Below are 53,061 nucleotides of genomic sequence, written 5' to 3'. Positions count from 1 at the left end.
CAATCGATACAAAACGGACGACGGCGGCCCCGCACCTCAACCGAGGTGCGGGGCCGCCGTCGTACTGCTGCCGGTTAGTTTGGAACCGCTAGACCGAGGGGTAGTTGCGTTCCGGCTCGCCCACGTACAGCTGGCGCGGCCGGCCGATCTTGGTGGTCGGGTCGCTGATCATTTCGCGCCACTGGGCAATCCAGCCCGGCAGGCGGCCGATCGCGAACAGCACCGTGAACATCTTCTCCGGGAAGCCCATGGCCTTGTAGATCAGGCCGGTGTAGAAGTCGACGTTCGGGTAGAGCTTGCGCTGGATGAAGTAGTCATCGCTCAGGGCCTTCTCTTCGAGGCGCATCGCGATGTCCAGGAGCTCGTCGTTGCCGCCGATCTTGCTGAGGATCTCGTGGGCCGTGGCCTTGACGATCTTGGCGCGCGGATCGTAGTTCTTGTAGACGCGGTGCCCGAAGCCCATCAGGCGGACACCGTCTTCCTTGTTCTTGACCTTCTCCATGTAGTCCTCGGGCTTGGTGCCGTCGGCCTGGATCTGGCGGAGCATCTTGAGCACGGCCTCGTTGGCGCCGCCGTGGGCGGGCCCGAAGAGGGCGTTGATGCCAGCCGAGACGGACGCGAACAGGTTGGCGTTCGAGGAACCGACCAGCCGGACCGTGGAGGTGGAGCAGTTCTGCTCGTGGTCCGCGTGCAGGATCAGGAGCAGGTCCAGGGCCTTGGCGATCACCGGATCCATCTCGTACTGCTCCGCGGGCAGGCCGAAGCTCAGGCGCAGGAAATTCTCCACGAGGTTCATGGAGTTGTCCGGGTACAGCATCGGCTGGCCGATGGACTTCTTCAGGGCGTAGGCGGCGATGACCGGCATCTTCGCCATCAGGCGGATGGTGGACAGTTCCACCTGCTCCGCGTTGAACGGGTCCAGCGAGTCCTGGTAGAACGTGGACAGCGCGGACACGGCCGAGGACAGCACCGGCATCGGGTGGGCGTCCCGCGGGAAGCCGCCGAAGAAGCCCTTGAGCTCCTCGTGCAGCAGCGTGTGGTGGCGGATGTTCTGGTCGAACGCGTCCAGCTCGGTCGGGGTGGGCAGGTTGCCGTAGATCAGCAGGTAGGAAACTTCCAGGAAGCTGGAGTGCTGGGCGAGCTGCTCGATCGGGTACCCGCGGTAGCGCAGGATTCCTGCGTCGCCGTCGATGTAGGTGATGGCGGAAGTGGTGGCCGCGGTGTTCATAAAACCGGGGTCAAAGACAACGGCGCCGGTCTGCTTGAGCAGCTTGGAAACGTCGTAACCTTCGTTTCCTTCGACAACCTTGATGCGCGGGAGTTCGAGCTCGCCGCCGGCATAGCGCAAGGTTGCGCTGGTGTTCTCAGTCATGGAGTCTCCTCATGAGGCGTCGGGGCCTCTGTGTAGAAAGCTGGTCCAACCTCTGGTGAATCGGCCTGTGGAACCTGTTTCGGACAGGTATTCCAAAGGCTGCGCTGCCTTCTTGTGGAAAGCCACCATTGATAGTCAGTTAAAAAGTACCGGCACTTCGCGGGTGGCACTAATCCGCGGCCCCTGCCAAGGGCCTAAAACATGCCACTTGTGGCACCTGTCACAGTATTGTTACGGCCCCTCGGTGAGCCGTGCCACGGCAGTATCGATGCGTTCATCGGTTGCCGTCAGCGCGACCCGGATGAACCCGTTGCCGGCGTCCCCGTAAAAAACGCCGGGGCCGACGACGATCCCGCGGTCCGCGAGCCGGCCCACGGTGTCCCAGGTTGCTTCGCCTGCGGTAGCCCACAGGTAGAGGCCGGCCTTGGATTCGTGGATCGTCAGCCCGAAGCGTTCCAGCGCCGGCACCATCCGCTGGCGCCGGCCGCGGTAGAGGTCCTTCTGCGCCACGACGTGGGAATCGTCGCCGAGGGCCACGCGCATGGCCTCCTGGACCGGATAGGGCACGATCATTCCCGCGTGCTTGCGGCTGTTGACCAGGCTGGCCATGAGGGCGGGATCCCCGGCAACGAAGGCGGCCCGGTAGCCGGCCACGTTGGACTGTTTGCTCAGGGAGTAGACGGCCAGCAGCCCGTCGTGGGATCCGCCGGAGACCTGCGGATCCAGGATGCTCGGCACCGGGGTGCCGCCGCGCTGGACGTCCCATTGTCCCCACCCGAGCTCGGCGTAGCACTCGTCGGAGGCCACCACGGCGCCGATCTCCCGGGCCTGGCTGACGATGTGCCGCAGCGAGGGGATGTCCCGGACGCTGCCGGTGGGGTTGGCCGGGGAATTGACCCAGACCAGCCGCACCCGCGCCCGGGTGTCGGCGTCGAGCTCGTCGAGGTCGTCCGCGGCAACCTGCTCGGCGCCGGCGAACGTCGCACCGATGTCGTAGGTGGGGTATGCCACCGTGGGACGGACGACGACGTCGCCCGCCTTCAGGCCCAGCAGAAACGGCAGCCAGGCCACGAGCTCCTTCGAGCCGACGGTGGGCATCACGTGCTGCGGATCCAGGCCGGGCACACCGCGGCGGCGCTCAAACCACCCGGCGATGGCTTCCCGGAGCGCCGGGGTGCCGTGGACCGTGGGGTAGCCGGGGGCGTTGGCCGCGGCGCGCAGGGCGTCCTGCAGCAGGACCGGCGTGGGGTCCACCGGCGTGCCGATGGAGAGGTTGGCGACTCCCCCGGGGTGCGCGGCCGCGCGGGCCAGATACGGCGCCATCGCCTCCCACGGGTAGTCGGGCAGGCTGAGGCCGAAGCTGCGCAGCGCAGATGTCACCGAACCGCCCGCCTTAGTTGTCTTGGTTCTGCGGCGGCAGGGCGGAGATCATCGGGTGGTCGGTGTGTGTGTTGCCGATCTTCGCGGCGCCGCCCGGGGACCCGAGATCGTCAAAGAACTCGACGTTGGCCTTGTAGTAGTCGGCCCATTCCTCGGGGGTGTCATCCTCGTAGTAGATGGCCTCCACGGGGCAGACGGGCTCGCAGGCGCCGCAGTCCACGCATTCGTCCGGGTGGATATACAGGGAACGCTCACCCTCGTAGATGCAATCGACGGGGCACTCCTCAATACATGCCTTGTCTTTGACATCTACACACGGCTGCGCGATTACGTACGTCACGTCCCTTGCCTCTCCACGTTGGTTCCGGCGACCGGCCGGATGATGTCCCGGCCTGGCGCCGGGCTAACTACTGAGCCTATTATCCCCCAGCCGGTTCACGCGAACCTAGCCGGACGCGTCACATGGCGCCGCGGCTAGAATGAACGGGTGAGTTCGCCTTCGTCTGTGCCGCAGCAGTTCCTTGCGGACGCCCCGCTCGGCACCCGCGTGGTGGTCAGATACCGCATTGAGGGCGGCCTGACGGATGCGCTCGGCGAGCTGGTGGGCAAGTCCGACGGCGAGTGCACCGTCCGCACCCGGCGCTCCGACGTCGTCATTGCGCTGGCGCTCGTGGCCGCCGCCAAGGAAGTGCCGCCCGCCCCGCCCCGCCGCACCCCGCGGCCGCCCGCGGCCTGAGCCCGCACGCGCTGCCCGCCAGTGGACATGCCCTCCCCTGGTGCTCCCATGCCACGTCCACCACTGGACATGCCCTCCTCTGGGTCCTCCCAATGGACATTTCAGCCATATGTCCAGTCGCGGCCATCAGAGGGGGACATGTCCAGTGGTGGTACAGCCACTGTGTGGGACATGTCCACTGTTACGCCGCAGCGGAGAGACTGTTCAGCGCATCACGGACCATGGCAACGAATTCCTGGGGTCGGCTCTTGAGCAGCGGGTAGCTCACCACCAGGGTCGGGATTCCCAGCCGGGTGGTGACATTCCACCGCCGTCGGTCCTCTTCGAAGCTTGTCTTGTCCATATAGAAGCCGGCGCCGTCTGTCTCGATGCCGAGCTTGCCGTCGACCATGAGGTCCAGATGGCCCATTCCGGGGATATTGACCTGCGATTCGACATGGAAGCCGGCCCGCCGCAGGAGAAACCTGGCCATGCACTCGATGATTGACTGCGATTGCGGGACGATCCCGGCCACGATCCGGCGTTCCCTGACGTCGTTCCGGCCGTCCAGCCGGCCGCGCAGCCCGGACAGCGGGAGGCCTTTGAGCACGACGGCGGATTCGGCGATGACGAGCCCGTCAAGCTCCGGCAGACATCGCAGGCTTTGGACCACCGAGTCCATGAGGGTCGGGGGCGCGGCCGATCTGTGGCAGACGAATCCCGGGTAGTTCCGGCTGTGGGTCAGCGCAACGTGGGGCTGGAGCGGGGCGTCAAGAACCCAGAGCCCGCGGAAATGTGCAGCGCTGACGCAGGCCGGCTCGGCCGGAAGAGAGCGGATGGAAACAAGCTGCGCATCGGCACCGGGCAGCGCATAGACGCCCCGGGAAACCCGGGAAACGTCTCCGCGTGCCATCGCGGCCTTGAGTTGGAAGTCCGAGACTCCCGCCGCGGCGAGATGTTTGGCGCGCGCGACGCCGTCGTACCGTGAGAGCACTTGAATGATATTGACCATCCGGCCATGTTGCCGCCGCCGGACGCGGCATGAACAGGCGGACCAGTCGCTATGTGCACAAGTGCATGTCCAGGCGGCGATGCCTGGAAAGGGCATGTCCCGCGGACATGCCTGGACATGCCCGCTGCAAGGCGGCAGGGATGGACATGATGCCACTATGCCCACCCGCCGGCCGAAAAATGGGCATGTCCCAAGGAGACGGCTGGGCAGGAGGGGGCGGGGCGAGGCTGAGCGGGCGGGGGTGTGGAAGCTAGTCCCGCGGCGGCCGGTAGCGCCTGCACCAGGCGAGCATGCCCACTGTGACGACTGCCATGCCGAAGATCCAGAGATTCCCCGCCGTGTCGGCGATGATGAGCCGCTTGCCGGTCTCCAGGGTGCTCCACCAGCCCGTCAGTGCGTAACAGAGGATGCCGCAGGCCGCCGTCGGAAGGGCCGAGCGGAACGCCGCCCCCAGCCACAGCTGGACGGAACCGAGCAGCAGCAACGCGGCCATGGCACCCCAGGGAAGCCCGACGCCGGCCAGCAGGACGTCCTGCCGGTGCAGGGCGGTGCCGGCCGCGGCAACAAAAAGAGCTGCCGGCACGGCGGCGGCGATGCCGCCTGCCGTCCCGGCAGCTCCCTTATTCACAAATGACCCGTTGTTTCAGCGAGGATCGCCGGAACTAGGACTTGGCGCGGGCCCGGTTGGACTTGGCACGCTGGTTGACGTCCAGGATGAGCTTCCGGATGCGGATGCTTTCCGGGGTGACCTCGACGCACTCGTCTTCGCGGGCGAATTCGAGGGACTCTTCGAGGGTCAGGTCGCGCGGCGGCGTCAGGTTCTCGAAGGTGTCCGAGGAAGCGGCACGCATGTTGGTGAGCTTCTTTTCCTTGGTGATGTTGACGTCCATGTCGTCGGCGCGTGAGTTCTCGCCGACGATCTGGCCTTCGTAGACCTCGGAGGTGGGCCGGACGAAGAAGGAGCCACGTTCCTGCAGGTTGATCATGGCGAACGGCGTCACAACACCGGCGCGGTCGGCGATCATCGAACCGTTGGTGCGGTACTCGATCGGGCCGGCCCAGGGCTCGTAGCCCTCGGAGATGGAAGCCGCGATGCCGGCACCGCGGGTGTCCGTGAGGAACTTGGTGCGGAAACCGATCAGGCCACGGGCCGGAACGATGAACTCCATGCGGCACCAGCCGGTGCCGTGGTTGGCCATGTTGGTCATGCGGCCCTTGCGGGCGGCCATGAGCTGCGTGACGGCGCCGAGGTATTCTTCCGGCACGTCGATGGTCATGTGTTCCATCGGCTCGTGGATCTTGCCGTCGATGGTCCGGGTGACAACCTGCGGCTTGCCGACAGTCAGCTCGAAGCCTTCGCGGCGCATCTGCTCGACGAGGATGGCCAGCGCGAGCTCGCCACGGCCCTGGACTTCCCAGGCGTCAGGACGCTCGGTGGGGAGCACCTTGATGGAGACGTTACCGATCAGTTCCTTGTCCAGGCGGTCCTTGACCTGGCGGGCCGTGACCTTGGCGCCCTTGACCCGGCCGGCCAGCGGCGAGGTGTTGATACCGATGGTCATGGAGATGGCCGGATCGTCAACGGTGATCAGCGGCAGCGGCTGCGGGTTGTCGGCGTCGGTCAGGGTCTCACCGATGGTGATTTCCTCGATGCCGGCGACGGCGACGATCTCGCCGGGGCCGGCGGACTCGGTCGGAACACGGTCCAGGGCCTTCGTGGCGAGGAGTTCGGTGATCTTGACGTTCTTCAGTTCGCCGTTGGCACGTGCCCAGGCGACGGTCTGGCCCTTGCGCAGGGTGCCGTTGTAGATGCGCAGCAGTGCGAGGCGGCCCAGGAACGGGGAGGCGTCCAGGTTGGTGACGTGCGCCTGCAGGACACCGTCCGGGTTGTAGGTCGGCGCCGGGATGTGCTCGATGATGGTCTGGAACAGCGGCTCCAGGTCCTCGTTGTCCGGGGCGGAGCCGTCGGCGGGCTGCTCCAGGGACGCGCGGCCGACCTTGGCGGCGGCGTAGACCACGGGGACGTTGAGGATCTTGTCCAGGTCGAGGTCCGGAACTTCGTCGGCGAGGTCGGAGGCCAGGCCCAGGAGGAGGTCCATGGACTCGTGGACAACTTCTTCGATCCGCGCGTCGGGGCGGTCGGTCTTGTTGACCAGGAGGATGACCGGCAGGTGCGCGGCCAGGGCCTTGCGCAGGACGAAGCGGGTCTGGGGCAGCGGGCCCTCAGAGGCGTCGACGAGGAGGACGACGCCGTCGACCATGGACAGGCCGCGCTCCACCTCGCCACCGAAGTCGGCGTGGCCCGGGGTGTCGATCACGTTAATCGTGATGGTCTCGCCCTTGGAGGACGGTCCGTTGTAGGCCACGGTGGTGTTCTTGGCCAGGATGGTGATGCCCTTTTCGCGTTCCAGGTCACCGGAGTCCATGACGCGGTCTTCGAGGTGGTTGTGGGCGGCAAAGGAGTTGGTCTGCTTGAGCATGGCGTCGACCAGGGTGGTCTTGCCGTGGTCAACGTGGGCCACGATCGCGACGTTGCGCAGGTCACTGCGCGATGCAGTGTTTGCGGTTGTTTTGGTGGTGGTTTCAGACATGCGTTATTGCTCGATTCAGTGGTGACGTCAGCTGTTGTATCGCGACATTTCCAACCGGAACGCACGACGGATAAGCCCTTTTGGCACAGGGCACCTTCTAAGAGTCTAAACGATTGGGCATTTATTGGCCTAAAATCGCCAGCCCAACCCCAACCGCCAGTGCCGGGCGCAGGGGGCGGGGCGCGAAATCCGCTGGTTAACCGTGAGTAAAGTCACTGGTTTTTCGGGCGTTCATGCACCATCATTGCTCAGGTAGCAGCAAGCCAGTCCGGAGACATCAATGCGCAACGCCTCGGCCCTGTTCCGCTTGGCCGCACCGATGTTCGCCCTTGGCGTCCTTTTGGGCGGCTGCGGACAGGCTCCGCTTTCCCAGAACCCCGACGCCGTCCCTGACTCCCGCACCGGATCGGGTCACGGCATCCAGGGGAAGCCTCTCCTTGCGCCCGGCGGCGCTCCCGGCGAACCGGCAGCCGCCGGAGCGGCGGCCGGGACCGGGAGCAAGAGTCTCGCGAGGGCCGGCACGGATCCCGCCACGCTGCCGGCCGGCTCGGCCTACCGGAATCCCGCGAACGGCCGCGACGAGGTCATCGTTGAGGATATCCGGCACACGGCCGTGCTGATCGGCGACTCCCAGTCCGAGCCGCCCAACGCGTGGCCCCGGCAGGCCCTCGCCGCCCTGGGCTACAAGCCGTTCTTCTGCGGCCTGGGCGGCACCGGTTTCGTGGCCGCAAACGGCAAGACCGGCAACTACCTCACCGCCCTGCAGCGCGGCGATTGGAAACTGCCCTACGGTGATCCGTCCCTCGTAGTCATCCAGGGCGGCGGGAATGATGCGGTAAAAGGGGCAACCGATGCCCAGATCGTCGCCAATGCGGAGCAACTGATCAGCGTCCTCCAGCAGCGCTACCCCGCGAGCAAGTTCGCCATGATCGGCACGCTCGCCCGCGGCGCAAACTACGGCGGCGGCCGCCGCACCCAGGTCGACACCCTGCTGGGAACGATCGCGGAGAAGAACGGGATTCCTTTCGTCGGCGTCGGGGACTGGCTGACCCGGTACAACCTGAGCAAACTCCTGGCCGACGGCATCCACATGAATGCCGCCGGCAACGACATCCTTGGAGGGCTGCTGGGCACAAGGCTGAAGGCACTGGGGCTCGGGGCCAAGGAATCTTGACCTTAACGGCAGGAGCCGGTGCCCGCCGCGAGGGCGGACACCGGCTCCTGCCCGGTGGAAGTCCCGGTTGAAGGCCCCAAATGGAAGTCCCCAATGGAAGGGCCAGTGAATCAGCCCGGCTCAGGCAACTTCCGGCGGCAGCATGAGGCGTGCCCCCGGAATGGCGTTGAGCAGGGCCTTGGTGTAGTCCCGCTGCGGCGAATCGAAGACGTCGTCGGTGGAACCCGTCTCCACCAGCTTGCCCTTTTCCATCACGCACACGTGGTCGGCGATCTGCCGGACCACCGCGAGGTCGTGGGTGATGAACAGGTAGGTCAGGCCCAGCCGTGACTGCAGCTCGGCGAGCAGGTTCAGCACCTGGGCCTGCACCAGCACGTCCAGGGCGGACACGGCCTCGTCGCAGATGATCACCTCCGGATCCAGGGCCAGGGCACGCGCAATCGCGACGCGCTGGCGCTGGCCGCCGGAGAGCTCATTCGGGTACCGCTGCATGGCCGACTGCGGCAGGGCCACCTGGTCCAGGAGTTCGCGGACCTTCTTTTCCCGGCTGGCCTTGTCCCCGATCCTGTGGGTCCGCAGCGGTTCCTCGATGGTCCTGAAGATGTTGTACATCGGGTCCAGGGAACCGTACGGGTCCTGGAAGATCGGCTGCACGCGGCGCCTGAACGCAAAGATCTGCTTGGTGTTCAGCGTGGAGGTGTCCACGCCGTCGAAGATGATTTTCCCCGACGTCGGCGCCAGGAGGTTCAGGACCATCTGCGCCACGGTGGACTTGCCGGAACCCGACTCCCCCACGATCGCCGTCGTCGTGCCGCGCCTGACGCCGAAGGAAACGTCGTCCACGGCGGTGAAGTCCGTCGAACGGCCGAAGCCGGAGCGCAGTTTGAAGACCTTGCTCAGGTTCTCGATCTGCAGGACCTCTTCGGGCAGGGCCGGCTCCACCACGACGTCCTCGCCCGGTGCGAGCAGTTCGTCCGATTCGACGCCGAGTTCCTTGGCCACCTGGATACGCCGGGACGCCAGCGACGGCGCCGACGCCACCAGCCGCTGGGTGTAGGGGTGCCGCGGGTTCTGCAGCAGCTCCAGCGACGGCCCGGATTCGACAACCTGCCCGCGGTACATGACCACGACCTTGTCCGCGCGCTCGGCGGCCAGGCCGAGGTCGTGGGTGATCAGCAGTACCGCCGTTCCCAGTTCCGAGGTCATCTTGTCCAGATGGTCGAGGATCTGGCGCTGCACCGTCACGTCCAGGGCGGACGTCGGCTCGTCGGCGATCAGCAGGCGTGGCTGGCAGGAGAGCCCGATGGCGATCAGCGCGCGCTGCCGCATGCCGCCGGAAAACTCGTGCGGATACTGTTTGGCCCGGCGTGCGGCGTCCGGCAGCCCGGCCTCGGACAGCACCTTGGCCACGTCCCCGGGGCCGCTGGGCAGCCCGTTCGCCTTCAACGTCTCGCGGACCTGGAAGCCGATCTTCCACACCGGGTTGAGGTTGGACATGGGGTCCTGGGGGACCATGCCGATGCTGTTTCCGCGGAGTTCGATCATCCGTTTTTCGCCGGCGTTCGAGATGTCCTCGCCGTCGAAAAGGATCCGGCCGGCGGAGACGCGGCCGTTGCCCGGCAGCAGGCCGATGGCGGCCAGCGCCGTCGTCGATTTGCCGGACCCGGACTCGCCCACAATGGCCACGGTCTCGCCGGGCATGATGGTCAGGTGCGCGTTCCGCACGGCCTGGACCTCGCCGTTGCTGGTGGCGAAGCTGATCGCAAGGTCCTGGATTTCCAGCAGCGGGCGCTCGGCGTCGTACCCTGCTTCAAGGATTTCCACGGAGGTGTTCATGGCGTCCCCTTTCATCGCTTGCGCGCTTTGGGATCGAGGGCATCACGCAGGGCGTCGCCCAGCATGATGAAGCTCAGGACCGTGATGGACAGCGCGATGGCCGGGTAGAGCAGCGGCATCGGGTTGGACCGGAGCGATGACTGGGCGGCCTGGATGTCGTTGCCCCACGACATGACGCTCGGCGGCAGCCCGATGCCGAGGAAGGACAGGGTGGATTCGGCAACGATGAACGTGCCCAGTGAAATCGTGGCGACGACGACGATCGGCGCCAGCGCGTTCGGCAGGACGTGGCGCAGGAGCGCGCCGACCCTGGACACGCCCAGCGAGCGGGCCGCCATGACGAAGTCGGCGTTGCGGACCTCCAGCACGGCTCCGCGGGTGATGCGGGCGAGCTGCGGCCAGCCGAAAGTGGCCAGGATGACCACGAGGGTCCAGGCCGTCCGGTTCGCCCGGAACATCGGCAGCTGCATGACGACGATGGCGCCGAGGATCAGCGGCAGGGCGAAGAAGATGTCGTTGATGCGGGCCAGGATGGCGTCCACCCAGCCGCCGTAGTAGCCGGCGAGGGCACCGATGATGCCGCCGACCAGGAGGACAGCGAGGGTGGTGAACAGGCCCACCGTCACCGAGGAGCGGGTGCCGAAGATGACCCGTGCATACACGTCGCAGCCCTGCTGGGTGTACCCCAGGGGGTGGCCGGCAGCCGGGCCGCCGTCGGAATTGGCCAGCTGGCAGGCCTCGGAGGACGGGTCGACCGGGGAGAAGAGACCCGGAAACAGCGACACGGCCATGACGACGAGGATGAGGAAGGCCGCAATCAGGAACAGCGGCTGCCGGCGCAGGTTCCGCCAGGCCTCGCCCCAGAGACTCAGCGGGGCGTTGTCCTCCCTGACCTTGTCGGTTGCCTGCAGAGGCGTCTCCGCCACGTCGGCGACGAAGTGTTCCATCTGGCGGCGTGCACGGACGGCGGGGGCGCCGTGCCTTGGGGTGTTGTTCTCAGGCGTCATAGCGGATCCTAGGGTCAAGCCACGCGTACAGCAGGTCAACGAGGAGGTTGGAGAGGCAGTAGATGAGGACCAGCACTGTGACGATGGAGACCACCGTGGGGCCTTCTCCCGTCAGCACGGCCCGGTAGAGCCGGTTGCCGACGCCGGGCACGTTGAAGATGCCTTCCGTCACGATGGCGCCGCCCATCAGAGTTCCCAGGTCCGCACCGAGGAAGGTGATGACGGGGATCAGCGAGTTGCGGAGAATGTGCACGCGGACGACGCGGAACCGGGACAGGCCCTTGGCTGAAGCCGTGCGGACGTAGTCGGCGTTCATGTTCTCGAGGACGCTGGTGCGGGTCAGGCGCAGGACGTAGGCGAAGGAGGCCAGGCCGAGCACGATAGCCGGCAGGATCAGGTCCTGGACCGTCGCGGCCGAGCTCACGGTCGGCTTGGCCCAGCCGAGCTGGACGCCGATGGTGAACTGCAGCAGGAAGCCGAGGACGAAGATCGGGATGCTGATGACGACCAGGGATGCCACCAGGACCGTGGCGTCGAAGAACCTGCCCTTGCGGAGGCCGGCGATGAGGCCGAAGACGATGCCGAAGACGGCTTCAAAGATCAGCGCCATGACGGCCAGGCGGGCCGTGACCGGGAAGACTTCGGCCAGCACCGCGGCGATGGGGCGCCCGGAGAAGTCCTGGCCCAGGTCAAAGGTGAAGATGCTCTTCAGATAGAGCAGGTATTGCATGAAGAACGGCTGGTCCAGGTGGTACTGGACCCTCAGCTTCGCCGCGACGGCCTCGTTGACCGGCTTGTCCCCGAAGAGCGCCGCGATGGGATCGCCGGGGAGGCTGAAGACCAGGAAGTAGACCAGCAGCGTGGCGCCGAGGAAAACGGGGATCAGTTGGAGGAAACGCTTGAGAATGTAGGTCGCCATCAGCGAAGCACACTCCCGTGGGCAGGCATCCTGTCCGGGGATGCGGTGGAGTTGTTCATCGAAGAACCTTTTCACTATGGGTGCAGGCCGACGCCGGTTCACTCACGGCGTGCGGCTTGCGAAAGTACACCCGGGGCCCGGGCCATGAGGAAAATGCGGAAGCAGGACGACGGCGGAGGCCCCGGACCGGGCAGCCCCCGCCGTCGTCCGGTTGTTACTTGCCGGTAATGTCGTAGTACAGCGGAACGCCGTCCCAGCCGTAGTCAACGTTGGTCACCTTGTCGCTCCAGCCGCCCTGGGCGACCTGGTACCACAGGGGGATGGCCGGAAGATCCGTCAGGAGGATCTCCTGAGCCTTGTTCATGGCCTTGTTGCCGTCGCTGACGGACGAGGCGTTCAAACCGTCCGCGATGGCCTTGTCGAACACCGGGTTGGCGTAGCTGGCGTCGTTGGAGCCGGCACCGGTCTTGTAGATCGGTCCCAGGAAGTTGTACAGCGACGGGTAGTCCGCCTGCCAGCCGGCGCGGATGGCGCCGGTGAGGGTCTTGGCGGTTGCGTCGTCGCGGGATTCCTTGAAGGTCGCATACGGCTTGCCTTCGACCTTGATGCCGAGGGTGTTCTTGAGCTGGTTGACGACGGCTTCGACCCAGGCCTTGTGTCCGCCCTTGTCGGCGTTGTAGGCGATGGTGAACGTCTTGTCGGCGTCCCACTTCTGGATCGCGTCGGCCTTGGCCCAGGCGTCCTTGGCCTTGGCCGCATCGAACACCAGGTTCTCCGAGCCCGGGATCGAGCCGCTGTAGCCGTCAAGCACGGGAGCCGTGAAGTCCTTGGCGGGCTGGCGCGCGCTGCTGAAGATCACCTTGGTGATCTCGTCGCGGTTGATCGCCATCGAGATGGCCTGGCGGCGGAGCTTGCCTGCCTCGCCGCTCCACTCCGGCAGGTATTCCGGGATCGCGATGGTCTGGTTGCCGGCGTACGGCTTGTTGATGGTGCGGTCGCCGAGGTCAGACTTGAAGTTCTTCAGGGCGCTGGTGGGGATTACCTGCAGGACGTCCAGGTTGTTGGACAGCAGGTCCTGGTACGCGGCGTCGTCGTTCTGGAAGATCTTGAACGTCACGCCGGCATTCTTGGGCTTGCGGGGACCGTTGTAGTCCGGGTTCGGAACGAGCTGGATCTGCACGTTGTGCTGCCAGCCGCCGTCGGCCATCTTGTACGGGCCGTTGCCGACAGGCTTCTCGCCGAAGGCCTTCGGGTCCTTGAGTGCACCGGAAGGGACCGGCACGAAGGCGGTGTAGCCAAGGCGCAACGGCCAGTCGGATTCCGGCTGCTTCAGCGCGACGGTGAAGGTCTGGTCGTCAACAACCTTCAGCCCTGACATGGTCTCGACGGTCGAGCCTTCTGCGCTGGCCCCGTCGTAGCCCTTGATGCTCTCGAAGAAGCTGCCGCTGAGCTGCGCGTTCTTCGCGGCCGCACCGAAGTTCCAGGAGTCGACGAACGTCTTGGCGGTGATGGCCTCGCCGTTGGTGAACTTCTGGTCCTTCTTGACCTTGATGGTGAAGTTCTGCCCGTCCTTGCCTTCAATGGACTCGGCGACTTCATTGACGGGCTTGCCGCTGGGGTCGTAGCTGACGAGGCCCGCGAACATCATCTGCATGACTTTGCCGCCGCCGACCTCGTTGGTGTCGGCCGGCATCAGCGGACGCTGCGGCTCGGAACCGTCGACAAGGATTACCTTGCTGGTGTCGCCGCCGGTGCTGCCGCCGCCGGCAGCCGGCCCGCCGGCACCGCATCCGGTCAGGGCAAGAGCGGCGATGGCCGCCATGCCCAGTGCTTTGGAAGTGCGCGAAAAACGCATTCCGCCTCCTGTGAGTTGTGGGAGTTCGTCAGGGAAAAACTCGTGTTTCGGGCAGGCCCGGCACAGGGATTTCCTGTGACGTGGCCTACATGTTGAAGTAGCCTAGCCGCAAAATGTCCGAATGGTGGAACCCTGTTGCCAAACCGTGATGCGATAAGGGCGTGAGGGTGAAGGCTGGCGGAAATGTATTTCACATCACACGCTACTCGCTGGTAGTATTCGCCGCGAGGGCCGTCCCCGTTATGACTCGTTAACTGGAAATGGCCCTTGGCAGGGGCTGGCCGCAGGGTCTATGGGCGGGGTCCGACGCCGAGCTTGGGGCCCTTTCGGGCAACGTGTTCGTTGCGGCCCGCGGCTATTTCCGGGCCCACTCCCAGAAGTTCCACCAGACACCGGTCTGGTTCGGCATGTACTTCACGCCGGTGATGCGGCTGCTGTACGCGTCGACGCCGACGCTCGCGTACAGCGGCAGGCCGTACGCGGAATCCCAGACCTTTTTGTCGATCTGCGTCAGGATCCCGTCCTGTTTACTGCGGTCGGTGGTGACAACGAGTTCGTCCAGCAGCCGGTCGGTTTCCTGGTCGCTGAACCGGTTGTAGTTGGAGTCGCTGCCCGACCTGAAGACCTGCGGAACGCCCGAGGCGCCGACGCCCGCGTTGCTCCAGCCGAATATGGCGGCATCGTAGCCGCCCCTGCCCAGGGCCGCACCCCAGTCGGATTTGCCGAGGCCGCCGTCGACGATGGTGAAGCCTGCCTTGGTGGCCGACTCCCGGATCAGCGAGTAGGCGTCAACTTCGTTGGGGTTCTCCTTGTTGTACATGATGCGGATCGTGGGCGCGGCACCGTTCAGGAGCTTCCTGGCGCCCTCGATATCCGTGTCCTGGTAGGCCGAGGAACCGTTGTTCCGGGCGGAGTCCTGGTATGCAGCCTGGTCCGGCAGGAAGAGCTGGGAGTCAAGCGGCTTCGCGTTAGGGTCCAGCTTCCTGACGATCTTGTCAACGATGTCCTTGCGCGGGACGGCCTTCATGAAGGCCTCGCGGACATCCTTGTCGGCAAACGGACCGCTGTAGTTCAGGTCGACGTGTTCGTAGGCGAACTGGCTGCCGCGGTCCAGCGTGACGCCCTGGCTTTCCAGCGCCGTGAGCTGCTCGACCGTTTCGGCGGAGGCCTGCGGCGCGATGATGTCCGCCCCGCCGTTCCCGAGCGCCTGGACCTGGGCCGCGGCGGAGCCGATGTAGCGGACGGTGATTTCGTCCAGTTTGGCTTCCGGACCCCAGTTGTAGTCCTTGTTCTTCACCATGGTCAACGACTCGTCCGGGTTGATGTTTTTGACGATGAACGGGCCGTTGGACAGGTACAGGCTCGGGTCGGCCGGCAGCGTCTTGGCATCAAAACCGGTGTTCCACAGCCCGGACAGGGCCTGCAGCCGGGCGTCGGCCGGCCTCGGCGCCTTGGAATCGCCGCGCGGGATGCCCTTGAGGAGCTCGATGAATGCCTTGGTGTCCCTCAGGCCGGCCTTCGCAGCGAGGACGTGGGCCGGGATGTCGATCCCTGGTCCGCCGAGCGCTGTTTCCCAGTCGGTAAAGGGACGGGAGTACTGCACCGTCATGGACCGTCCGTCCGAGCCGAGTTCCGGGAAACCGGTCAGAGCCAGGCCGGTCGGTCCGCCGGCGTAGGAGAAGTACGACGTTCCGGTCTTCGCTACCGGATCGGCGTCGTCGTAGTAGCCGGAGAAGGCGGCCCACTGCAGCAGGAGGTCGGCCGCGGTCACGGGGGTGCCGTCGGACCATTTGACGCCCTCATTGACCGTGTACTTGACGGTGAGCGGGTTGTCCGAGGTCTTCTCCATCCTGCCGAACTTGTCGTTGCGGACGATGTTCAGCTTGTTGTCGAGGTAGAAGAAGCCGGAGTGCGTGGCGTAGCTGACCTTGGAGTTGACGTCGACATTGCCGGCGGCCGTGTTGGGGTTGAACGTGCTGAAGGCGTTCACCTCCGCGACGGTCGCCGATCCGCCTGCCTTGCCTGCCGGGGCGCTCGTCGGGGTCGAGCCGCTGCTGCCGCCCGCGCAGCCGCTGAGGGCGAGGACGGCCGCTACTGCCACGCCCACTGCTTTGGTGATAGGACCCGAACGCATTCCGCCTCCATGTTTCTGTCAGGGGGTGAGCGGCGGGCACGGTGGGCATCGGACAGACGTCCACACTCCCCCGCCGCAGCATGGCCGTCTCACATGGGATGAAGCGTAGCCGCAAAGAGCCGGTTCTCGAAGAAAGCCGGCCCAGGAAAGGCCCCGGTACAGAACACCGGGGCCCTCGGGTTGATCCTCACAGGGTCAATTATCTGCCTGAATCGCCAGGCAATCACACGTTGAAGCGGAACACCACCACGTTCCGTAGCGGAAAACCTTAGGAAACTCGCCACAGGCGGGGGAACGCGTTGCGCGACGACGGCGCGGCGACTGAGCCGATTTGCGAGATCCCCGGCTGAGTGCCGACAGGAGCAATGCTGACCGCCCTGCAGTGTATCCGTTGCTGGGATGCTCGGAGCGAATGCCCGGCCGGATGAACCGACCCACAATACGACGCACCGTGAACCCTGCCGGGACAGTTCCAGCCGTGTGATCAACGTCGACTCAGACTGCGGAGGCGGCAGGAGATCGCCATGCTCCACAATCGACGAGGGCAACCTTACGGCTCGTCGACGTAGCCAACACCGACGTCGCGGCATGCCGCGATCAATCGCTTGTCGCGCGTCCAAAGCCGAGCCCCGCCGACCAACGCGACCGCGCCCAGGAGATGCCCGTCCACTGCACTGAGACCGCGTCCCCAGAGTCGCCGACCGCTGACAAGCGTCATCACTTCCGCGTGACTCAGGACCGGGAACTGGCCCAGGCTTTCCAGGAGGTCCAGCACAACCGCGCGCTGCTTGATCGACCCGAGTGCCAACTCCTCGATCACGTATGGATGGCACCCAACCTCGTCGTCATCTAGGAGACTGATGAGTCCGGGCTCGGATGCGCGCAGGTGGTCGATCCAGATCGAAGTGTCGACCAGGATCACGCGCCACCCTCTCGGCGTCGCGGCGCCGAGGTCGCGGAGCCGTCGGAGCCGCCCAGGGCTGCGAGCCGCCTGGCGCTCTCGACACGGATCAAAGTCGTCAGTCCGTCGCGCAGGAGAGCTGATTTCTCGGTGATGCCCGTCAATTCACTTGCCCGGGCCAGGAGCTCGTCGTCGATGTTCACCGTCGTCCTCATCAGAACCTCCTTCTAGCATCAAGAGTATCATCATATGATGCCGAAACAGATGATCAACGAGTCTCTGCCGCCAACGGAAACCGCCCAGATTTGTCAGGCAGCCTGACGCCCGAACGGAGCGCAATTAGACGTTGAAGCGGAACTCCACGACGTCGCCGTCGGCCATGACGTATTCCTTGCCTTCGATCCGGACCTTGCCGCGGGCCTTCGCCTCCGCCATCGAGCCGGCATCGATCAGATCGTCGAAGGAGACGACTTCGGCCTTGATGAATCCGCGCTGGAAATCGGAGTGGATCACACCGGCCGCCTGCGGGGCGGTGTCCCCCTGGTGGATGGTCCACGCGCGGGTTTCCTTGGGTCCTGCCGTGAGGTAGGTCTGGAGTCCCAGGGTGTGGAATCCGACGCGGGCCAGCTGGTCCAGGCCTGATTCGTCCTGGCCGTTCATCTCCAGCATCTCGCGGGCTTCTTCCTCGTCCAGTTCGACGAGGTCGGATTCGAGCTTGGCGTCGAGGAAGATGGCGTCCGCCGGGGCAACCATGGCCCGCAGTTCCTCCTGCTTCTCCGGGCTGCCCAGGATTCCCTCGTCGGCGTTGAAGACATAGATGAAGGGCTTGGCCGTCAGGAGGCTGAGCTCCTTGAGGTGCTCCATCTCCAGCTTGTCGCTCTTGACCGAGGAGAAGATCGTGTCGCCGCGTTCCAGCACGGCCTGTGCGGCCTTGATGGCCGCCAGCTCGGCAGCCTCGCGCTTCTTGATCTTGACTTCTTTTTCGATCCGGGGAATGGCATTTTCGATGGTCTGAAGGTCGGCCAGGATCAGCTCGGTGTTGATCGTCTCCATGTCCGAGCGGGGGTCGACCTTGCCGTCGACGTGGATGACGTCGGGGTCATCGAACACGCGGACAACCTGGGCGATGGCCTCGGCCTCACGGATATTGGCCAGGAACTTGTTGCCCAGGCCTTCACCCTCCGACGCGCCTTTCACGATCCCGGCGATGTCCACGAAGGACACGGGGGCGGGCAGCAGACGGGCGGAGCCGAAGATGCCGGCGAGCTTTGCAAGCCGGGGGTCGGGCAGGTTCACGACGCCGATGTTGGGCTCGATCGTGGCGAACGGATAGTTCGCCGCGAGCACCTGGTTCCGGGTCAGTGCGTTGAAAAGAGTTGATTTGCCGACGTTGGGCAGTCCGACGATGCCAATAGTAAGAGCCACGGACATACATTCTACCCGCACGGGCCGGGAGCCCTGCCCTGCGGGCCGGGGCGCCTGTTGGGGCTCATGTTGGGTCGCCCGTCGGGCGGCAGGTGGGGCGGCAGCGCAAAACTGTCACAGGGGCATGCCAGAGTGAACCCATGGACGCTTTTGCACTTATTCTTGCCCTGCTCATGCTGCTCGTGGGCGCCGTTGCCGGCGCCGCCGTCGCCTATCTGCTGCTCCGGCGCCGCTATCTGGCCGTGGAACAGGACTTCGACGGCGTTTCGGCCCGGCTTTCCGAGGTCAGCGCCCAGTTTGCCGCGGCCGACGCCGAGCGGCGCCTTTTGGCGGCGCAGAACCGCGAGCTGGGCGAATCACGGAGCCAGGACGGCAGCGTGCTGCGTGCGCTGGCGCCGGTAGCGGAGAAGCTCACCGCCGTGCAGCAGCAGGTTTCGCTGCTGGAGCGGGACCGGCTGGAGCAGTACGGCCAGCTGGCCCAGCAGCTGCAGGAGGCGCGGCTGTCCGATGAGCAGCTCCTGCGCTCAACGCATGCCCTGGAATCGGCGCTCCGTTCCAACAGTGCGCGCGGCCAGTGGGGCGAGGTCCAGCTGCGGCGGGTGGTGGAAGCGGCCGGGATGCTGCGGCACGTCGATTTCCATGAGCAGGTGCATAGTGCCGCCACGGAGAACAGCGTCCGGCCCGACCTCGTGGTGCAGCTGCCCGGGGACAAGCTGCTGGTTGTCGATGCGAAGGTCCCGCTGGCGTCCTATCTTGCGGCGCAGGAGCTCGGCGCGTCTGTCGACAGCCAGCAGGGCGGCCTGCAGCTCGGGCAGGCAGCCAGCGGGCAGCAGGCGCACCTGGCTGCCCATGCGAAGGCACTGAAGGCCCATGTGGATGCCTTGAGCACCAAGAAGTACTGGGACATCCCCGGCAACTCCCCCGAACTCGTGGTCTGCTTCCTGCCGGCGGAATCCATCCTCGCCGCCGCGCTGGCGGCGGACCCGGCCCTGCTGGACTACTCGCTGTCCAAGAACGTGGTCCTGGCCTCGCCCGGAACCCTGCTCGCAGTGCTGAAATCGGTCGCCTTCACATGGCGCCAGGATGTGCTGACCGACAGCGCCCGGGAGCTCTTTGAACTCGCCCGGCAGCTCTACGAGCGGATGGGCACGCTCGGCGAGAATGTGACCAAGCTCGGGGCCTCCCTGAAGACCTCGGTGGACCGCTACAACTCCCTGGTCGGCACACTCGAGGCCCGGGTGCTGCCGACGGCCAGGAAGCTCAATGCCCTCGAGTCCGCCGGGCTCATCACGCCCGCCTCCATCGAGGTGACGCCGCGTTCGGTGGCGGCCCCGGAGCTGCAGCCAGGGCACGACGCCGCGGAGTCCGCCGCTTAAGGGTTCCCGGCCTGGCGGGTGCCGCGGCCACCGAGGGCCCGGGTGACGTCCCCGGCCTGCTTGAGGGTGGCCCGGAGCTCCTTGGGCAGGGAGAAGAGCAGGTCCTCCTCGGCCGTGACGACTTCCTCCACGGCGCCGTAGCCGTAGTCGGCAAGGAGCCGCAGCACGTCCTTGACCAGAACCTCGGGGACGGAGGCTCCGGACGTCACGCCGACGGTGGCGACGCCCTCGAACCAGGCCTCGTCCACCTCGTTGGCGAAGTCGACGCGATAGGACGCCTTTGCCCCGTACTCCAGCGCCACCTCGACGAGGCGGACGGAGTTGGAGGAGTTGGCCGAACCCACCACGATCACAAGGTCCGCCTGCGGCGAGATCTTCTTGATGGCGACCTGGCGGTTGGTGGTGGCGTAACAGATGTCGTCGCTGGGCGGGTCCTGCAGGGTGGGGAAGCGTTCCTTCAGGAGCCTGACGGTCTCCATGGTCTCGTCCACGCTGAGGGTGGTCTGGGAGAGCCAGATGACCTTCTCGGGGTCCCGGACCGTGACCTTGTCCACCTCGTGCGGGCCGTTGATGATCTGGATGTGCTCGGGCGCCTCGCCGGCCGTCCCCTCGACTTCCTCGTGGCCTTCGTGGCCGATCAGCAGGATGTCGAAGTCGTCCTTGGCGAAGCGGACCGCCTCCTTGTGCACCTTGGTCACGAGCGGGCAGGTGGCATCAATGGTCCGCAGGCCGCGGTCCTCCGCGGACTGGACCACCGCCGGCGAGACTCCATGGGCGGAGAAGATCACGAGGGCGCCCTCGGGGACCTCGTCCGTTTCGTCAACGAAGATCGCCCCTTTTTCTTCGAGGGAGCTGACCACATGGACGTTGTGCACGATCTGCTTGCGCACGTAGACGGGCGGACCGTAATGTTCCAGGGCTTTTTCCACCGCGATGACGGCACGGTCCACGCCGGCGCAGTAGCCGCGCGGTGCCGCGAGCAGCACCTTCTTCGGACCGGTGACGGGCGACGCGGCCAGCACATCCTCCGGCGAACGCCGCCGGCGCGGAACGGATGGCATCGGTATGGAGACTGCGGTGGAGGTCATCCTTCAATGCTACCGGTGTTCAAAGACGCCCGTTTTTGGGCTCCCGCCGGTGTTCAAAGCCGGAGTTCAGGCCCGGCGGCCACCGGCGGCGCGAACCAGCAGTCCGACGACCAGCAGGACCCCGCCTGCCAGCGCGACCGTCAGGATCCACTGCCCGAAACTGCCAGCGGACGCGGACGCAAACTCGCGTGTGAAGATGTCGGCCATCTCGTTGCCGCTGGAGGCCCCGGCCAGGGCGCCGCCGCCGGCATCTGCGGCCAGCTTCCACGCCCCGGCCAGCACCAGCGCGCCCGCCCCGGTCCCGGCCAGGACGGTCCACCGGCGCCGTGCGGCGACCAGGGCCAGCAGGAAGGCGATCCCGGCACCGGTGGCCACGGCATAGCCCATCGGCGCGTACGCCGCGACCCTCTCGACGGCCTGGCGCTGGTTGGACTTCCCGATGTGGATCAGCACCTGCTCCGGCGCCGCGAGCGGCAGGTTCGTGGCGTCCGACACCTGCTTCGCGACAAGTCCGACCAGCGGTGCGACGTCGAGCGTCAGCGCGGTGGCGCCGGCGGCCTCCGGCGGCAGGGTGCCGGGATCGGCGAAGGTGAGCCGGTGGCTCCTGCGCAACGTTTCCGCCCAGGCGCCGGGGTAGCCGGGCATCCCAGCTAGGGACTGGGCCGCGTTGTCCAGGATCGGCCGGGCCAGTTCGGCGACGACTTCCGGAATCCGGTGCTCGACGCCGAGGCTGCCGACGGCGGCGGTGGCGAGCCTGCGCTGGAAGACGGGGTCCTGGCCCAGCGGCGCGGCCAGGGCGACAAACCCGTCTTCCCGGACGATGTTCCGGTCAACCCAGATTGCGGGAACAGCGACAGCCGCCATCAGGAGCCCGATGAGCACAGCAGCGGCCGAGACAAAAGTACGCAAGACAGAGTCCTAGGAAGTCGTAGGGATACTGCCATCCTACGGGTGCTGGCCCGGCGGGCTATAACGTCGGGCCCTGGTGGTAAAGCTTTGGATAGAGTTGAAACAGACAAGTTCCAGCTGTTGGCCGGTGCCCCTCCCGAGGAAACCCTGGGAAACGCACCTGCTGGCGGCTCCGCCCCGGCAAAGGAAACCAACGCAAATGCACACCGCCCCCTCCGCCACCGTGTACGGGCATGTCTGAGGGCCTGGCGGCGGCCACCACGCTCCCCGCCACGGCGGCGGAAACCAGCCCGGACAATCCCTGGCCGCTGCAGCTGCTGTCCCAGAAACTCAAGATGCACATCGACCGCGCACCCTCGGCCTGGGTTGAGGGCCAGGTCATCGAGCTGAACCGGCGCGGCGGCAACGCCTACCTGACCCTGCGGGACATCGACGCGGAAATTTCGCTGCCCGCATCGGTCTGGACCAATGTGCTGGACCGCCAGCAGACCCCGCTGGAACGGGGCTCCCGCGTGGTGGCCCTGCTCAAGGCCGAGTTCTGGCTCAAGACCGGACGGCTGAGCATGTCGGTGAAGGACATCCGGCCGGTGGGCCTCGGAGATCTCCTTGCCAGGATCGAACGGCTGCGCCAGGCCCTCGCGGCGGAGGGCCTGTTCTCGGACGCCCGCAAGAAACGGCTCCCCCTGCTCCCCCACCGGATCGGCCTGATCACCGGCCGCGACTCGGACGCCAAGAAGGACGTGCTGCGCAACGCCGCCCTGCGCTGGCCCGCCGTCGAATTCGAGATCCGCGAGGTCGCGGTCCAGGGCAACACCGCCGTCGCGCAGATCATCGCCGCGCTGCAGGAACTTGACGCCCACCCCGTCGTCGACGTCATTGTGATCACCCGCGGCGGCGGAGCCCTGGAGGACTTGCTGCCGTTCAGCAACGAGGAACTCATCCGGGCCGTGTCAGACGCCGCAACGCCGGTGGTGAGCGCGATCGGCCATGAGGCGGACCGGCCGATCCTCGATGACGTGGCAGACCTCCGGGCTTCGACGCCCACCGACGCCGCCAAGAGGATCGTTCCGGACGTCGCGGAGGAGCTCACCCGGGTGCGGCAGGCGCGGGACCATCTCCGCCGCGGCGTCACCCGGCTCGTGGAGCGGGAAACCGACCGGCTGGCCGCGCTGCGCTCCCGTCCGGTGCTGGCCTCCCCCGAAGTCATGGTCGACACCCGGCTCGACGACGTCGAACGGCTCAAGGGCAGATCCCACGCTGCCATCAACACCGCGATGGCGCGGGCCGCGGACCAGCTGGTCCACCTCAAGGCCCAGGTCCGTGCGCTGTCGCCGCAGAAGACCCTGGACCGTGGTTACGCCGTCGTGCAGCTCAGCGACGGGGAGTCACCGGACCCCGGGACGCGCCGGGAGGTTGTCCGCCACCCCTCACAGGCGCCGGCCGGAACCCCGCTGACGGTCCGCGTGGCCGGCGGCAGGTTCACCGCACAGTCCACCGGCGGCCAGGATCCCGCCGACAACTGAACCGGCGGAACCCCTGCCGGAATATTCCACCCCTGGGCTTTCCATCAGAGTGACCGTCCCCGGGATGAAGCCAAAAAACAAGGAGCACCACATGGCAGCAGAAACGAAGCCGAACGCCGATATCGACGCACTGAGCTACGAGGACGCCCGCGAACAGCTGGTCGGCATCGTGGGCAGGCTGGAAGCCGGTGGCGCCAGCCTGGAGGAGTCCCTGGCGCTGTGGGAGCGCGGCGAGGCGCTGGCCAAGCGCTGTGAACAGTGGCTGGAAGGCGCCCGGAAGCGCCTGTCCGCCGCCCGGGACCAGGCCGCGCAGGACGGCTGAACCGCCGGACGGCCGCAGCCTGGCCGGCCGTCCACGACCTGTCCGGCGGTAGCCAGCCGGCCGGTCAGGAGCGTTCGACCAGATCCCGCTCCAGCTCGACGTCAAGGTCCGGGGCGGGCCACTGCAGCTTGAGGCCCTCCAGCGCTTCGAGCAGCAAGTGCTGCACGGCGATGCGGGCGTACCATTTCTTGTTGGCCGGAACCACGTGCCAGGGAGCCAGCTCGGAATTCGTCTTATCGAAGGCCTTCTGGTAGGCGTCCATGTAGTCGTCCCAGAATGCCCGTTCCTTGAGGTCGTTGCTGCTGTACTTCCAGTGCTTGGCGGGGTCATCCAGCCGGGCCAGCAGCCGCGCCTTCTGTTCCTCGCGGCTGATGTTGAGCATGACTTTGACGATCTTGGTGCCCGCCGCCGTCTGCCTGGCCTCGAATTCGTTGATGGCGGAGTACCGCCGCTCGAGTTCTTCCGGACTGGCCCAGCGGTGGACGCGGTGGACCAGGACATCCTCGTAGTGGGAACGGTCAAAGACCCCCACGGCGCCGGCCGGCGGCACTTCCTTTTCGATCCGCCAGAGGAAGTCGTAGGACTTTTCCTCCGGCGTGGGCGCCTTGAAAGACCTGAGTTTGACCCCCTGCGGGTTCATCGCGCCCACGACATGCTTGACGATTCCGCCCTTGCCTGCCGTGTCCATGGCCTGCAGGATGAGCAGGATGCGTTTGGTGCCGCCATACAGGGACTGGGCGAAGAGCCTTTCCTGCAGTCCCGCGAGTTTCTCGTCCAGGTCGCCGAGCAGGAGCTCGCCGTCGGACTTGCCCCCCGGATAGCCGGGAGTTGCGTCCGGATCCGCGGCCTTGAGGCTGAACCCTTTTCCCACTTTGAGGGTGTCCGAGGGACGGTCCTTGAATTTCACGTCGTCTGCCATTGACTTTCCTCTTTCCGGATCACGCAGCACCCCGCGGCGAGGACACGGGACAGCAGGACAACGGCGCGGGCCAATGCCCCGTGCCGCGCTGCTGCCCCCAGACTAGTTGCCCTTGTAGCGGCTCAGGAAGTCCGCCATGCGGCCGATTGCCTCCTCGATGTCCTTGACGAGCGGCAGGGTGACCATGCGGAAATGGTCCGGCCGGACCCAGTTGAAGGCTCGGCCGTGGGAGACCAGGATCTTCTGCTCCCGGAGCAGGTCGAGGACGAACTTCTCGTCATCGCGGATGTGGTAGACCTCGGGATCCAGCTTCGGGAACAGGTACATCGCCCCGCGGGCCTGCTGGGTGCTGACGCCGGGGATGGCGTTGAGCATGTCGTAGGCCTTGTTCCGCTGTTCCAGCAGGCGTCCGCCCGGGAGGATCAGGTCCTGGATGCTCTGGTAGCCGCCGAGGGCCGTCTGGATGGCGTGCTGGGCGGGCACGTTGGCGCACAGGCGCATGTTGGCCAGCAGGTTGATGCCTTCGAGGTAGTCCGCGGCATCCTTCTTCGGCCCCGAGATGGCCATCCAGCCCGCCCGGTAGCCGCACACCCGGTAGGCCTTGGACAGGCCGCTGAAGGTCAGGCAGAGCACGTCGTCGCCGGTGAGGCTGGCCATGTTCACGTGCACGGCGTCCTCGTACAGGATCTTCTCGTAGATCTCGTCGGCGAACAGCACTAGCCCGTGCTTCTCGGCCAGCGCCACGATCTTCTTCAGCGTGCTTTCCGGGTAGACCGCGCCGGTAGGATTGTTGGGGTTGATCACCACGATGCCCTTGGTGCGCGGGGTGATCTTGGCTTCCAGGTCATCGAGGTCGGGCTGCCAGCCGGATTCCTCGTCGCACAGGTAGTGCACGGGCCTGCCGCTGGCCAGGGCCACGGAGGCAGTCCACAGCGGGTAGTCCGGGGCAGGAATCAGGACTTCGTCGCCGTCGTCGAGCAAAGCCATCAGCGACATCGTGATGAGTTCGCTCACGCCGTTGCCCAGGTAGACGTCGTCAACATGGATGTTCTGGATCCCGCGCGTCTGGTAGTACTGCGAGACGGCCGTGCGGGCGGAGAATATGCCGCGGGAGTCGCTGTACCCCTGGGCATGTGGCAGGTGGCGGATCATGTCCACCAGGATCGCGTCCGGCGCTTCGAACCCGAAGGGGGCCGGGTTGCCGATGTTCAGTTTGAGGATGCGGTGACCCTCTGCCTCCATCTGCTGGGCGGCCTGAAGAATCGGTCCACGGATGTCGTAAAGGACATTATGAAGCTTGGTGGACTGCTTGAATTCTGCCATCCATCAAATATGCCATATCGGGGATGTACTTCCGTTGAGACATCACTCACAGACACGGCGACGGCGGCTGCCCGGCTTCCCCCGCCGCGCAGGGGGTGCGGCAGCCGCCGTCGAACGTCAGGAAGGCCTGTCCGGAAGCCTTACTTGGCCAGCCCCTTGTCCTTGAGCCACGCGGCCGCGGCATCCTTGGGGTTCTGCTTCTGGGTGCCGCTGACGGCCCGGTTGAGGTTGATCAGGTCATCGGTGGTGAGGATCCTGGACACGGCGTTGAGGGCGTCCTTCGCTTTGTCCGTCATCTTGGCCTTGTTGTACAGGGGCAGGACCTGCTGGGCGATGAAGTTGTTCTTCGGGTCCTCCAGCACCACGAGGTCGTTGTCCGCGATGGACGGTGTCGTGGTGAAGATATCCGCCACCTGGACCTGGTCCGAGAGCAGGGCCTTCAGCGTCAGGGGACCGCCGCCGTCGCTGAACGGCTCAAGCTTCTTGGGCACGCAGTTGTAGTTCTTCTTCAGTCCCGGCAGCCCGTAGGCGCGTTCGGCAAAGGTCGCCGGCGCACCCACCACAATCTCGCTGCAGACCTTGGCCAGGTCCTCGATGGATTTCAGCTGGTACTTCTCCGCGGTGGCCTTCGTGACGACCATGGCGTCCTTGTCCTCGGCCTTGGACGCATCCAGCACAGCCAGGCCGTCAGGGAGTTTGGCCGGCAGCGCCTTGGCGATGTCCTCGGCCGAGACCTCCGTGGCGTCCTTGTTCACGTGCAGCAGCAGGTTGCCGCTGTAGTCGGGGATGACGTCCACCGACCCGTCCTGCACGGCCTTGAAATACACCTCGCGGGAACCGATGTTCGGCTTGGTGCTCGCGGTGACGCCGGCAGCATTCAGGGCACCGGCGTAGACCTCGGCCATGATCTGGCTCTCGGGGAAATCGGCCGAACCGACGACGAGGGCCCCGCCGGATCCGGTCGATGCACCGCCCGTGGCGGGGGCCGAGGACAGCGGATTGGATGAGCCTCCGCAGGCGGACAGGGCCAGCGCCAGTCCTACGCCGGCGGCCAGACCACCGAATGCGCGCCTGCCAAGTGCCCGTGGGCGGGATTCCTTCATGACATACCTCCTTTAACAACAGCCTCCGCGGTCACGGGGTCTGTGAGATCAACCGCAGCCTGCCGGCTCCGGTTCGACTGGGAAGAGGCCCCCGGTGACAGGAACAGCCTCTGGAAAAGCGCCAGGACAAGGTCGACGGCGATGGCGAGGCCCGCGATGAGCAGCGAACCGCCGAGCATCTGCGGGAAGTCGGAGAGCACGAGGCCGTCGAACAGGTAGCGGCCCAGGCCGCCGAGGTTGATGTAGGCCACCACCGAGACAGTGGCGATCACCTGGAGCACCCCGGTCCGGAACCCGCCGAACATCACCGGCAGCGCGTTGGGGAATTCGGCGCGGAAGAGCACCTGGAGTTCGGTCATGCCCATGGCCCGGGCCGCGTCCACGACGTTCCGGTCGACACTGGAGATTCCCGCGTAGGTGCCGGCGAGCAGGGGCGGGACGGTGAGGATCACGAGGGCCCAGATCGGCGGCATGAGCCCGATCCCGGCCAGCAGGACGAAGAGGGTGAGCAGTCCCAGGGTGGGCAGGGCGCGGAGGGCGCCCGCGAGGGCCACGACGGCGACCCTCCCGCGTCCGGTGTGCCCCACGTACAGGCCGATCGGAATGGCGATGGCGGTGGCGATCAGCATGACAAGCCCCGTGTACTGCAGGTGTTCGGCCAGCCGTGCCGGGACCCCGGCGGCGCCGGCCCAGTGGGCCGGGTCGGCGAGCCAGTCGAAGGTGTCCGTGATGACGTTGCTCATGCGCCGCCGCCTCCGGCCTGTGCGTCTGAAAGCCGCATTGCCGCGGCGGCAGGGCCGGTCTTCTCAGGGCTCGCGCCGGAACCTGCGTGGGGCCTTGCGGCCACGGCGCCGGGTGCCGCGCCGGCCCGCGTCCACGGGGTCAGCAGCCGCTCGAGCAGCACCAGGACGGCGTCCATCAGGAGCGCGAGGATCAGGATGGCGATGATGCCCACCACCACCTCGGTGACGAAGTCGCGCTGCAGGCCGGAGGTGAAGAGCATGCCGAGGTTCCCGATCCCGAGCAGCGCGGCGACGCTCACGAGCGAGATGTTGCTGACCGAGACCACCCGCAGGCCGGCAAACATCACGGGCAGGGACAGCGGGAGGTCGATCTGGAGGAAGCGGGCGACGGGTTTGAACCCCATGGCGACCGCAGCCTGGCGGAGATCCTCATCCACGGAATCAAAGGCATCCAGGGCGGCACGGACCAGCAGGGCGACGGCGTAGATGGTCAGTGCCACCACCACGTTGAGAGGGTCCAGGATCCGCGTGCCGATGATGGTGGGCAGGATGATGAAGAGCGCCAGGGAGGGGATGGTATAGAGCAGCGAGGACGCCGTCACGACCACCGAACGCAGGGCCTTGCTCTGCCGGGCGACCTGGGCCAGCGGAATAGAGATCAGCAGGCCGAAAACCATCGGGAGGACGGCCAGCGCGAGGTGCTGGCCGGCCAGCGTAAAGACCTGCCCGCTGTTGGCCAGGAACCAGTCCATCAGAGCGCGCCCTGGCGGACACGGCGGCCGGCTTCAATCACGGCCAGCACTTCGGCGGCCTGGATCACGCCGGCCACCCTGCCCTCCGCGTCGACGGCGACGCCGAGGCCCGAGGGCGAGGACAGCGCGGCGTCCAGCGCCCGCCGGAGTGTCTCACCCTTGCGGAACAGGGACCCGCCCGGGACCATCACCGGGCCGGCTCCCGTGGCGCGGCCCGGACCTGCCCAGCCAAGCGGGCGCCGCCCGGCGTCGACCACCAGCTTCCAGCCGTCGTTCCAGTTGCCGTCCGGCGGCCCGCCGTCGTGCTCGAGCTCCGCGGGGGTGAGGGTGCTGACCTCATGGATGGTGACGCCGTCGGAGGGGCTGAACGCCAGGTGCCGGAACCCGCGGTCCCGGCCCACGAAGGACGCCACGAAGTCGTTGGCCGGGGCGCGCAGGATCTCCTCGGGGGCGGCGTACTGCGCCAGTTTGCCGCCGACGCCGAACACGGCCACCTTGTCCCCCAGGACCGTGGCCTCGTCAATGTCGTGGGTGACGAAGACAATGGTCTTGGCCAGGTCCCGCTGCAGGCGGAGGAGCTCCTTCTGCAGTTCGTCGCGCACCACCGGGTCCACGGCGCTGAACGGCTCGTCCATGAGGAGCACGGGCGGATCTGCCGCCAGCGCCCGTGCCACTCCCACGCGCTGCTGCTGGCCGCCGGAGAGCTGGGAGGGGTACCGCTTTCCGAGCGAGGGCGCCAGCCCGACGACCTCAAGCAGCTCCTGGGCGCGCCGGCGGGCGTCCGTCCTGGACACCCCGTTGAGCCGGGGGACGGTGGCGATGTTGTCCAGCACGGAACGGTGCGGCATCAACCCGGAGGACTGCATCACATAGCCCATGGACCGCCGCAGCCTGGCCGCGGGCACCGAGGTCACGTCCTCCCCGCCCACGGTGATGGTTCCCGACGTCGGCTCGACCATGCGGTTGATCATCCGCAGGGAGGTGGTCTTGCCGCAGCCCGAGGGGCCGACGAAGACGGTGATGGCGCCCTGGTCGATGGACATGGTCAGGTCATCCACGGCAGGCTGCCCGCCCTGGTACCGCTTCGTGACGCTCTGGAACTCGATCATGGCTTCAGCCATTTCCGGCCTTACCTAACTGTTGGCGGCAACATCGGACGGTCCAGCCAACTGATCATAGTCATGCTGATTTTTGGCTGTAAAGGCAGGTACCTGACAGCGTCAGGAAAGTTTGCCGTCCAGCGGCCGTTCGCGGTAGAGCCGCAGGGCGGCGTCCACCAGCGAGACCCGGTTCAGTTCCGCCACCTCCGCGAGCGGGATCCAGGCTGCATGCGTGGTGCTGCCGTTCACCTCGTGGCGCAGCTCCCCGCCGGTAATCCTGGCCTCATAGACCAGGCGCAGCGACTGGAAGTCCCGCTCGCCGCCGTCGATCCGGATCTCGGCGGGCCAGTGCCCGACGTCGATGCCCAGCATGCTGCCGATCTCCGCGTGGTATCCGGTTTCCTCGTAGATCTCCCGGCGGCACCCGTCCACCGGGTGCTCGGCCAGGTCCAGGCCGCCGCCGGGAAGGGTCCAGCCTTCTTTTCCGCCCTGTTTCCAGTACGCCAGCAGGATGGAGCCGTCGCGGATGATGACGGCGTAGGCGGCCGGGCGGGTATCGAAGTTCAGGCTCATCAGACCAGCGTAGCCGGGTCCTCAGCCCTGTTCGGCCACAAGCTGGAGCACACCGAAGACGGGCTCCCGGTCCAGGACGCGGACGTCGCTGATGCCCGCGGCGGCCAGGGCGGACCGGAAGGAGTCCTGCAGGCCCGGGACGTTCATGCCCAATCCGCCGCCGAGGATCACCGGGCCGTCGATGCCGAGCTGCCGGACCGTCTGCTCCGCGAGCCCGGCCAGGTCGCGGCCGGCCTGGTCCACGAGTTCCCTGCTCGCGGCGTGGCCGGCGGCGGCAGCGTCGACCACGAGCCGGGCCCGCTCGGCCCAGTACCGGCGTCCGGTGGCCGGTGAATGGAAGAGCGCGATCAGTTTGTTGGGCTCATCCACCCCGCAGGAGTCCAGCAGCGCCGTGGTCAGTTCGTCCGGTTCCAGCCCCTGGTTCATCCGGCGCAGGCCGTCGCGGACGGCCTCGCGGCCCAGCCAGTACCCGCTGCCCTCGTCGCCCAGGAGATAGCCCCAGCCGCCGGCGCGGGCCTCTTCGCCGAGGCTGTTCCGGCCCCAGGCCGCCGATCCCGTGCCGCCGATGACAGCGACGCCGGTGCTGGCGCCCCCGGCGGCCAGCAGCAGCCGCGAATCGTGGACCACAGTGATCCGGGCGCCCGGGGCATGGGGTGCGATCAGCGCGGCGAGCGCCGCCGCGTCCTCCTCGGTGTCGATGCCGCCGGCTCCGGCGTACACCCGGGCCACGGCTCCCCCGCCGATCCTCGCGAACAGCTCCGCGAGGTGGCGTGCCGCCTCCTCGCGGCTGACGTTCTGGACGTTCGAGCTTCCCACCGACTCGTCGGCGGCCGGTATGCCGTCCTCGAACCGCACACCGCGGGTCTTCGTCCCGCCGATGTCCAGGCCAATCACGACGCCGGGAACTCCTCCGCCGGCGGGGCCTGGGATCGCAGCGCCTGCAGGGCCGGGCCCCGGCGGCGCCGCGGGGGCGGACGATGCGGACGAGGACCGGGCAGGGCGCGCCGGAGGGATGTCAGAATGGGTCATCAGGACAGCCTACTGAATCGCCCCCAGGAGTCAGCCATGCCGCATTCCCTCTTCGGTACCCGCATCATTGCGGCCCCCATGGCCGGCGGGACGTCCACCCCGGCCTTCGTCGGCGCCGTGCACGCCGCCGGCGGCCTGGGGTTCCTCGCCGCCGGCTACAAGAGTGTCGAGGCGATGCAGGCGGAGATCCGCAGCACCCGGGCCGCCGGGGTGCGCTTCGGGATGAACGTCTTCGTCCCGGACCGGGCCCAGCTGGAGCCGTCCGGGGCCCTGAGGGCGCAGCTGGAGGAGTACAGGTCCCGGCTGCGGGCGGATGCCGAACGTTACGGGGTGGAGGTCCCGCCGCTCCGGCTCGATGACGACGACGCCTGGCAGGACAAGGTCGCGGCGCTGCTGGAGGACCCGGTGGAGCTGGTCAGCTTCACGTTCGGGCTGCCGGGTCCGGACGTGGTGCGCGCGCTCCGGCGGGCCGGCTCCGCGGTGATCGCCACCGTCACCACCCCGGCCGAAGCGCTGGAGGCCGCCGGGCAGGGCGTCGATGCGCTCGTGGTCCAGCACGTGAGCGCCGGAGCCCACAGCGCGGCGTTCCAGCCGGGCGCCGGAAGCCGGAGCGCCGGTCAGGGTGTGCCCCAGCCGGGCACGACGGCGGAGCTGGTCACCCGGGTGCGGTCCGCCGTCGGACTCCCGTTGGCCGCTGCCGGCGGGGTGATGGACCGGGCAGGGCTGAACGCCGTAGTGGCTGCGGGAGCGCAGGCCGCCCAGCTGGGCACCGCATTCCTCCGGACGGATGAGAGCGGCGCCCGGCAGCTGCACAAGGACGCCCTGGCCAGTCCGCACTTCGCCGAGACGCAGCTCACGGCCGCCTTCACCGGCCGGCAGGCCCGGGCCCTGGTCAACGAGTTCGTCCGGGACCACGCCGATGCCCCGGAGGTCTATCCGGCCGTCCACCACCTCACCGCGCCGCTGCGTGCGGCGGCGGCGGCCGCCGGGGACCCGGAGCGGCTGAACCTCTGGGCCGGCACGGGCTGGCAGCGGGCGCAGTCCGGCCCGGTCGCAGGCATCCTGGCGGGGCTGCTGGCGGACGACTGACCGTGCGGATGACGTCCCGCCGGCCGGCCCCGGGCGCACGGTGCCTCGGACTCGGGCGCACGGTGCCTCGGATTCCGCGCCGGGCTCGCCGGAAAGCTGCGGGGTCGCCGCAAGCTTCCGGCGACCCCGCAGGGTTTCCGGCGAATTGGCCGCACGGCTCCTCGGACGGAGCAGTGGGCGGTTCAGCCTCCTGAGCGTTCGCGCACGAATCCGGCCAGCAGCGCCGGCCCCTCGGTGAGCACGAGTTCCCGGAACAGCCGCAGCGCGTCAGGCTCGGCGTCGGCTCCGCCCGGGCGTTCCCGCCATGCCACGCCGATCTCACGGAAGGCCAGGGCTGACTCCAGCGGGATCTCCACCCAGCCCAGGTCGCCCTGCCGCTCCGCCGTGTGGCGGCCGGGCGCCAGGCCTCCGGGCGGCAGGATGCTGACGCCGAGTCCGGCCGAGACGAGGCCGCGGACCGTGTGCGTATCCTGGCTTTCGAAGGCGATGCGGGGCCGGAACCCGGCTTCCCGGAACAGCGCATCGGTCAGCGACCGCATCCCGTATCCGGGTCCGAGCGCCACGAACGGATCCTGCCGGACATCGGCCAGTTTTGCGCCCGCGCGTCCCGCCAGAGGGTGGCGGTGGTGCACGACGAGCCGCAGCGGTTCCCGGTACAGGGCTGCCGAGGCGATCCTCCGGCCGGGTGCCGCGACGGGAGCTGTCAGGGCCAGGTCGGCGGCGCCCGCGGCCAGCTCCGCGAGGCAGCCGTCCCTGGCACCCTGGCTGAGGTCGAAGGCCGTCTGCGGGTGCCGGTTCCGGAAGGCGCTGATCAGCAGCGGCAGGGTCGCCTCGCCGAAGGTGTGCTGGAAGGACACGGCGATCCTACCCCGCACCACCTCCGACTCGTGCCGGACCAGGTCAAGTCCGGCCTGGAATTCGGCCAGCGCGGCCTCGATGTGGGGCAGGAGCGCCCTGGCTGCGGGCGTCAGCCGCACCCCCCGTCCGTCCCGGACCAGCAGTTCGGTGCCCACGATGGCACTCGCCCGGGAGACGGCCCGGCTGACCGTCGACTGCGGCAGTCCCAGCACCTCGGCGGTGGCCGTGATGTGCTGGGTGCGCCCGAGCTCGGCCAGCAGCGGCAGGAGCGGCAGCAGCTGCACGAGTTGTTTGTGCTCCACGTCCATGCCCCGGCCCGTCCTCGGTCGTTCTCCATCGTCCTGCACCGTCCTGAACCGTTGCAAATTACAGATTGATTCTACGGAGATCATGCATTGGATGCATAGCTAAGGAAGGATCTAGTCTGGAGGCATGCCCCGCTTTCCCAGACCGCACGGACCCGCCCCGACGTTCCAGCCCGGGCCGCCCGGTTGGGCCGGACATCCGAAGGGCTCCGCGGCGTACCGGAGGATCCTTGCCGGCCTGGCCTTCGCTGGCGTCGCGACGTTCGCCCAGCTGTATTCCACCCAGGCGGTGTTGCCCATGATGGCGGCGGACCTGCAGGTCACGGCGGCCGGAGCGGCGCTGACCATTTCCCTCGCGACGGTGGGACTGGCGGTGACGGTGCTGCCGTGGTCGTTCCTGGCCGACCGGATCGGCCGGGTCCGGGCCATGATGTGGGGCATCTGCGCCGCGACCGCCCTGGGGCTGCTGGTCCCGCTGGCCTCCAGCTTCCCGCTGCTCCTGGGCCTGCGGATGCTCGAGGGCATGGCCCTTGGCGGCATCCCGGCCATCGCCATCGCCTACCTCAATGAGGAGGTCAACAAGGCCCACGCCGCCATGGCCGCCGGAAGCTACGTCGCCGGCACAACCCTGGGCGGGCTCGCCGGGCGCCTCGTGGCCGGCGTCGTCGGAGAACTGTGGGGCTGGCGGGGCGCCGCCCTGGCGGTCTCCATCCTGGCCGCCGCGGCCGCCGTCCTGTTCCTGGTCCTCGTGCCGCAGGCCCGGGGATTCGCGGCCGCGTCCGCCGGCGGCTTCCGCGGGGCGATCCGGACCCTCGCCGGGCACGGCCGGAATCCGCGGCTGCTGGCCCTGTACATCCAGGCCTTCCTGCTGATGGGCGGCTTCGTGGCCGTCTACAACTACCTCGGCTTCCGCCTTTCCGGCGAGCCTTTCAGCCTGCCGGCCACCGCCATCAGCCTGATCTTCCTGGCCTACCTCTCCGGAACGGTCTCCTCCCGCTGGGCCGGCGGGCTGACGCTGAGGTTCGGCCGGCGCAACGTCCTGATCTCCGGGACCATCCTCATGGCGGCCGGCCTCGCCCTGACCTTGACCCAGGTGCTGGCCCTCATCCTCGCGGGCCTGCTGCTGTTCACCGGCGGCTTCTTCGCGGCGCACAGCATCGGCGCGGGCTGGACCGGAGTCATTGCCACGACGGGCCGGGCGCAGGCTGCCTCGCTCTACAACCTCGCCTATTACCTGGGCTCCAGCGTCATCGGCTGGGCCGGCGGCCTGGTCTTCCAGTCGCTTGGCTGGACCGCCCTCGCCCTCGCCGTGATCGGGCTGGCGTGCACGACGGCGGTGATCACCGCCGTCGTGCATCCCGCTGCCGCTGCCCCGAAACCGGTTACGGGCAGCTAGCGCGTGGCCTCGATGGCCTGGACGAGATCGGCCACGATGTCAGAGGGATCCTCGAGTCCCACCGACATGCGCAGCAGGCTGGCGTGCGGCCTGGCGTCGGCCGCCACCGGGCGGTGGGTCAGCCCGGCCGGGTGCTGGATCAGGGTGTCGATACCGCCGAGCGAGACGGCGTGCGTGATCCACTTGACGGCTGAGGGAATCCGCTCGGCGTGCTCCGCCCCGGCAAGCTCGAACGCCATGAGGGAACCCGGGCCGGACATCTGTGTGCCGATCAGTCCCTGCGGATCGCACTCCGGCAGGCCCGGGTAGTAGACACGCTGCACCAGTCCGTGTTCCGCCAGGGCGGCGGCGACCTTCTGCGCGCCGGCCTGCTGGGCGCGCACCCGGACGGGCAACGTCGCCAGTCCGCGGTGCAGCAGGTATGCCGGCCACGGGGTCAGGATGCCCCCTGTCACGGCCCGGATCCGGCGCAGCCTTCCGGTCCATTCGGGGGCGGCGGCCACCACGCCGCCCATCGCGTCGCCGTGCCCGCCCAGGAACTTCGTGGCACTGTGCAACACCATGGCGGCGCCGTGCCTGAAGGGCTGCTGCAGGACCGGGCTGGCAAAGGTGTTGTCCACCAGCAGCGGGACGCCGTCGGCCGCCGCGGCCACCCGGGCGATGTCCACCAGCTCCAGGCTGGGGTTCGCCGGCGTCTCCAGGACCACCAGGCCGGTGTCCGGCCGCAGCGCACCGTGGACGCCTTCCGGCGTCGTGAACGTGACCTCGTTGCCCAGCACGCCCGAGGCCAGCAGATGGTCGCTGCCGCCATACAAGGGCCGCACCGCCACCACGTGTTTCCTGCCGGTCGCCACCACGGCGAGCAGCACGGCGCTGAGCGCGGCCATGCCGGTTGCAAAGGCCACCGCCTCGGGGGTGTCTTCGAGGACGGCGACGCCCTCTTCGAAGCGGGCCACGGTGGGGTTCCACAGGCGCTGGTAGACGGTGCTCTGGCCCTCCAGATGCGTTCCGCCGGCGGCCATGTGCTCGTAGGCCAGGCCGCCGTCGTGCACGGAGGACAGCGGCGCCGTGGTGGAGAGGTCGATGGGCACCGCATGTACGCCCAGTGCGGTGAGTCCGTTGCGGCCGGCGTGGACAGCCAGCGTGTCGTGAGATATCACGTTGCTCCTTATGAATATTCGCCCTTGAATACGCCCAGTATCTGGCAATAATTCGGGATCTTACAGAGCTGGTAAATGGAACTGCCGGAATGGGGCGTTTATGATGAACTGATGACACTTCAAGGAGGATCCGTGAGCAGCAGTGCGAAGAATATTCGGCCGGCCGGCGCCGGCGAGCCGCTGGACGCCATCGATGAGCGGCTGCTCGCGGCGCTGGTGGCCGATGCGCGCATCTCGAACAAGCAACTCGCCGAGCAGGTGGGGATCGCCCCGTCCACGGCCCTGATGCGCACCAGGGCCCTCTCGGAGCGCGGGATCATCCAGGGCTTCGAGGCGAAGCTCAGCCTGTCCGCGATCGGCCGCTCGGTCCAGGCACTGATTGCCGTCCGCCTCCGCGCCCACGACCGCGAGCAGATCGACCGCTTCACCGCCCGCGTTCCCAAGCTGCCCGCGGTGCTCTCGACCTTCCACACCTCGGGTTCGGTCGACTACCTGCTGCACATCGCTGTGGCCACCACGGAGGATCTGCGCGACTGGGTGCTGGACAACCTGGCCACGGATCCCGTGGTGGGCCACACCGAGACCACCCTGGTCTTTGACCACATCCAGGGCAACCACGGCCCGCTGCCGGAATAGCCTGCCGGAATAGCCCGCCGGAGCCCGCTGCCGGACCAGCCGCCGGGCCACGCTGCCGGACCAGCCGTGGCGGCTGCCCGGCGTCAGGACCGCCGGCGCAGCGCCGCGCCGAGGGTGGCAGCCGCCAGTGTGAACGCCGCAATTGAACACAGCACGACGAAGCCGGCCACGGCTGCCTGGAGGCCGAAGGCTGCCGCCGCGAGTCCCAGCCCGATGACGGGGAATGCACTTCCGAGGTACGTGATGACGTACACGGTGCTGATGATCTGGGCGTGTCGGGCTGCCTCGACCTTGCCCGCGACATCGTTGAAGACGGTCCGGAAGGAGAGGCCCTGCCCGATCCCGGCGGTGATGCTGGCCAGGATCAGCAGCCAGGGGCTGCTCCACGCGGCGGCCGCGGCGATCAGCAGCACGGACACCCCGAGCACGGCCAGTCCCACGGGAACAACGAAGCTGCCACGCACGGCCAGCAGTTGGCTGAGCGCGGAGGATCCGAGCGTGAGCCCCGCCAGCAGCCCGATCAGGGGCCGTGAATCGGCGTGGACGATCTGCGCGAAGTAGCCGGGCGCGAGTGAGAGGCAGAAGCCGAAGACCGCGAAGCTGAGGAACCCGACGGCCGAGGCCAGCCAGAAGGCTCCCCGGGCCTCGCGGGAAACGGAGGGGCGGCGGGGCGCCAGGACCTTCAGCGGCTGCGGACCGGCAGCCTGGCTGATGGCGGGGCGCGCCTTGAGCAGATACAGCGGGACCAGCAGGGCGGCCAGCAGGAAGGAATGCAGGTAGTACGGCGTGGACGTCGGCCCGGGCAGGAGCGAGAGGACACCCCCGATGGCCGGCCCGGCGGCCACCCCGCCGGCGGATGCCAGGAGGGTGAACCGCGAGGCCCATTCGGGACGGCTTGGCAGCAGCTCACGCAGGGCGGCGGAGCTCGCGCCGGTGGCAAGCGCCACCGCGATGCCCTGCAGCGCCCGGCCGACGGAGAGCGCCAGCAGGCTGTCCGCGGTGGCGAAGACCGAGCCGCCGGCGAGGCCCACCAGCACAGCCAGCACGAGGGCCGCCCGGCGGCCGATGTGGTCCGACCAGTGGCCGGTCAGCATGAGCGTGGCCACGAGGGCCAGCACGTAGGCGGAGAAGGCCACCGTGACGTCCAGCGCGGTGATGCCGAGCTTCGCCTGCAGGAGCGGGTAGAGCGGGGTGGCCAGATTCGCCCCGACGAGCAGCGTGAAGATCACGACTCCGGCCATTGCCAGCCGTGCCGTGGTGGAAGCGTCCCAGCCCCGGCGTCCAGCCGTGGCGGGGCGCATGCGAAGTTCGCTGAAGACAGTCATGTCGGTGCCCTTGCGTGGTGCCGGGCCGCGCTTTCCCTCTTATGGAGGAACCGGCTGGCCCGGTTGAAGATTGATACCTACAGAATGAGGCATCAGTGACGAATCGGACTGCAATTTGTGCGAATATTGATCAAAACAGTCAATCGTGGGTCGCCACAGTGAGCCGGAGTGATGATTTGAACAGCCTGGACCCCACCGACCTGAAGATCCTGCTGGAACTGATCCGGGATCCGCGGATCCAGATCGGTGACCTTAGCGAAAACCTCGGCATCGCGCGGAACACCGCCCAGTCCCGGGTGCGCCGGATGCTGCGCTCCGGCCTGCTGCACGACGGCGGCCGGGAGATCGACCTCGAGGCGGTGGGCTACGACGTCGTCGCCTTCGTGACGATCGAGGTGAACCACCGGGAGCTCGACGGGGTGGTGGGTGCCCTGCGCCTGATCCCGCAGGTCCTGGAGGTGCACGAGATCTCGGGCCGCGGCGATGTCTGGTGCCGGGTGGTGGCCACGGACACGCACGGCCTGCAGGCCGCCTTGCGTTCCATCCTCAGGATCAAGGGCGTGATCCGGACGGAGACCGTGCTGGCCCTGCACACGCACATCCCGTACCGCACGGAGCCGCTCATCAGCCGGCTGGCCCAGGGCAGCGCGCTGGCGCCCGGCCGCGCGAAGTGATGCACGGCGCCGCTTCCGCAGGCTGGATAATTGGCCCGTGACTATCATCGATAACGCCGTCTACGTTGACGGCGTCCGCAGTGCCGAGCCGCAGAGCCTCGAGCAGACTTTCGAGACCCTGGCCAGGCACGGCGGCATGGCCTGGATCGGGCTGTACCGGCCGACGGAAAGCGAGATGGCCGCCGTCGCGGCCGAGTTCGGCCTGCACGAACTGGCCGTGGAGGACGCCATTTCCGCGCATCAGCGCCCCAAGCTGGAGCGCTACGGCGACAATCTGTTCACCGTGCTGCGGCCGGCCCGGTATCTGGATGACACCGAAACGGTGGAGTTCGGCGAACTGCACGTCTTCACCGGCAAGAACTTCGTCGTCACGGTCCGGCACGCCGAAACGGGCAGCGTCGCGCAGGTCCGCCGCCGGCTGGAGGGGCGGCCGGATCTCCTGGGCCACGGTCCCGAGGCGGTGCTGTATGCCCTCGTGGACCAGGTCGTGGACGACTATGTCCCGGTCGTCCTCGGGCTGGAAAATGACATCGACGAGATCGAGGACCAGCTCTTCAGCGGCGATCCCAGGGTATCCCGGCGCATCTACGAGCTGGCCCGGGAAGTCATCCAGTTCCAGCGCGCCCTCCACCCGCTCCCTGCCATGATGCAGCTGCTGCGGCGCGGGTTCGAGAAATACGGGGTGGACACGGAGCTCCAGCACAACCTCCGGGACGTCGAGGACCACGTGGAGCGGCTGATCTCCCGCGCCGATTCCTTCCGTGACCTGCTGCAGAACGCCCTCACGCTTGACGGGACGCTGACGGCAAACCGCCAGAATGAGGCCAGCGCGAAGCAGAATGAGCAGGTCAAGAAGATCTCCTCCTGGGCGGCGATCTTCTTTGCGCCCTCCTTCGTGGCGGGCGTCTACGGCATGAACTTTGACCATATGCCGGAACTGCATTGGGCCCTGGGCTACCCCATGGCGATCGGCCTGATGGCGGCCACGGCGGCGCTGATGTACGGAATCTTCAAGAAGAAGGGCTGGCTGTAGCCCTGCCCCGTCGCCGCACTACTGTATCTGCCCCTACTGTATCTGCCCCTATTGGGAGGTCCGCCGGTTGCGCGCCAGGGCCACGAGCCGTGAGAAAGCCAGAATGAAGGCCGCCTCGATCAGCACCATCAGCCCGAGCAGCAGCCACTGGCCGCTGCCGACGAAGGCGACCGCCCCGATGAGGACCAGCGTGGTTCCGAGGACCAGCGCATAGACGGCGAAGCCGAGCGCCACGCGGGCGCTGCGCACCCCCGTCCGGAAGCCGAACCCCTGGGGCTCGCCGCCGGGGTACCCTCCGATTCGGTCGGGGCCTGCGGGCTTGAGCCTGTCGAACTCTTCCCAGGGGTCCCGGTCCTGATCCTGCTCGGTCATAGTTCCATTATCCCGCGGATCCGGCGGGTCGGCAGTGTCCGCATGCCCTCAGGCGGCGCGCACGTCGATTTCACCGCGTTCTGCGCCGTCGGCGCCGAAGACGAGGTGCCGGTTGGCGATCTTTTCGGTGAAGAAGCGGTCGTGGCTGACCACCACGACGGCGCCGGGGAAGTGGAGCAGCGCCCGCTCCATGACCTGGGTGCTGGACATGTCCAGGTGGTTTGTCGGTTCGTCCAGCAGCAGCACGGAGGCTCCGGAGAGCAGGCATTGGGCCATGGCGACGCGCGCCTGCTGGCCGCCGGAGAGGTTTCCGATCCGCTGCTTGAGGTCGGCCTCGGAGAACTGGAACATCGTCAGGAAGCGGTTCACCGACTTTTTCGTCGCCGTGAAGGCGAGGCTGCCCGGCATCGCGTTGACGGCGTGGGTGACCGTGTCATCCGGGTCGAGGTCCTCGAGCACCTGGTTGTAAGACACCACGGCCGCCCCGCCGGCCCAGGCAACGGTGCCGGAATCGGCGGGTTCATCCCCGGTCAGCACGCGCAGCAGGGTGCTCTTGCCGCTGCCGTTCGACCCCAGGACCGCAATCCGGTTGCCCCGCCTGATTTCCAGGCTCAGCCCGGTGAAGAGTGCCTTCCCGCCGTAGGACTTTCCGAGCCCTTCGATGCGGCACAGCACGTCCTTGACGTGCAGGCCCCCGTAGATCTCGGTGATGATCTGGTCCACGGGCCGGGGTGCCCGGGATTTCTTGATCCGGGCCAGCTGGTTGCCCAGGCTGCTGCCGGCCGCCTTCGCGGCCTCACGGCGGTCGGCGATGCCCTCGGCCTCGAACGCCAGCAGTTCGGACTCGTGCACGAACTGCGCCTCGAGGGTCTTGAGCCGGAACTGTTTCTGGATGACGTACTCACCGAAATTGCCGGGGTACTCGTGGAGGTGGAAGTTCTCCACCTCGATGATCCGGGTGACGACGGCGTCCAGGAACTTCCGGTCATGCGAGACGATGACCGCGGCGCCCCGGAAGTCCCGGAACCAGGCCTCGAGCCACTCGACGCCGGCCACATCCAGGTAGTTGGTGGGCTCGTCCAGCAGCAGCACGTCGGGGGCCTCGAGCAGGATTTTGGCCAGGGCCGCGCGGTTGCGCCAGCCGCCGGACAGTTCGTCGATCGCGCAGACGCGGTGGGCCTCGTTGAACCCGAGCGTGGTCAGTACGGTGTCGATGCGCCGTTTGTAGTCCCAGCCGTCGAGGCGGTCCATGTCCTCGAACAGGCCGGCCTGGCGGTTGACCAGCCGGTCCAGTTCCGCGGCATCCGAGGGGTCCGCCGCGATGTCGGCGTCGATCGAGGCCAGCTCGGCTTCAATGGACTTGATGTCGGAGAACAGCCCGTCAAGCACGTCCGTGATCGTGGCGTCGCCGTTCAGCTCGGAGAACTGCGAGAAGTACCCGACCTTCGTCCCCAGTTCAAGGGTGACGGTACCGGTGTCCGGCGCCACCTGGTCAAGGATCAGCTTCAGGATGGTCGACTTGCCGGACCCGTTCCTGCCGATCAGCCCGACCCTGTCCTTCGCATCGAGGCGGAAAAACGCCTCCCGCAGGATCTGTGTGTTGTCGAAGCGGACGCTGACGTCTTGCAGCCGGATCAGGCTCATGGGTGTTTCTCTCTCGAATGGGGGTTGTGAGGCCGGGAACGGCATGGCGCGATTTTGCGGCGGGGCCTGGGACTAGCGGGGAACGAGCCGCCACAGGGAGGTGACCTCGGCAGAGCGCGCTTCGAACAGCGGATCGCTGCGGTCGGATGCCTTCGGATGTGTTGGCTTGGTGTCGAGCCGCCCCATCACGTCCAGCCCGGCCGAGTCAATCGCGGACAGCAGATCGTTCCGGGACCGCAGGCCAAGGTGCTCGGCCAGGTCCGAGAGGACGAGCCAGCCCTCGCCGCCCGGCTCCAGGTGGTCGGCGAGCCCGTTCAGGAAGCGGAACAGCATCCGGCTACCGGGGTCGTAGACGGCGCTGTCCAGGGACGAATGCGGCGTGGCCGGAATCCACGGGGGGTTGCACACGATGAGCGGTGCCCGTCCGGGCGGGAACATGTCGGTCAGGACGGCCTCGGCACGGTCCGCGACACCGAGGTTCCGGAAATTCTCGCCGGCGCAGGCGATTGCACGCGGTTCATTGTCCGTTGCCACCACGCGGCGGACGCCACGGCGCGCGAGGACGGCGGCGAGCACCCCGGTGCCCGTTCCGACGTCGAACGCCAGCGTGTCAGAGGGCAGCGCAGCGGCGGCCACGAGATCCACATACTCACTCCGGGTCGGGAAAAACGTGCCATAGTGCGGGTGGATGCGGCCCTGCAGGGCGCCGACGTAGACGCCGTTCCTGCGCCACTCGTGGGCTCCGATTGCGCCCACCAGCTCATGCAGGGACACAATCGAAGGTTCGCCGATTGCGCCGTACGCCTCGGCGACAGTCTCCCGGAGATCCGGGGCCCGCCGCAGCGGCACCACGGCGCCCGGATCCAGCGGAACCAGCAGCAGGCCGAGCATGCGTGCACGATGCGAGCGCGACTGGCGATATCGATAGAACCCATCGGCCGCGGTGCCAGGGGTCTTCTTCGTTCCGGCGCCCAGACGGCGGTCCATGGCGTTGAGGATCTGCCGTGCGTTGTGGAAGTCACCGTGCCACAGCATCGCGATGCCCTGGGACGCCATCCGGTTCGCGTCGTCGGCCGTGAGGGAGTCGGTGACCACTTCGACGCGCGTCGGCGCCGCCCTGCCGTTGGCCGAAAGCCATCGGGCCGTCCTGCTGCCGCCGGCCTCGGCCCAGGCCACGACGGCGTGCCCGTCCGGGGTGGCAGCGCCCGGCGTGGCAGCGTCCGGGGTGGCAGCGCCCGGGGCCTGCACGCCCGACGTCGGGATTCCCAAGGGGGCTTGCGCGTCGGTAGTGATAAAGGTCCATTCCCAGCGTCCGAGGGCGGATCGGAGACTGACGTTTGCGCGGAAAATCCGCGGCGTCCTACGAGCTGGCCCGGGTTTCCGGCGAGTCGTCCGGCCGCGAACCGGGCTGGATCGCTGGCCAGCCATGCCGTTCAAGCTGCATTCTCAGGATACAGGTGGGCATGGCCGCCGTCCGCCACCGCCGGAACAGGGAGCTTCCGGCGGGCCCCGGCCTGTTACCTGGCCTGTTACCCGGCGAGGCGTCCGCGCACGATCTCGCTGACGGCCTTGCCGTCGAAACGTCCGGCGACCTTGGCGGTGACCGGCTTCATCACGGCGCCCAGCTGCCGGATGGACAGCTCGACGCCGTCCGCCTTCAGGGCCGCAATGACGTCGTCGACGATGGCTTCCACCTCGGCGGGGCTCAGTGCCTTCGGCAGATACGCCTCGATGACCTCGGCTTCGGCGATTTCGGCTGCGGCACGGTCTGCCTCGCCAGCCTCCGTGTAGATGCGGGCGGTGTCGTGCCGCTTGGCGGCTTCCTTCTGCAGCAGGGCCGTCACCTGGGCATCATCAAGCTCGACCGGCGTCTTGCCGGACTTCTCCCGGGTTTCGATTTCTCCGAGGACGTTGCGCACCGTGGTGAGCGCAACCTTGTCGTGGTCCTTCATGTGCCTGACCACGTCTGTGTGCAGCCGTTCTTTAAGTGTGCTCATGGTACTCATCGTCTCATTGCCTTGGCCCGGGCGGGCCATGCTGAGCTTCGTTTGAACCCGTGAAATCTGTGGAGCTAAGGAGATTCGAACTCCTGACCTCTTCGAATGGAAGAGCCGCCAATGATGTGGTCCATTGATAAATAGTCGGTGGAACTTCGGCTAGATTTCGCGGAAAAGTCGTTCATTGATAGGCGCTGGACTGACGTCGGTTTTCAACATTTGCGCCCTATAAACGGCCCCCTCAGCCCACAGGCTACGCTCAGATGCCATCCCCTGCCTTCCTAGCCTTTCACCCCATGCAAGGGCCTGCCTTTGAGGTCTGCCCCCAGGGCAGCGGAAAAGTCCATTGCCACAGTCGCAGCCAAGGCACCGGCTTGTTCCAGATGGCGGCCAAAGCGTTGTTTCGGTGCACTGACGTTGATAGCGGCAACGATTCTCTGTTTGAAGTCGTACACGGGAGCGGAGACGCCGACGACGCCGAGCTCGAACTCTTCGTCCACCACCGCGTAGCCGCGACGGCGGATCTGGGCAATCTCGGCGCAGAGCTCCTCGAACGTCTCGATCTTGAACGGGGCGTGCCCGGCGGACGGGACCTGCCCGGATTCCAGCGCCAAGGGCGAGAGATCCTGTTCCCCGGTACCCCGTTGCGCCGAAATCTTGGCCGCATGGACGTCGTACCAGTCCCGGAGGGCGGTGGAGTCCCAGTCGCTGACCAGAACCCGGCCGGAGGACGTCCCCCAGGCATCCACACTGACGCCCTCCCAGCCCAGCGCCCGGTAGGTGTGGTTGGACATTTCGCTCTTCAGCGTCAGCACGGTCCCGCCGCGCAGCACGCAGAGGTGCGTGGTCTCGTGGGTGGCTGCGGAAACGCGCTTCAGATAGGGCGCCGAAGCGCTGACCATCCGGGCCTCGGCGGTCCTGGCCGCCAGCGCATAGAGCCCGTACCCCAGGCTGTACAGCAGGCTGTCCGGATCGCGGCTCACCAGCCCGGCCTCCGCGAGGGTGGCCAGTGTCCGGGATACTTGCGCTTTGTCCCGTCCGGCAATCTCGGCCACTTTGCTGACACCGAGCCCGGATGCTTCAACTGCTTCCGGTGAGCCCAGGATTTCCAGCAGTTCCAGGTCGCGGCGCAGGCCGGAGGAGTTGCGCCGTGCGGGGCGGGCAATGGCGTCACTTGCGCCTTTGGGAGAGTCAGTCACACGATGACCATAACAAGCCCGCGTTGACATATCAACAACTCGTATTGTGCAGAAGGGAACGCGGCCTTTAGGGTTATGGCATGGCTCACGCAGATGTGAACCACGATCCTTGACCCGACGAAGTGAAAAGGAGGATCACGTTGAACGACTCGTTCTTCTCGGACTTCGGTACGTTCCTCACGAAGAGATCGGCAGACATCGCCGAATCCGCCACCCAGCACCTGGTGGTCGTTTTGGTTTCCCTGCTGATCGCCACCGTAGTCGGTGTCGGCATCGGAGTGCTGGTCTGGGACAAACCCATCAGCCGCTCGGTGGCCATAGCCGGCGCCGGCGTGGGCCTGACCATCCCGTCCATGGCCCTGCTGGCCCTGCTCATCCCCGTGCTCGGACTCGGCTGGACCCCCACCATCGTGGGCCTGGCTTTTTACGCGCTGCTCCCCATCATCCGGAACACCGTGGTGGGGCTGCGGGAAGTGCCGCCCGCTGTCTCCGAATCCGCACTCGGCATGGGCATGGGCAGGGTCAGGACCCTGTTCCGTGTCCAGCTGCCCATGGCCTGGCCCGTTGTCCTCACCGGGGTGCGCGTCTCCGCCCAGCTCTCCATGGGCATCGCCGCCATTGCGGCCTACGTAGGCGGTCCGGGCCTTGGCGAAATGATCTTCAAGGGCCTGTCCAGCCTCGGTTCCAAAAACGCGCTCAACTTCGCGATCGTCGGCACCGTCGGCGTGATCGTCCTTGCCCTCCTGCTGGATGGGGCGTTCGTGCTCATCCGCCGCCTCACTACCTCAAGGGGACTTCGTGCCTGAATCACTCTCCCGTCCGGCCGCCGGCGCCCGGATCGTCCTGAAAGACGTCACCAAGACGTACCCCGGCCAGGCAGGCCCCGCCGTCGACTCCTTCTCCATGGACATCGCCCCTGGCGAACTGATCATGTTCGTGGGGCCCTCCGGCTGCGGCAAAACCACCACCATGAAGATGATCAACCGCATCATCGAGCCCACGTCCGGGTCCATCACCATTGACGGGGAAGACATCCTGTCCCTGAACCCGAACGAACTCCGCCGCCGGATCGGCTACGTGATCCAACAGATCGGCCTGTTCCCGCACATGAGCATCGCCGAGAACATCTCCGCGGTCCCCAGGCTCCTCGGCTGGGACAGGAACAAGATCCAGGCCCGCGTCGAAGAGCTGCTCTCCGTCGTCGAACTCGACCCCAGGACCTACGCGTCCCGCTACCCCCGTCAGCTCTCCGGCGGCCAGCAGCAGCGCGTTGGCGTGGCCCGGGCCCTCGCCGCGGATCCTCCCGTCATGCTCATGGACGAGCCCTTCGGCGCCACGGACCCCATCACCCGCGAAAAGCTGCAAAGCGAATTCCTGCGGCTGCAGGAGAAACTGAGCAAGACCATCGTCTTCGTCACCCACGACTTCGACGAAGCAGTCCGCCTCGGAGACCGGATCGCTGTACTGTCCGAACGATCCCAGATCGAGCAGTTCGACACCCCCGCGAACATCCTGGCCAATCCCGCCAACGACTATGTCTCCCAGTTCGTCGGTCACGGTGCGGCCCTGAAGCGACTGGGCCTCATTCCCGTGCACCAGGCGGCCCTCGGCCCCAACGTCGCCGTCCGCGGAGCCATCGAAGTCAACGTTAACGATTCGCTCCGCGACGCCCTCGACTCCCTCGTCCTGTCCGGCGGAACCCCGGTCGCGGTGGTCAACGACCAGGGCCGGGTAGTGGGATCCATCGACATCGAAAAGATCTCCGCCGTTCTCGGCGCCGAAATCCTGCCTCCCGCGCTGGCCGGGGGAGTCCGGCCATGACGGCCCAGGCCACACGGGACCTGTCCACCGCATTCGGAACAGCCTCCAACCGGCGCGGGAAGTATTTTCCCGTCAAACGCTTCGGCACCCCGATCGTCATCGTGCTGGCCCTGCTTGCGCTGTTCCTGTGGATCTCCTCGCTCCAGCTGGACTCGATCGAGCTGCGCACCCTGAACTGGACATACCTGCAGGACCGGACCTTCGAGCACCTCCGTCTTACCGTGGTGGCATCTGCCATCGTGGCGGTCATTGCCATCCCTGCCGGCATCGCGCTCAGCCGGGTCCATTCCAAGGCCGTGCACGCCGTTGTCTTCGGCATCGCCAACATGGGCCAGTCCACCCCGGCCATCGGCCTGGTGATCCTGCTGGCGATTGTCTGGAAGCTCGGTTTCGAAGTGGCGCTGGTGGGCCTGGTGGCCTACTCCGTCCTGCCGGTCCTGCGGAACACCCTCGTGGGTCTGGAACAGGTGGACTCAAGCCTCACCGAGGCCGCCCGCGGGATGGGCATGCGTCCGCTGCAGGTCCTCACCAGGATCGAGCTTCCCCTCGCCATCCCGGTGATCGTTGCCGGGCTCCGGACCGCCCTGGTTTTCTGCGTGGGGGTAGCCACGGTTGCCACGTTTATCAACGCCGGAGGCTTGGGCGACATGATCGTCAACGGACTCAAACTCCAGCGCTGGCCGGTCCTGATCACCGGCGCCGTGGTGGTCTCCTGCATCGCCCTGACAATTGACTGGCTGGCCGGGCTGGCTGAGGACCTTCTCAAGCCCAAAGGCATCTAGCCACCTCCACCCACCGAAGCCTTTCCACGCTGCCAGGCCCTTCCGGCACTGGCTCCTGCCCACTCCAGCAAAGGACCCACCATGAAGAAACCCGTTCTCGCCCTCCTGGCCACCGGCGTCGTTGCCGCACTGAGCCTTACCGCCTGCGGTGGAGCCGCGACCTCCTCCACCAGCGACGGCAAGGGCAAGGAGCTCGACGGACTGACCGGTGCCATCGGTGCAAAGGACTTCTCCGAGCAGTTCATCCTCTCCCACATCACCAGCCAACTGCTGAACGCGCACGGAGCCCAGACCACCACCAACACCAAGGTGGTGGGCTCTTCCAACGTCCGCACCGCCTTCGAAACCGGCCAGTTCGCCGGCTACTGGGAATACACCGGAACGTCCTGGATTACCTACAACAAGCAGACCACTCCGCTCAAGGACAAGAAGGAAATGTTCGACGCCGTGAAAGCCGTCGATGCCAAGAAAGGCATCGCCTGGCTGGACCCGGCTCCGCTGAACAACACGTACGCCTTCGCGATCCGCGAGGATAAGGCCAAGGAGCTGAACGTCACGTCCCTCTCCGACGTCGCCAAGCTCCCGGCAAAGGAGCAGACCTTCTGCATGGAAAGCGAATTCTCCACCCGTGATGACGGCTGGCCCGGACTGAAGAAGGAATACGGACTGAGCCCCGATGCCAAGGTTTCCATGCTGGACACCGGCGTTATCTACACCACCACCCAGAAGGGCCAGGACTGCAACTTCGGGGAGGTCTTCGAAACCGACGGCCGCATCCCCTCCCTGAAGCTCCAGGTCATGGAGGATGACAAGCACTTCTTCCCCATCTACCAGGGGGCACTCACCATCAAGGCGGACATGCTCGCCAAGTACCCGGCCATCGCCGACATCGTGGCCAAGGTCTCCCCGAAGCTCACCACCGAGGTCATGCAGAAGCTCAACGCCAAGGCCGACGTCGACGGCGACGATCCGGACCAGATCGCCAAGGAATGGCTCACCTCGGAAGGGCTGATCTAGGGATGACCGAGCAGCAGACACAACCCACCTCCCGGGCCCGGCAGGTGGGTCAGCAAGCAGTCCAGATCGGCGAATCGTTCAACGGCGACGGCGTCAACGCGGCCCACGTGAACACCGTCCTGGGCCACCGGGACGGACCGGCAGGAACCGCCTGGGCCACGGCCCTTGCGACGCCGAGTGCAGGCCACGTCCCGTTCGTCACCGTGCTCCGGCCCTCGCTGCCGGTCAAGCCGCTCACCCTCTTCGTCACGAAGGCCGCACCGGTCAATGACCGGCACGGGACGTTGATCTGGGGCGCCGCCCAGGCGGGCATCGCCGCCGGCGTCGCGGACGCCCTGGCCAGCGGTACTGTCACCGAAGAGCAGGCCGATTCGCACGTGGTGATCGCCGCCGTCTGGGTCAACCCCGGCGCCGACGACGAAGACGCCGTGTACCGCAACAACCGCGAATCCGCCCGCACCGCGCTGGCCAACGGCGCCCGGCAGTTGCCCTCCACAGCAGCGGTGATCGAAGCACGCCACTTCCCGTCCAATCCGTTCTTCACCCCGAGAGGCTGACAACAATGAAGATCACCGCTATCCGGCTGACCCGCATGGTTCTGCCCCTGGACCCTCCCTTCAACGCCGCCTGGGACCCGGTACCCCGGACGTCCTTCCCGGCCACGCTGGTGGAGGTGGACACGGACGAAGGCATCACCGGTGTGGGTTCCGGCGACACCATGGACGGCTTCGAGGCCTACGAGCACCTGTTCATCGGCACCGATCCGCTGGCCATCCTCAACCAGGTCCGCCGGATCGAGACCATCAACTTCCACGGCGGCCGCTACTGGCCCCTCGAAGCCGCCCTCTGGGACATCATCGGCAAAGTGGCCGGCCTTCCCGTCGCCACCCTCTTCGGCGGTGCCCGCGACCGGCTCGTGGCCTACGCCTCCTCCGGCGAACTGAAATCCCCGGTCGCCCGGGCTGAATCCGCTCTCGCAGCCAAAGACCGCGGCTTCAAAGCCATGAAGATCCGCATCTCCCGCGACCGACTCGACGAAGGCCTGGAATCCGTCCGCGCCGCCCGCGAGGCCGTGGGCAGCGACTTTGACCTCATGGTGGACTTGAACCAGATGTGGCGCATGAGCGGGGACATCGAGCCCGCCCTGGAACTGTCCAAGGTGCACAAGCTGGCCGCCCGGCTGGCCGAACTCGACGTCCGCTGGCTGGAAGAGCCTCTCCCCCAGGCAGACATCAAGGGCGCCCAGCGCGTCCGCGAGCAGACCGGCATCCAGGTGTCCGGCGGCGAGATGGTCCGCAGCATGGCCGAAATGATGGCACTGATCGAAGCCGACGCCTACGACATCTACCAGCCTGACGTTGCCCTGGCCGTCGGCATGTACCGGGCCCGGCAGGTGGCCGAAACCGCGAACCTCAAGCACCGGTTCTTCACCCCGCACACCTGGAGCAACGGCCTGGGCCTGCTGGCCAACCTGCACGTCGCTGCCGGGGTGGACGCAGGCCCTTACCTGGAATTCCCCTACGATCCGCCGGGATGGACCCCGGAGCGGCGGGACTTCTTCATGGAGCCGCTGGACATCGACGGCGACGGGACCCTCAGGGTCCCCGATCTCCCCGGCTTGGGCGCCGTCATCGACTACGACGCCGTCAAAAAGTACTCGGCCTAAGGAACAGGCAATGACAGCAACAAAGAACGACTGGATCCAGCGGGCCGCCGCGCAGCGCCCGTCCACGGGGCTCTTCATCAACGGCGGCTTCCGGAACGCCCGCAACGGCGGCACCTTCCCCACCATCTCCCCGCGGGACGGCTCCGTCATCGCGCAGGTGGCGGCGGCCGGGGAGCAGGACGTGGACGACGCCGTCCAGGCAGCGCACCGGGCCTTCGACGCCGGTACATGGTCCCGGACCGACCGGCGCCACCGGCAGCAGGTACTCACCCGCCTCTCGGAACTCATCCTCCAGAACGCCGAGGAACTGGCCCTGCTGGAATCCACGGACAGCGGCCACCCGATCGGCGACGCCCTCGCCGTGGACGTGCCCAGTTGCGCCCGCACGTTCCGCTGGTACGCCGAAGCCATCGACAAGGTGTACGACGACGTCGCACCCACCCCGCGCAACGCCCTCGCCATAATCTCGCGCGAACCTCTGGGCGTGATCGGCGCCGTCGTGCCGTGGAACTACCCCCTGATCATCTCCGCCTGGAAGGTGGCCCCGGCCCTGGCGGCCGGGAACTCGGTGGTCCTCAAACCCTCCGAGCAGACCAGCCTCAGCGCCCTCCGCCTGGCCGAACTCGCCTCCGAGGCCGGCGTTCCGGACGGCGTCTTCAACGTCATCCCCGGCCTGGGACACGTGGCCGGCGCCGCACTGGGCCGGCATCCGCTGGTGGACAAAATCACCTTCACCGGGTCCCCCGAGGTGGGCCGGTACTTCCAGCGCTACGCCTCCGAATCCAACGGCAAGCAGGTGGCGCTGGAGCTGGGCGGCAAGTCACCGCAGGTGGTGCTGCACGACGTCGGCGACATCGCCGCATGCGCCTCCGCCGTAGCCTGGGGAATCTTCTACAACGCGGGCCAGACCTGCCACGGCGGCTCCCGGCTGCTGGTGGACGAGCGCGTGCACGACGAACTGCTGGAAGAAGTGATCAAGGTGGGCCGCTCGCTGCAGCTCGGCGACCCGCTGGACCCTGCCACGCAGATCGGCACGATCATCGATGACCAGCAGCTGCAGAGCATCCTGGGCTACTACCGGATCGCCGAATCCGAAGGCATCAGCATCGCCACCGGCGGCAACCGGATCCGTCCGGTCGGCGTCGAAAACGGCTACTACCTCGAACCCACCGTCCTGGACCGGGTCAACAACGCCGGACGCATCGGCCAGGAGGAAATCTTCGGGCCCGTCCTGGCGGTGAGCACCTTCCGCGGCGCCGCCGAGGGCGTTCGCATGGCCAATGAGACCAAATACGGGCTCGCCGCGAGCGTCTGGACCCAGGACGTCACCAAGGCGCACACCGTGGCGCGGGAACTGCGCGCCGGGACCGTCTGGGTGAACACCTTCGACGTCGCGGACATCATCACCCCCTTCGGCGGCTTCAAGGAATCCGGCTTCGGCAGGGACCGCTCCCTGCACGCCCTGGACGCCTACTCCGCCCTGAAAACCACCTGGATCAACCTGGGCGACGCGCCCCTGGACGAGGACTGACTTCCTTGGAAACGAGACCTGAAGCAATGACTGCACCAACACACGCACCCGCCGCCGCAGCTTCTACGCAAGCGCCTCTGACTCCCGGATCCGCCAGGATCGGATTCATCGGCCTCGGCAACATGGGCTCCGGCATGACCAGCAACCTGCAGGCCGCCGGTTTCCAGCTGGTCGTCAACGACGTCCGCCGCGAATCCGCTGCGGAACTGCTGGCCAACGGCGCCGAGTGGGCCGACAGCGCCGCGGCCGTCGCCGCCGGCTCCGACGTCGTGATCACCATGCTCCCCACTCCGAAGCATGTGGAGACCGTCGCCATGGCACCCGGCGGCATCCTGGACGGGCTGGCCGACGGCGGCACCTGGGTGGACATGTCCACCTCCGTCCCCGAGGTAGCCAACCGCGTCCGGGAAGCCGGTGCCACGCGCGGCATCCGCGTCCTGGATGCACCCGTCAGCGGTATGTCCGTGGGTGCCGCGAACGGCATGCTGCAGATCTTCATCGGCGGCGAGGCCGCCGACGTCGAACGCCTCCGCCCGGTGTTCGAAGCGATGGGCGATCCCGAGCGGATCCTGCACGTGGGCGGCCACGGCGCCGGCTACGCCGTGAAGCTCATGATCAACCAGCTGTGGTTCTCCCACCTCGTTGCCACCGCCGAAGTGCTCAGCACCGGCGTCAAGGCAGGCGTGGACCTTGAAGTCCTGCGGCAGGCTCTGATCGCCAGCCCCGCCAACTCCAACTTCGTCCAGAACGACGTCCTGTCCATCCTCAACCACGGCGACTACGACGAGGGCTTCGCCATTGCCCTGGCCTGCAAGGACCTGGGCCTCTCGGTGGACCTGGCCCGCTCCGTGGGCGTCCCCGTGGAACTGTCCTCCCTGGTGGAGCAGCTTTACCGCCGGGCCAAGGCGCTCTATGGCGACAAAGCCGGCGAAATGACCCCGGTGAAACTCTACGAAGACGCCATTGGCGTACAGCTGCGCACCACGGTAGAAGGAGCCTGACATGCACACCCAGATGCAGATCCACGCGGAGCTGGCCTCCACCGAACTGACCCTTGACCCAAAGCCCACCGCCTACTTCGGCCGTGGCCGCGTGGCCGAGGTCGGCGGAATCGTTGCCGCACTCGGGGCCACATCCGCACTGATCGTCACCGACCCGTTCCTCGCCACCACTGACGTTGTCTCCGCCGTCCGCGCCTCCCTCGAGGCTTCGGGCCTGGCCGTCACGGTGTTCGACGGCGTCACCCCCAACCCCACCACCACGTGCGTGGACGCGGGCTCGGACCTCGCCGCGGCCGCCGCCGTAGACGTGCTGGTGCCCGTGGGCGGCGGCTCATCCATGGACGCCGCCAAGGGAATCTCCCTCGGCGCCGTAAACCAGGCGCGTGGCGCCGGACTGGACTACAGCAACCATTTCGCCAACCCGGCGCTGCCCATCGTTGCCGTCCCGACGACGGCCGGCACCGGAGCCGAGGT

Annotated in this window: 51 protein-coding genes; 19 read left to right on the top strand and 32 right to left on the bottom strand. The window is 67.2% G+C overall.

Annotated elements, in window-relative coordinates; genetic code table 11:
• Nucleotides 1-88: 88 nt before the first annotated feature.
• From J9611_RS13195 to fdxA, 3 genes are all read right to left on the bottom strand, one after another.
• On the bottom strand, nt 89-1,372 hold the full coding sequence (locus J9611_RS13195) for a citrate synthase (RefSeq protein ID WP_211880780.1): 1,284 nt from the start codon (nt 1,370-1,372) through the stop codon (nt 89-91).
• 231 nt (nt 1,373-1,603) lie between these two features.
• The gene (gene dapC, locus J9611_RS13190) at nt 1,604-2,752 is read right to left on the bottom strand and encodes a succinyldiaminopimelate transaminase (RefSeq protein WP_211880779.1); all 1,149 of its coding nucleotides are present in this window, start codon (nt 2,750-2,752) and stop codon (nt 1,604-1,606) included.
• 13 nt (nt 2,753-2,765) lie between these two features.
• Nucleotides 2,766-3,092, bottom strand: coding sequence for a ferredoxin (gene fdxA / locus J9611_RS13185; RefSeq protein WP_211880778.1), 327 nt, complete (start codon nt 3,090-3,092; stop codon nt 2,766-2,768).
• A gap of 147 nt (nt 3,093-3,239) precedes the next feature.
• Here fdxA and J9611_RS13180 point away from each other — a divergent pair, with 147 nt between their 5' ends.
• Nucleotides 3,240-3,488, top strand: coding sequence for a putative acetyltransferase (locus J9611_RS13180; RefSeq protein WP_307857098.1), 249 nt, complete (start codon nt 3,240-3,242; stop codon nt 3,486-3,488).
• Nucleotides 3,489-3,669: 181 nt separating this feature from the next.
• On the opposite strand, the gene J9611_RS13175 is transcribed toward J9611_RS13180, so the two are convergent.
• From J9611_RS13175 to typA, 3 genes are all read right to left on the bottom strand, one after another.
• Nucleotides 3,670-4,479, bottom strand: coding sequence for a type IV toxin-antitoxin system AbiEi family antitoxin domain-containing protein (locus J9611_RS13175; protein ID WP_211880777.1), 810 nt, complete (start codon nt 4,477-4,479; stop codon nt 3,670-3,672).
• 250 nt (nt 4,480-4,729) lie between these two features.
• Nucleotides 4,730-5,107: a hypothetical protein gene (locus J9611_RS13170; RefSeq protein WP_307857097.1), complete on the bottom strand. Its 378-nt coding sequence runs from the start codon at nt 5,105-5,107 to the stop codon at nt 4,730-4,732.
• Nucleotides 5,108-5,141: 34 nt separating this feature from the next.
• Nucleotides 5,142-7,070: a translational GTPase TypA gene (typA, locus tag J9611_RS13165; RefSeq protein WP_211880776.1), complete on the bottom strand. Its 1,929-nt coding sequence runs from the start codon at nt 7,068-7,070 to the stop codon at nt 5,142-5,144.
• A 280-nt stretch (nt 7,071-7,350) separates the two neighbouring features.
• Between typA and J9611_RS13160 the strand changes: the two genes are divergently transcribed.
• Entirely contained in the window at nt 7,351-8,244 is an 894-nt protein-coding gene (locus J9611_RS13160; RefSeq protein WP_211880775.1) for an SGNH/GDSL hydrolase family protein, read from the top strand.
• A 120-nt stretch (nt 8,245-8,364) separates the two neighbouring features.
• Here the strand turns inward: J9611_RS13160 and J9611_RS13155 are convergent, their stop codons facing one another.
• From J9611_RS13155 to ychF, 8 genes are all read right to left on the bottom strand, one after another.
• Nucleotides 8,365-10,080 (bottom strand): dipeptide ABC transporter ATP-binding protein, encoded by a 1,716-nt coding sequence (locus J9611_RS13155; protein ID WP_211880774.1) that lies wholly within the window; start codon nt 10,078-10,080, stop codon nt 8,365-8,367.
• 11 nt (nt 10,081-10,091) lie between these two features.
• A complete protein-coding gene (locus J9611_RS13150) occupies nt 10,092-11,087 on the bottom strand; it encodes an ABC transporter permease (RefSeq protein WP_211880773.1) in 996 nt (331 codons plus the stop codon).
• The gene (locus J9611_RS13145) at nt 11,077-12,006 is read right to left on the bottom strand and encodes an ABC transporter permease (protein WP_211880772.1); all 930 of its coding nucleotides are present in this window, start codon (nt 12,004-12,006) and stop codon (nt 11,077-11,079) included. Before J9611_RS13145 ends, J9611_RS13150 begins: the two co-directional genes overlap by 11 nt.
• Before the next feature lie 214 nt (nt 12,007-12,220).
• Complete coding sequence (locus tag J9611_RS13140) at nt 12,221-13,861, bottom strand: peptide ABC transporter substrate-binding protein (RefSeq protein ID WP_211880771.1); 1,641 nt, start codon at nt 13,859-13,861, stop codon at nt 12,221-12,223.
• Nucleotides 13,862-14,216: 355 nt separating this feature from the next.
• Nucleotides 14,217-15,995 carry an ABC transporter family substrate-binding protein gene (locus tag J9611_RS13135; protein ID WP_211880770.1) on the bottom strand — a complete coding sequence of 593 codons (1,779 nt, stop codon included), beginning with the start codon at nt 15,993-15,995 and terminating at the stop codon, nt 14,217-14,219.
• Nucleotides 15,996-16,545: 550 nt separating this feature from the next.
• On the bottom strand, nt 16,546-16,917 hold the full coding sequence (locus tag J9611_RS13130; protein ID WP_211880769.1) for a type II toxin-antitoxin system VapC family toxin: 372 nt from the start codon (nt 16,915-16,917) through the stop codon (nt 16,546-16,548).
• Complete coding sequence (locus tag J9611_RS13125) at nt 16,914-17,111, bottom strand: type II toxin-antitoxin system VapB family antitoxin (RefSeq protein WP_211880768.1); 198 nt, start codon at nt 17,109-17,111, stop codon at nt 16,914-16,916. The genes J9611_RS13130 and J9611_RS13125 overlap by 4 nt, the downstream gene beginning before the upstream one ends.
• A 124-nt stretch (nt 17,112-17,235) precedes the next feature.
• Nucleotides 17,236-18,321: a redox-regulated ATPase YchF gene (gene ychF / locus J9611_RS13120; RefSeq protein ID WP_211880767.1), complete on the bottom strand. Its 1,086-nt coding sequence runs from the start codon at nt 18,319-18,321 to the stop codon at nt 17,236-17,238.
• Nucleotides 18,322-18,461: 140 nt separating this feature from the next.
• Here ychF and J9611_RS13115 point away from each other — a divergent pair, with 140 nt between their 5' ends.
• Entirely contained in the window at nt 18,462-19,697 is a 1,236-nt protein-coding gene (locus J9611_RS13115) for a DNA recombination protein RmuC (RefSeq protein ID WP_211880766.1), read from the top strand.
• On the opposite strand, the gene J9611_RS13110 is transcribed toward J9611_RS13115, so the two are convergent.
• Nucleotides 19,694-20,785, bottom strand: coding sequence for a 4-hydroxy-3-methylbut-2-enyl diphosphate reductase (locus J9611_RS13110; RefSeq protein WP_211880765.1), 1,092 nt, complete (start codon nt 20,783-20,785; stop codon nt 19,694-19,696). The two genes, J9611_RS13115 and J9611_RS13110, sit on opposite strands and share 4 nt — an antisense overlap.
• 66 nt (nt 20,786-20,851) lie before the next feature.
• Complete coding sequence (locus tag J9611_RS13105; protein WP_211880764.1) at nt 20,852-21,694, bottom strand: hypothetical protein; 843 nt, start codon at nt 21,692-21,694, stop codon at nt 20,852-20,854.
• 233 nt (nt 21,695-21,927) lie between these two features.
• Between J9611_RS13105 and xseA the strand changes: the two genes are divergently transcribed.
• A complete protein-coding gene (gene xseA / locus J9611_RS13100; protein WP_211880763.1) occupies nt 21,928-23,217 on the top strand; it encodes an exodeoxyribonuclease VII large subunit in 1,290 nt (429 codons plus the stop codon).
• Nucleotides 23,218-23,308: 91 nt separating this feature from the next.
• Nucleotides 23,309-23,539 carry an exodeoxyribonuclease VII small subunit gene (locus J9611_RS13095; RefSeq protein ID WP_211880762.1) on the top strand — a complete coding sequence of 77 codons (231 nt, stop codon included), beginning with the start codon at nt 23,309-23,311 and terminating at the stop codon, nt 23,537-23,539.
• A gap of 64 nt (nt 23,540-23,603) precedes the next feature.
• On the opposite strand, the gene J9611_RS13090 is transcribed toward J9611_RS13095, so the two are convergent.
• The 8 genes from J9611_RS13090 to J9611_RS13055 all read right to left on the bottom strand — a co-directional run bounded on the left by J9611_RS13090 (nt 23,604) and on the right by J9611_RS13055 (nt 31,081).
• The gene (locus J9611_RS13090; RefSeq protein ID WP_211880761.1) at nt 23,604-24,458 is read right to left on the bottom strand and encodes a PPK2 family polyphosphate kinase; all 855 of its coding nucleotides are present in this window, start codon (nt 24,456-24,458) and stop codon (nt 23,604-23,606) included.
• A 102-nt stretch (nt 24,459-24,560) separates the two neighbouring features.
• Nucleotides 24,561-25,781: a pyridoxal phosphate-dependent aminotransferase gene (locus J9611_RS13085; protein ID WP_211880760.1), complete on the bottom strand. Its 1,221-nt coding sequence runs from the start codon at nt 25,779-25,781 to the stop codon at nt 24,561-24,563.
• Between the two features lie 140 nt (nt 25,782-25,921).
• Nucleotides 25,922-26,884, bottom strand: a complete 963-nt coding sequence (locus J9611_RS13080) for an ABC transporter substrate-binding protein (RefSeq protein ID WP_211880758.1) — start codon at nt 26,882-26,884, stop codon at nt 25,922-25,924.
• Nucleotides 26,881-27,627 (bottom strand): ABC transporter permease, encoded by a 747-nt coding sequence (locus J9611_RS13075; RefSeq protein ID WP_211880756.1) that lies wholly within the window; start codon nt 27,625-27,627, stop codon nt 26,881-26,883. The genes J9611_RS13080 and J9611_RS13075 overlap by 4 nt, the downstream gene beginning before the upstream one ends.
• On the bottom strand, nt 27,624-28,379 hold the full coding sequence (locus J9611_RS13070) for an ABC transporter permease (RefSeq protein WP_211880754.1): 756 nt from the start codon (nt 28,377-28,379) through the stop codon (nt 27,624-27,626). The genes J9611_RS13075 and J9611_RS13070 overlap by 4 nt, the downstream gene beginning before the upstream one ends.
• Nucleotides 28,379-29,500, bottom strand: a complete 1,122-nt coding sequence (locus J9611_RS13065; protein WP_281414564.1) for an ABC transporter ATP-binding protein — start codon at nt 29,498-29,500, stop codon at nt 28,379-28,381. The genes J9611_RS13070 and J9611_RS13065 overlap by 1 nt, the downstream gene beginning before the upstream one ends.
• Before the next feature lie 99 nt (nt 29,501-29,599).
• Nucleotides 29,600-30,052, bottom strand: coding sequence for an NUDIX hydrolase (locus tag J9611_RS13060; protein WP_211880752.1), 453 nt, complete (start codon nt 30,050-30,052; stop codon nt 29,600-29,602).
• Nucleotides 30,053-30,073: 21 nt separating this feature from the next.
• Nucleotides 30,074-31,081 (bottom strand): N-acetylglucosamine kinase, encoded by a 1,008-nt coding sequence (locus J9611_RS13055; RefSeq protein ID WP_211880751.1) that lies wholly within the window; start codon nt 31,079-31,081, stop codon nt 30,074-30,076.
• A gap of 36 nt (nt 31,082-31,117) precedes the next feature.
• Between J9611_RS13055 and J9611_RS13050 the strand changes: the two genes are divergently transcribed.
• Complete coding sequence (locus tag J9611_RS13050; RefSeq protein WP_211880749.1) at nt 31,118-32,170, top strand: nitronate monooxygenase; 1,053 nt, start codon at nt 31,118-31,120, stop codon at nt 32,168-32,170.
• 182 nt (nt 32,171-32,352) lie between these two features.
• Here the strand turns inward: J9611_RS13050 and J9611_RS13045 are convergent, their stop codons facing one another.
• Nucleotides 32,353-33,336, bottom strand: a complete 984-nt coding sequence (locus J9611_RS13045) for a LysR family transcriptional regulator (protein WP_211880748.1) — start codon at nt 33,334-33,336, stop codon at nt 32,353-32,355.
• 124 nt (nt 33,337-33,460) lie between these two features.
• On the opposite strand from J9611_RS13045, the gene J9611_RS13040 reads away from it, so the two are divergent.
• The gene (locus tag J9611_RS13040; RefSeq protein ID WP_211880747.1) at nt 33,461-34,729 is read left to right on the top strand and encodes an MFS transporter; all 1,269 of its coding nucleotides are present in this window, start codon (nt 33,461-33,463) and stop codon (nt 34,727-34,729) included.
• On the opposite strand, the gene J9611_RS13035 is transcribed toward J9611_RS13040, so the two are convergent.
• Nucleotides 34,726-35,889 (bottom strand): trans-sulfuration enzyme family protein, encoded by a 1,164-nt coding sequence (locus J9611_RS13035; protein WP_211880746.1) that lies wholly within the window; start codon nt 35,887-35,889, stop codon nt 34,726-34,728. The two genes, J9611_RS13040 and J9611_RS13035, sit on opposite strands and share 4 nt — an antisense overlap.
• A gap of 132 nt (nt 35,890-36,021) precedes the next feature.
• Between J9611_RS13035 and J9611_RS13030 the strand changes: the two genes are divergently transcribed.
• Nucleotides 36,022-36,525 (top strand): Lrp/AsnC family transcriptional regulator, encoded by a 504-nt coding sequence (locus J9611_RS13030; protein ID WP_211880745.1) that lies wholly within the window; start codon nt 36,022-36,024, stop codon nt 36,523-36,525.
• An 83-nt stretch (nt 36,526-36,608) separates the two neighbouring features.
• On the opposite strand, the gene J9611_RS13025 is transcribed toward J9611_RS13030, so the two are convergent.
• Nucleotides 36,609-37,850: an MFS transporter gene (locus tag J9611_RS13025; RefSeq protein ID WP_211880744.1), complete on the bottom strand. Its 1,242-nt coding sequence runs from the start codon at nt 37,848-37,850 to the stop codon at nt 36,609-36,611.
• A 176-nt stretch (nt 37,851-38,026) separates the two neighbouring features.
• On the opposite strand from J9611_RS13025, the gene J9611_RS13020 reads away from it, so the two are divergent.
• A complete protein-coding gene (locus J9611_RS13020) occupies nt 38,027-38,524 on the top strand; it encodes an Lrp/AsnC family transcriptional regulator (protein WP_211880782.1) in 498 nt (165 codons plus the stop codon).
• Between the two features lie 37 nt (nt 38,525-38,561).
• Nucleotides 38,562-39,557 (top strand): magnesium/cobalt transporter CorA, encoded by a 996-nt coding sequence (corA, locus tag J9611_RS13015; protein ID WP_211880743.1) that lies wholly within the window; start codon nt 38,562-38,564, stop codon nt 39,555-39,557.
• A 48-nt stretch (nt 39,558-39,605) separates the two neighbouring features.
• Here corA and J9611_RS13010 read toward each other — a convergent pair whose 3' ends face one another.
• The 5 genes from J9611_RS13010 to J9611_RS12990 all read right to left on the bottom strand — a co-directional run bounded on the left by J9611_RS13010 (nt 39,606) and on the right by J9611_RS12990 (nt 44,769).
• A complete protein-coding gene (locus J9611_RS13010) occupies nt 39,606-39,929 on the bottom strand; it encodes a hypothetical protein (RefSeq protein WP_211880742.1) in 324 nt (107 codons plus the stop codon).
• Between the two features lie 48 nt (nt 39,930-39,977).
• A complete protein-coding gene (locus J9611_RS13005) occupies nt 39,978-41,573 on the bottom strand; it encodes an ABC-F family ATP-binding cassette domain-containing protein (protein ID WP_211880741.1) in 1,596 nt (531 codons plus the stop codon).
• 72 nt (nt 41,574-41,645) lie between these two features.
• Nucleotides 41,646-42,749 (bottom strand): methyltransferase, encoded by a 1,104-nt coding sequence (locus J9611_RS13000; RefSeq protein ID WP_211880781.1) that lies wholly within the window; start codon nt 42,747-42,749, stop codon nt 41,646-41,648.
• A gap of 353 nt (nt 42,750-43,102) precedes the next feature.
• Entirely contained in the window at nt 43,103-43,570 is a 468-nt protein-coding gene (locus J9611_RS12995; protein ID WP_211880740.1) for a GatB/YqeY domain-containing protein, read from the bottom strand.
• A 281-nt stretch (nt 43,571-43,851) separates the two neighbouring features.
• Nucleotides 43,852-44,769, bottom strand: a complete 918-nt coding sequence (locus J9611_RS12990) for an IclR family transcriptional regulator (protein WP_307857096.1) — start codon at nt 44,767-44,769, stop codon at nt 43,852-43,854.
• Nucleotides 44,770-44,909: 140 nt separating this feature from the next.
• On the opposite strand from J9611_RS12990, the gene J9611_RS12985 reads away from it, so the two are divergent.
• From J9611_RS12985 to J9611_RS12945, 9 genes are all read left to right on the top strand, one after another.
• Nucleotides 44,910-45,575, top strand: a complete 666-nt coding sequence (locus J9611_RS12985; protein ID WP_211880738.1) for an ABC transporter permease — start codon at nt 44,910-44,912, stop codon at nt 45,573-45,575.
• Nucleotides 45,568-46,590, top strand: coding sequence for an ABC transporter ATP-binding protein (locus J9611_RS12980; RefSeq protein ID WP_211880737.1), 1,023 nt, complete (start codon nt 45,568-45,570; stop codon nt 46,588-46,590). The genes J9611_RS12985 and J9611_RS12980 overlap by 8 nt, the downstream gene beginning before the upstream one ends.
• Entirely contained in the window at nt 46,587-47,372 is a 786-nt protein-coding gene (locus J9611_RS12975) for an ABC transporter permease (RefSeq protein WP_211880736.1), read from the top strand. The genes J9611_RS12980 and J9611_RS12975 overlap by 4 nt, the downstream gene beginning before the upstream one ends.
• A gap of 81 nt (nt 47,373-47,453) precedes the next feature.
• Nucleotides 47,454-48,389, top strand: coding sequence for a glycine betaine ABC transporter substrate-binding protein (locus tag J9611_RS12970; protein WP_211880735.1), 936 nt, complete (start codon nt 47,454-47,456; stop codon nt 48,387-48,389).
• Nucleotides 48,390-48,391: 2 nt separating this feature from the next.
• Complete coding sequence (fae, locus tag J9611_RS12965; RefSeq protein ID WP_246527775.1) at nt 48,392-48,946, top strand: formaldehyde-activating enzyme; 555 nt, start codon at nt 48,392-48,394, stop codon at nt 48,944-48,946.
• A 5-nt stretch (nt 48,947-48,951) separates the two neighbouring features.
• Nucleotides 48,952-50,055, top strand: a complete 1,104-nt coding sequence (locus tag J9611_RS12960) for a mandelate racemase/muconate lactonizing enzyme family protein (protein WP_211880733.1) — start codon at nt 48,952-48,954, stop codon at nt 50,053-50,055.
• Between the two features lie 10 nt (nt 50,056-50,065).
• The gene (locus J9611_RS12955; protein WP_211880732.1) at nt 50,066-51,586 is read left to right on the top strand and encodes an aldehyde dehydrogenase; all 1,521 of its coding nucleotides are present in this window, start codon (nt 50,066-50,068) and stop codon (nt 51,584-51,586) included.
• A gap of 26 nt (nt 51,587-51,612) precedes the next feature.
• Nucleotides 51,613-52,587, top strand: coding sequence for an NAD(P)-dependent oxidoreductase (locus J9611_RS12950; protein ID WP_211880731.1), 975 nt, complete (start codon nt 51,613-51,615; stop codon nt 52,585-52,587).
• Nucleotide 52,588: 1 nt separating this feature from the next.
• The coding region (locus J9611_RS12945; protein ID WP_211880730.1) for an iron-containing alcohol dehydrogenase at nt 52,589-53,061 on the top strand (473 nt) is incomplete at its 3' end.

It is taken from the genome of Pseudarthrobacter albicanus, assembly GCF_018224015.1.
Taxonomy (GTDB): domain Bacteria; phylum Actinomycetota; class Actinomycetes; order Actinomycetales; family Micrococcaceae; genus Arthrobacter; species Arthrobacter albicanus.
This window is presented reverse-complemented; position numbering and strand designations above follow the sequence as displayed.

Coding starts and splice junctions, on each gene's coding strand:
- J9611_RS13195 (WP_211880780.1), bottom strand. CDS start 1,372: ATGACTGAGAACACCAGCGCAACCTTGCGCTATGCCGGCGGCGAGCTC.
- J9611_RS13175 (WP_211880777.1), bottom strand. CDS start 4,479: ATGGTCAATATCATTCAAGTGCTCTCACGGTACGACGGCGTCGCGCGC.
- typA (WP_211880776.1), bottom strand. CDS start 7,070: ATGTCTGAAACCACCACCAAAACAACCGCAAACACTGCATCGCGCAGT.
- J9611_RS13160 (WP_211880775.1), top strand. CDS start 7,351: ATGCGCAACGCCTCGGCCCTGTTCCGCTTGGCCGCACCGATGTTCGCC.
- J9611_RS13155 (WP_211880774.1), bottom strand. CDS start 10,080: ATGAACACCTCCGTGGAAATCCTTGAAGCAGGGTACGACGCCGAGCGC.
- J9611_RS13150 (WP_211880773.1), bottom strand. CDS start 11,087: ATGACGCCTGAGAACAACACCCCAAGGCACGGCGCCCCCGCCGTCCGT.
- J9611_RS13145 (WP_211880772.1), bottom strand. CDS start 12,006: ATGGCGACCTACATTCTCAAGCGTTTCCTCCAACTGATCCCCGTTTTC.
- J9611_RS13140 (WP_211880771.1), bottom strand. CDS start 13,861: ATGCGTTTTTCGCGCACTTCCAAAGCACTGGGCATGGCGGCCATCGCC.
- J9611_RS13135 (WP_211880770.1), bottom strand. CDS start 15,995: ATGCGTTCGGGTCCTATCACCAAAGCAGTGGGCGTGGCAGTAGCGGCC.
- J9611_RS13125 (WP_211880768.1), bottom strand. CDS start 17,111: ATGAGGACGACGGTGAACATCGACGACGAGCTCCTGGCCCGGGCAAGT.
- J9611_RS13115 (WP_211880766.1), top strand. CDS start 18,462: ATGGACGCTTTTGCACTTATTCTTGCCCTGCTCATGCTGCTCGTGGGC.
- J9611_RS13110 (WP_211880765.1), bottom strand. CDS start 20,785: ATGACCTCCACCGCAGTCTCCATACCGATGCCATCCGTTCCGCGCCGG.
- xseA (WP_211880763.1), top strand. CDS start 21,928: ATGTCTGAGGGCCTGGCGGCGGCCACCACGCTCCCCGCCACGGCGGCG.
- J9611_RS13095 (WP_211880762.1), top strand. CDS start 23,309: ATGGCAGCAGAAACGAAGCCGAACGCCGATATCGACGCACTGAGCTAC.
- J9611_RS13090 (WP_211880761.1), bottom strand. CDS start 24,458: ATGGCAGACGACGTGAAATTCAAGGACCGTCCCTCGGACACCCTCAAA.
- J9611_RS13085 (WP_211880760.1), bottom strand. CDS start 25,781: ATGGCAGAATTCAAGCAGTCCACCAAGCTTCATAATGTCCTTTACGAC.
- J9611_RS13080 (WP_211880758.1), bottom strand. CDS start 26,884: ATGAAGGAATCCCGCCCACGGGCACTTGGCAGGCGCGCATTCGGTGGT.
- J9611_RS13075 (WP_211880756.1), bottom strand. CDS start 27,627: ATGAGCAACGTCATCACGGACACCTTCGACTGGCTCGCCGACCCGGCC.
- J9611_RS13070 (WP_211880754.1), bottom strand. CDS start 28,379: ATGGACTGGTTCCTGGCCAACAGCGGGCAGGTCTTTACGCTGGCCGGC.
- J9611_RS13065 (WP_281414564.1), bottom strand. CDS start 29,500: ATGGCTGAAGCCATGATCGAGTTCCAGAGCGTCACGAAGCGGTACCAG.
- J9611_RS13060 (WP_211880752.1), bottom strand. CDS start 30,052: ATGAGCCTGAACTTCGATACCCGCCCGGCCGCCTACGCCGTCATCATC.
- J9611_RS13055 (WP_211880751.1), bottom strand. CDS start 31,081: ATGACCCATTCTGACATCCCTCCGGCGCGCCCTGCCCGGTCCTCGTCC.
- J9611_RS13050 (WP_211880749.1), top strand. CDS start 31,118: ATGCCGCATTCCCTCTTCGGTACCCGCATCATTGCGGCCCCCATGGCC.
- J9611_RS13045 (WP_211880748.1), bottom strand. CDS start 33,336: ATGGACGTGGAGCACAAACAACTCGTGCAGCTGCTGCCGCTCCTGCCG.
- J9611_RS13040 (WP_211880747.1), top strand. CDS start 33,461: ATGCCCCGCTTTCCCAGACCGCACGGACCCGCCCCGACGTTCCAGCCC.
- J9611_RS13025 (WP_211880744.1), bottom strand. CDS start 37,850: ATGACTGTCTTCAGCGAACTTCGCATGCGCCCCGCCACGGCTGGACGC.
- J9611_RS13010 (WP_211880742.1), bottom strand. CDS start 39,929: ATGACCGAGCAGGATCAGGACCGGGACCCCTGGGAAGAGTTCGACAGG.
- J9611_RS13005 (WP_211880741.1), bottom strand. CDS start 41,573: ATGAGCCTGATCCGGCTGCAAGACGTCAGCGTCCGCTTCGACAACACA.
- J9611_RS12995 (WP_211880740.1), bottom strand. CDS start 43,570: ATGAGCACACTTAAAGAACGGCTGCACACAGACGTGGTCAGGCACATG.
- J9611_RS12975 (WP_211880736.1), top strand. CDS start 46,587: ATGACGGCCCAGGCCACACGGGACCTGTCCACCGCATTCGGAACAGCC.
- J9611_RS12970 (WP_211880735.1), top strand. CDS start 47,454: ATGAAGAAACCCGTTCTCGCCCTCCTGGCCACCGGCGTCGTTGCCGCA.
- fae (WP_246527775.1), top strand. CDS start 48,392: ATGACCGAGCAGCAGACACAACCCACCTCCCGGGCCCGGCAGGTGGGT.
- J9611_RS12960 (WP_211880733.1), top strand. CDS start 48,952: ATGAAGATCACCGCTATCCGGCTGACCCGCATGGTTCTGCCCCTGGAC.
- J9611_RS12955 (WP_211880732.1), top strand. CDS start 50,066: ATGACAGCAACAAAGAACGACTGGATCCAGCGGGCCGCCGCGCAGCGC.
- J9611_RS12950 (WP_211880731.1), top strand. CDS start 51,613: ATGACTGCACCAACACACGCACCCGCCGCCGCAGCTTCTACGCAAGCG.